Origin of the sequence: Aquimarina mycalae (genome assembly GCF_029906345.1) — a bacterium.
In the GTDB taxonomy this organism is placed as follows: domain Bacteria; phylum Bacteroidota; class Bacteroidia; order Flavobacteriales; family Flavobacteriaceae; genus Aquimarina.
Window position 1 is genome coordinate 57,672 of the sequence record NZ_JARYGY010000011.1, and the last position, 52,793, is coordinate 110,464.

A 52,793-nucleotide genomic window follows, 5' to 3' on the forward strand; every position below is an offset into this window, starting at 1 on the left:
TTATAGTTGTCAGGCATGGATGATAAAAGAATTATAAGTTTTGAAAATAAAAGAACTTAGAAAAGATTTTATAGATTCATTATCAGGATGGTATGAGCCAGAAGAAGTGTTGTCGTTTTTTTACATCCTTTCTGAAAAGTTTTTGGGGTTAAGGCGTGTAGATATTGCACTAGCATTAAACAAAATTGTTACGGATGCTGAACTGTCTAATTTTGCTAATGCAAAAAAGAGATTAGAGCTTCAGGATCCTATTCAATATATTACTGGTGATACAGAATTCTATGGACTATCCTTTACGGTAAATCAAAATGTATTAATTCCAAGACCAGAAACTGAGGAGCTAGTCGATTGGATTGTAAAAGATTGCCAAGCCAATGAGAAATGTGACCAGTTAAGGATTTTAGATATAGGAACAGGTAGTGGTTGTATTGCCGTGGCATTGGCTAAGAATTTACCTAATGCTATAGTGTATGCGTTAGATGTTTCTGAAGAAGCTCTTAATGTTGCAAAAGCAAATGCAAAATATAATTTGGTCGATATAAAGTTTATGATATCAGATATACTTTCGTTGAATGCTTTAAACGAAAAATTTGATATCATAGTTTCTAACCCACCATATGTTCGAGAACTCGAAAAAAAAGAAATAAAACCGAATGTTTTAGAAAATGAACCTCATTTAGCACTTTTTGTTTCGGATCAGGACCCTTTAATTTTTTATAGAAAGATTACTAATTTGGCTAATGTCTCGTTACATGCAAAGGGTCGGTTGTATTTTGAGATTAATCAATACTTAGGGGCAGAAACAAAAGAAATGATCAGAGAACATGGGTTTAAGTCTATAGATTTAAGAAAAGATTTGTATAATAACGATCGAATGATTCGAGCTTGTTTAATTTAAAATACGTAGTGCATGAATAATTTAACTTCTATTTGCGTTTTTTGTGGAAGTAGTGAAGGGAATGATGTTAAGGTAATCGAGGAAGCTGTGACTCTTGGGAAAAAATTAGCAGAACAGGATATTACTTTGGTGTATGGAGCTGCTAAAATTGGAGTAATGGGTACAATAGCAAAAGCAACACTAGATCACAAAGGAAAAGTAATAGGAGTGATTCCAGATTTCTTAAAACTAAAAGAGGTAGTATACTTAGGATTAACAGAGTTGATTACTACAGATAATATGCATCAACGTAAAATGAAAATGCACGAACTTAGTGATGGTTTTATTACTTTACCAGGAGGTTTTGGAACATTAGAAGAATTATTTGAAATCATTACTTGGTCACAATTAGGTTTGCATCAAAAACCTATTGGCTTATTGAATATTAATGGATTTTACGATCATCTGCTGCAAATGTTAGAAACCATGGTAAGAAATGGTTTTCTGAAGATGGATAACTATGAGTTATTACTTGTAGACGATGATATTGATCGCTTGTTAAAAAAAATGAGAACGTTTAAACCAGCTCAAGTACCAAAATGGCTTAAGTCTGATAGAACATAATTAAAATAAAACTAACCTGATACCAGAAACCTGATACCAGAGCAATGAATATAGAACAGCAAATCAACGAATTAAGAGAAGAATTAAGACAGCATAACTATAATTATTATGTATTAGACGCCGCTACTATAAGTGATTACGAATTTGATATGAAACTCAAAGACCTTCAGTCACTTGAGGAAAAACATCCAGAATTTCATGACCCTAATTCACCTACGTTAAGAGTAGGAGGTCAGGTTACTAAGAATTTCAATACTGTGGTTCATGAGCAACGTATGTACTCCTTAGATAATTCATATTCTAAAGAAGACTTGTTAGATTGGGAAACTAGGATTAAAAAACTTGTTGATGGTGATGTGAGTTATACCTGTGAACTTAAATATGATGGAGCTTCTATAAGCCTTACGTATGAACATGGAGAATTAATTCGAGCAGTAACCAGAGGAGATGGAATTCAGGGAGATGATGTGACTACCAATGTGAAGACGATTAAATCGGTTCCTTTAAAGCTAAAAGGAGATTATCCTTCTAAATTTGATATTCGTGGTGAAATTGTACTGCCGTATGAAGGTTTTGAAAAAATGAATAAAGAACGAATTGCAGCAGGAGAAGAGCCTTATGCAAATCCAAGAAATACGGCTTCAGGAAGTTTAAAACTTCAAGATAGTAGTGAGACTGCAAAACGCCCATTAGATTGCTTGCTGTATAATTTAGCTGGAGATCGATTGGGGATATCCTCACAGTATGAAAGCTTAGAAAAAGCAAGAGCTTGGGGGTTTAAAGTTCCGCAAGAATCACGGTTAGCATCTTCTGTAGATGAAGTGTTGGAATTTGTTAATCTTTGGGATGAAAAAAGAAGGGAGCTGCCATACGAAACAGATGGTGTTGTTATCAAAGTGAATAATTTGCAACAACAAGAAGAACTAGGCTTTACAGCTAAAGCCCCAAGATGGGCTATGGCTTATAAATTTAAAGCAGAACAAGCCGTTACGACTTTAAATGAAATTACATATCAGGTTGGTCGAACTGGAGCTATTACACCAGTTGCTAATCTCGAACCTGTACAATTAGCTGGAACTACAGTGAAAAGAGCTTCGTTACATAATGCTGACCAGATTGAAAAATTAGATATTCGAGTAGATGACACAGTTTTTGTAGAAAAAGGAGGAGAGATTATTCCAAAAATTGTAGGAGTAGATTTTCAGAAAAGAACCAATGACTCTATATCTACTCAATACATAACTTCCTGTCCAGAATGTAATACAGCATTAATTCGTAAGGAAGGCGAAGCACAGCATTATTGTCCTAATGATCAAGGTTGCCCTCCGCAAATTATAGGTAGAATACAACATTATATTTCGCGTAAAGCACTAGATATTGATGGTTTAGGAGGAGAGACCGTTGCACTTTTGGTAAAAGAAGGTTTGATTACTAATTATGCGGATTTGTATAATTTAAAAAAAGAACAGATTATCCCGCTTGAACGAATGGCTGAAAAAAGTGCTGATAATTTGATAGAAGGAATAGTAAAATCCAAAGAAATCCCTTTTGAAAGAGTGTTGTTTGGTTTAGGAATTAGATATGTTGGGGAAACGGTAGCAAAGAAATTGGCAAAACATTATAAGTCAATTGATAACATCATGATTGCTACTGAAGAAGAACTAGTAAATGTTGATGAGATTGGAATTAAGATCGCTCAAAGTGTTAGAGAATTTTTTGATGCAGAAGAAAATAGAGTATTAGTAAATAATCTTGCACAACATGGGGTTCAATTGCAAATTTCAGCAGAAAAACTAGCTAATCAGACTGATAAGTTACAAGGTCAAATTTTTGTAGTTTCAGGTGTTTTTGAAAAAGTATCTCGTAATGAACTCAAAAAGTTGATAGAAGATAATGGCGCGAAAGTGTCAAGTTCTATTTCATCAAAAACAACATATGTAGTTGCTGGAGCTAATATGGGACCAAGTAAATTAGAGAAAGCAAATAAATTAGGAGTTTCTATCATAAACGAAGATGATTTTCTTAACTTAATTGCATAATGAAGGTAAGAACGCTCATAAAAATATTATTGCTAATCGCAGGAAGTCTGTGTGTTCTTAGTACAATAGTGCAAAACCCTACAATCGAATTGTATGCTAAACCAATGACCGTTCCTTTGTTTTTTATGCTATATTGGTTTAATGTAGAAAAAGTTGATGTACTATTCATTGTGGTTTTATCACTTTGCTTTCTTGGTGATATATTTCTTTTAACAGGTATAGAGAATGGTTTTAGGTATGTGTTACTGAGTTATACACTGTGTTATTTTATTTTATTTTATTTCCTGTATAAAAATCATAAACCTATAGATTATAATACAACGGATATAATCTATATATCTATCTTCTTTGTGGTTTGGACTATTATCGCGTATGTAATATACTTGGTAACAAATGAAAACATGGGAGATATAAGACCTTTTGGAATCGTTTATATAATTATTCTTTACGCTTTATTGATAGGAGCTGTTTTTCAATATATAAATATACGATCTCCTAAATCTCTTTGGTTTGTTATAGCTGTCCTTAACTTTGTAATTAGTGACTCGTGTTTTGCTTTAGATCGATTTTATGTTCCATCGCTAGAACTAAAAATCATAAATGCAATCTACCAGCTATTAGCAGTGTTTTTCTTGGTGAAGTTTAAAATTTCTAGCTCCGACCCTTTAAAAATCAAGAATATAGAATCTTAATATATTTGGCATTTCTGTTTATTTCGTTGAAATTTAGTATATTAACAAAAGGAATAATTGTATAATATAGTATATAAAGGGGAATTTTACGACTTTATACACGATCTAAATCAAATGAATGGAGAGAAACTACTAAAATTTTTAATTTCTTTTTTAATTGTATTGCAGGTATTGGGGTTTGTGTTTCAAATTCCTTTTTTAAAAACCTACAGTAATTCAATTTTACTTTTATCAATAATTATACAATATGTATGGTGCAGTAAACAGATCAAGGCAATACATATTGTTGTTGTTTTAGTATTTTTTGTACCAGAATTGATAAGCTGGCTTAATGATGAAATTGAGATTAAATACCAAATGATGGTGCATATAATAGGTTATTTGTTACTATTTTATTTCTTGTATTATAATCATAAGTCTTTTGAATATAACCGTAGAGATGTTTTTACTTTATTGCTGGGGAGCTCGTTATATACAGTAATTTTTTTTATAACATATTCGGTCATTAAAGAACCGATGGGAGAGTATAGTCTTATAGGTTTTTTTTATTTGTTATTGCTTTACGTATTGTTAATTGTTGGAGCTATGCATTATATAAATATTAGATCTGAAAAATCATTATGGTTTTTTTTGGCAATGTTAAATTTTGCGTTTAGTGATTTTATATTGTTGATAGATGAATTTTATCTTCAATCTAATGAATTAAAAGTTATTAGATTGATTTGTGCTCCACTGGCTCTTGTTTTTTTAACCAATTATATGATTACCAAAAATAAAAAGCTTAAGCAAGAAGAATTTGAAGGGTTTTAGAAATATAAATCATAGGATCATTGAATAAAAGTAAATTAGCATACCAGTTACTATATGCTTCCAGTTTTATACTGTTATTGACTTCTATTTTTAAGTTAGATTGGCTGGTTTATTCTAAAATAATGGTAGTATGTTCGGTTTCCTTAATATATATAATTGACGTCAAAAAAATAAATTATCTCGTGTTAGTTGCTATGCTATTGATTTTAATAGTAGAAATCTTATCTGTGATAGATTTTAAATTGCATTTTAGAATGATAAATATTCTAGCTTCTGTATACTATTGTCTAAATATGATTTTGTTATGGAAAAGCCTTCAGAAGATCCAAATCCAAGTTAAAAAGATTTTCACAATCCAGTTACTGATAACAATGAGTTTGATCATATATGTGGTGTATTCGGTTCAGGATATGATTTCTTTAAATATCAATGAGGACGGACTGTATCTTAATGTGTTTATTGTGTTATTTATATTATTTATTGGTATTTGCTATTATATATATCTCAATAGTAAAACAGTAGTGAGTTCATCTTTAATGATAGCTGCTTCTTGTTTTCTTATAGTTAATATTATGACTGTTCTGAATAAACTATATGTTTATCTAGATATTTTTGTTGTTATTTCTAATGTATTACAAGTGTTTGGACATTATTTTTTAATCAAATTTTTTATAGAACAAAAGGATCTAAAACCTAATAATGTGGAGTTCTTTTAATTAGTTGTTGATTTTTAATATCTTATGCTTGTATAAAAATTAAGAAATTATAGATAAGTAGTATTGAAGAACATCAAAGGGACATACGTGTTATTTTATTTTTCTTCCCTGCTCGTTATTTTAGTTGCGATATTTTTGGATAAATCTTGCTTGCTATACGTAAAGCCACTAATTCCCATATCTCTAGGATTTATTGCCTTATTTTATGTAAAGAAATCATTAAAATTATATTTCATTTTAGCGATGTTAACTATTATGATTAATGATACATTAATCTATCTTGATTTTGAAAAATATTTTACCCAAGTAGCGATAACAATTATCACTTTTTACGTTTTGTGTTTACTTCTCTTAAAAAAATATATAAACTGGAAAGATATTCAATTAAAGAAGTTGGTTTCATTTCCTATTGTAATCAGTGTAATCCTGATAGGATATTTAACTTTCGAAATATCTAGTTTAGTGTTGCCTAATCTGCAAAATTATTTAATTTCTTTTTTTTTAATACTTATTGCACTTCTGTGGTTTGTAGGGACTTGTTTTTTTATTTATATCAATGATAAATTTTATGGTAATTTTAGGTTGTTTATTACCGCAAGTTGCTGCCTTTTTGTTACTGCATTATTACTAATTAATGATTTTTATTATTATAGCAGAGTGTTTACAGTACTTATCAATATAGCAGAAGCTATTGGGCTTTACTTTTTTACAAAGTTTTTCATTGAAGCCAAATATATTGAAGCAGAACCTGAAAAAGAGAATTATTTTTAGTTGATGTTTTATGAATTAATATTGGTATTAAACAGATAAGAGTAGTATTGTTATTTAAATAACTAAAATATATGGGCTTTCTTAATTTTCTGTTTTTCTTAAGTCGTACAGCCTGTTTTTGAAATGTAAAATAGCTACATTTGTTTCTTAATCTTTTTTATAAATGATTTTAAAGGGTCTTAAACGAAATGCATTAAAAAAAAGCATTGAATCTCATATTAAAAAAAGAAAGTCTCAAGCTAAAGGGGTTTCTAATATTCAAAGTTTAGCGGTTCTTATCGACGCTTCTCAGTCTGTGAATGTATTGTCGGTAGTTAAATTAGCTAATGAGTTAGGAGTAAAGTCAGAACGGCTAAAGGTAATGGGATATAAAGAAGATCAGAAAGAGATTTCTGATGATAAAGATGCAGCATATTATAATGATAAGAGTTTTGGTGTAGGTGGCACTGTAAAAAGTAATTCTTTAAATGAATTTATACAAAAAGAGTACGATGTTTTGATTAATTTTTATTCTGAAAGTAAATTAGAACTGGATTATGTTGCTGCAGCTTCTAAAGCAAAGTTTAAGGTTGGCTTTGCAGAAATAGATAACCGTATTAATGATTTGGTTATTGGCGCTGCAAACCAAAACACAAACCTCTTTATTTCCGAATTAAAAAAATATTTAAAAATTTTACAGATAATATAATATGAGTGCTTTTCTGAGAGGAACTGGTGTAGCATTAGCGACACCTTTTAATAATGACGGTTCAATTGATTTTGATGGAGTGACATCGTTAGTTGAATATTGTATCAATGGTGGAGTAGAGTATCTGGTGGTTTTAGGAACTACAGCAGAATCAGTAACACTTACTAAGGAAGAAAAAAAGAGTTTAGTAGCGCATATTATACAAATAAATAATAAAAGACTTCCATTAGTAATTGGTATTGGAGGAAATAATACAGCAGCAATTCTCGAAGAAATGAGAACTACAAATGTTTCAGATTTTGATGCGATTCTTTCTGTAGTTCCCATGTATAATAGACCAACCCAAGAAGGCATATATCAGCATTATAAAAAAATTAATGATGAAACTCCTTTGCCTGTATTGTTGTATAATGTTCCATCCAGAACTGGTGTAAATATGAGTGCAGATACTACACTTAGATTATCACAATTAGATAATATTATTGGAATCAAAGAAGCTACAGGAGATTTCACTCAAGTACTTAAAATACTTAAAAATCGTCCAAAGGATTTTCTGGTAATTTCGGGAGATGATGCCTTAGCTTTGCCAGCAGTTGCTGCTGGAGGAGATGGAGTTATTAGTGTAGTTGGCCAAGGATTTCCAGAAGAGTTTGCAGAAATGATTCGTTTGGGACTTTCAGGAGAAACTAAAAAAGCTTTTGATATCCTATATAAAATATTACCTGTATTGGATTATGCTTTTGCCGAAGGTAATCCTGCAGGAATTAAGAATATTTTAAAAGTGAAAGGTATTTGTGAAGATTATTTACGTTTACCTCTGATTTCAGTTTCTGAAGAATTAGCTGAAAAAATAAAAAGTTTTATAAAGAGTAACTAATAGGCTTTCATGGCTAAAAAAATAAAGGATCCAGGAATTGGTTTGTCATCAGACAAACAAGCAAAGCGGTTTATCAACCCTGATGGTTCTTTTAATATAAAGCATATCAACAGGCTAACTTCTATTTCCAGAAGCTATAATTATTTAATTCATATTACCTGGACAAAGTTTTTTGGTTGGGTTTTGTTAGGTTATGTGATTATAAATTCTTTTTTCGCAATTGTGTATACCATATTAGGGATTTCTGCAATTGCAGAACCTACTGGTAGTGTTTTAGAAGATTTTTTTAATGCATTCTTTTTTTCTGCACAAACGGTTACTACAGTTGGATATGGTGCAATGGCTCCTGAAGGGCTTCTTTTTGGCGTGATTTCTTCTTTTGAAGCTTTGATAGGGTTATTAAGTTTTTCTTTTATTACAGGTTTGTTGTACGGTAGATTTTCTAAACCAAAATCAAGTATTAGGTTTAGTGATGTGATGGTTTTAAGAAAGCATAAAGGTGTAGATTGTATTATGTTTAGATTGATGAGCAGAAGCACTAATGTGATGATTCGCCCCAAAGTGGAAGTAACATTATCCCTATCACGAATATCAGAAGAAAAAAAATACGTAAACAATTTTTATAGTCTTAAATTAGAAAGAAACGAAATCACCTATTTACCAACAACTTGGACAATAGTACACCCTATTATAGAATCCAGCCCTTTAGCTGAATTTCAGAGAGAAGAACTGTCAGAGCTACAAGGAGAAATATTGATATTAGTAACGTATTATGATGAGTCTTTTGCGCAAGAAGTACATCAGGTACATTCGTATGTGTTGAATAATTTAAAATTAGATGAAGCATTTGTTCCTGCATTTCATTATGATGAAGAAGGGTTTACTATTTTGGATCATGATAAAATAAGTAGCACAAACGTTTTAAAATCAGATAATTAGACTGATTTATTTTTTCTTTTTTATTTTGCAACAAGGACATAGTTTTTTAGTTATTTAATAGATGAATTAAAGTTTTTGTAATACGGTAGAAATATCTATTTTTGCCAGACGTTTTTTTAAGCTATGAAAAGATTATTGTTTTTATTGATTTTGGTGCTATCCTTAGGTTCTTGTAGTGAGTATCAAAAGGCACTTAAAAGTGAAGAAGTAGGGCCCAAATATAAGTTGGCAGAAGAATTATATAAAGAAGGAAAATATAAAAAAGCATTGCGCCTTTTTGAACAAATCGTTCCTCAGTTTAGAGGGAAACCACAAGCAGAAAGAGTAATGTATTATTATGCAGATACTTATTATAACTTAGAAGATTATTATTTGGCAGGATATCAATTCGAAAGATTTACTAAATCTTATCCTAATAGTGATAAAAATGAAGAAGCTGCTTTTAAAGGAGCAAAGAGTTATTATAATCTATCTCCAAGATATAGCCTAGATCAAAAAGAAACTGATGAAGCTCTTGAAAAATTGCAGATATATATTAATGCATTTCCAGAGAGTGAAAATTTAGAAGAAGCTAATACATTGGTTGCGGAGTTAAGAAATAAAAAAGAAAAGAAAGCTTTCAAAATAGCAAAGCAATATCATCATAGAGAAAACTATAAAGTAGCAATAACAGCATTTGATAATTACTTAATTGATTATCCTGGATCTACTTTTAGAGAAAAAGTATTATATTACAAGTTTGAATCTCAGTATTTGTTAGCTATTGGTAGCTACGAAGAACTTGTAAAAGAAAGACTAGAAACAGCGGATGACTTTTATAATAACTATAAAAAATATTATAAAGAAGGTGAGTTTACTGCAGATGCTGAAGAAATATCAGAAGATATAAAATCAAGATTAGAAAAATTTAATTAGAAAATTTAGGAGAAGATGGATTTGAAAAAAAGTAATGCACCTGTAAATACAACTACTATTGATAAAAATTTAGTGGATCAACCAACAGGTAATATCTATGAAGCAATTTCAGTAATATCTAAAAGAGCAAATCAGATCAATACCGATATCAAAAAAGAGCTTTTAGAGAAATTAGATGAATTCGCTACCTATAATGATAGTTTAGAAGAAATCTTTGAAAACAAAGAGCAAATTGAAGTTTCTAAATTCTACGAAAGATTACCTAAACCACATTCTCTTGCAGCTCAAGAATGGTTAGAAGATAAAATATATTACAGAAATACAAAGACAGACTCGGAATCTCTATAAGTATGTCATCAATATTAGGCAGTAAAAAAGTTTTAATAGGTGTCACCGCTGGTATTGCTGCATATAAAACAGCTTCTTTGGTGCGTCTGTTTATTAAATCAGGCGCAGAAGTTAAGGTCGTAATGACTCCAGCAGCAAAAGATTTTGTAACACCTCTCACACTATCTACATTATCCAAAAACCCTGTAAACTCTTCTTTTTTTAACGAAGAAGATGAAAATGCAGAATGGAATAATCACGTAGAACTTGGGCTATGGGCAGATTTAATGGTCATAGCACCTGCAACAGCTAATACTTTGTCAAAAATGTCAACTGGGAATAGTGATAATCTCTTGTTGGCAACATATTTATCTGCAAAATGCCCAGTGTATTTTGCTCCTGCTATGGATTTAGATATGTATAATCACCCATCAACTCATGAAACCTTTCAAAAACTTCAAGAGTTTGGGAATATTATGATTCCAGCAGAGTCTGGAGAATTGGCGAGTGGATTGGTAGGGCAAGGAAGAATGGCAGAACCTGCAACAATCATAAGTTTTATAGAAAACGATATTTTAGATAAACTACCACTAAAAGGGCAAAAAGTTTTAATTACTGCAGGTCCAACCTATGAAGCTATAGACCCTGTTAGATTTATTGGTAATCATTCTAGTGGTAAAATGGGAATAGAACTAGCTAAAGCAGCTGCCAATTTAGGAGCAAGGGTTACATTAATTTTAGGCCCATCATCTCTTACAGTAAATCATGATTTTATAAAGGTGGTACCTGTAGTTAGTGCTGCATCAATGTATGAGGCTGTAACATCAGAATTTGACACCTGTAATATTGCGATTGCTTCGGCTGCAGTAGCAGATTATAGACCTAAGCATATTGCTGAACAAAAAATAAAGAAGGCAGATAGCAATTTTTCTATTGAATTAGAACGTACTACAGATATTCTTAAATGGATGGGATCTGTAAAAAAAGACCAGTTTTTGGTTGGGTTTGCGCTCGAAACTGAAAATGAAGAAGAAAACGCAAAAAATAAGCTTAAAAAGAAAAATTTAGATCTTATTGTTCTTAACTCTCTTAATGATAAAGGAGCAGGTTTTAAAGGGCAAACTAATAAAGTAACGCTTATTAATCATAAATTTGAAATTAAAGCGTTTGAACTTAAAACCAAAACAGCGGTTGCACAGGATATTTTTAATGAAATTAATGAACTACGCAATGCATAAACTCTTTCTTTTTTTAATACTTGTTAATGGTATTGTTCTTAATGCTCAAGAATTCAATGCCACCGTAGCAGTGAATGCTGAACAAACAGGAAACCCTAATTTGCAAGTTTTTAAAACTATGGAGCGTGCGGTTACAGAGTTTGTAAACAATACTAAATGGACTGATGTAGATTATCGTACAGAAGAACGAATTGATTGTAGTTTCTTTATTACAATTAATGGTTTTACTAATGATAGTTTTACTGCAACATTGCAAGTGCAAGCATCCAGACCAACATATGGATCTAACTATAAAACGTCGATTTTAAACATTAATGATAAGCAGTTTAATTTTAATTATTTAGAGTTTCAGCCTTTAAATTATAATCCTAATAATTTTGAGTCAAACCTTATATCGGTCATTGCGTTCTATTTGTATACTATCTTAGGTATAGATGCAGATACTTTTGAGTTAAATTCTGGAACAGCTTATTTTCAAGAAGCAAAAAACATTGTTGGGAATGCGCAGGGAAGTAATTCTTTGGGTTGGAATGCACAAGATGGTACCCAAACCAGATTTAGATTAAATGATGATTTATTATCGGGGACTTATGATGGTTATAGATCTGCTATGTATACCTATCACAGAGAGGGACTTGATGCTATGAGTAGTGATTTGAAAAAAGGAAAAACCTCTATTTTAGAGTCTCTTAATGTATTGTCCGAAGTGCATCGAGTTAGACCTAATTCATATATAATGAGGGTATTCTTTGATGCAAAAGCCGATGAGGTAACAACAATTCTATCAGGAGGTCCTTCACTTAATATTGTAGATACAATGGCAATTTTAAGTAGAATAGCTCCCACATACTCTAAAAATTGGGCAGAGATAAAGTTTTAAGTATTTCTTTTTTTGAAATCTTTTTAAAACTATAGTATCTTTACTTTCTTTTATAAACAACAAAAAATATTTCTATCCTTTGCTTAGAAGTCTTTCTATAAAAAACTTCGCTTTAATCGAACAATTACAGGTTTCCTTTGATTCCGGTTTGATTACTATTACAGGAGAAACAGGTGCAGGAAAATCTTTGCTTTTGGGAGCTTTAGGGCTTTTATTAGGTAAAAGAGCTGACCTTAATAATGTTAAAGATAATACTATAAAATGTGCCATTGAAGGGGTTTTTGATATAGAAAAATATGACCTTCATTCTTTTTTTGAAGAAGAAGAGCTGGATTATGAGGCAGAAACTATTATAAGAAGAGAAATCCTTCCTTCTGGGAAATCAAGAGCTTTTATCAATGATACACCTGTTACGTTACAGTCGCTGAATGCGCTTGGACTGCGGTTAATAGATATCCATAGTCAGCATCAAACGCTGGAAGTGACTACAAATAATTTTCAGTTTGAGGTATTAGATGCACTATCTGAAGCAGGTAGAGAAATACAATCATATAAAAGAGGATTAACACTTCTAAAACAGAAACAAAAAGAAGAAAAAACTCTTGTAGAAAACCAACAAGAGTTTACCAAAGAATATGATTATAATTCTTTTTTATTAAAAGAATTAGAAGAAGCAAAACTTAAAGTAGGTGAATTACCAGAGTTAGAAGAACGTCACGAGACACTCGTGAATATTGAAGAAATTCAAGATCGATTGTCAAGTGCGGTATCCATGATTTCTTCTGATGAAGTAGGAGTTTCTGATGTCTTGAATGCTATAAAAACGAATATAAACAAGATAGCACCTTATTCTGGAGCTTTAAAAGAGTTGTCAGATAGGATTCAGAGTGTATTTATAGAGTTAGAAGATATCAATGGCTCTTTACAGGATGAGTTAGAACGATTAGAAGCAGATCCAGAACAATTAGAAGAAGTTAGTCAGAGATTACAAATGTTACACAATCTACAGACAAAGCATGGAGTAGCTACAATAGAAGAGCTTATAAAAATAAAAGAAGAGCTTCAGGAAAAAGTGGCAAAGACAGAATCACTTACTGAAGACATTGAAAAAGTAAAAAAGGAAATTGAGGTTACAAAAGCTCAATTGGATGAAGTTGCAGTTAGGATTCATAAAAAAAGAACAAAAGCATTACCAAAATTAGTGTCAGAATTAGAAGACATTTTAAAGTCATTAGGTATGCCTAACGCATCGTTTAAAACGTCTTTAGAATTACAAGAAGAATATCTGTCTAATGGAAAAGAAATATTAGAGTTTCTGTTTTCTGCTAATAAAGGTGGTACGTTTGGTGAATTAAAAAAAGTAGCATCTGGAGGAGAATTGTCTAGGATCATGATTGGTATAAAAGCAATACTTTCTCGTTATACACAGTTGCCAACCATTATTTTTGATGAGATAGATACAGGAGTTTCTGGAGAAATTGCTCATAAAATGGCAGATTTAATGATGTTAATGAGCAAGAATTTACAAGTGTTTAGTATCACACATTTGCCTCAGATAGCTGCAAATGGCCAAAGCCAGTATAAGGTATATAAGGAAGATGTAAATAATGCTACAGTGACTAGGCTTAAGTTGCTAAGTGAAGAAGATAGAGTAAAAGAGATTGCAGAAATGATAGGAGGTAAAGATATTTCTGAATCTGCATTGACACACGCTAAGTCATTATTATATAATTAAACTAAAGTTGAAAGAGAATAGTTTCGGTTTAGGTCGTTTTGTTATCTTTACCGTTCGAAAAATCATTTTATAATTTACTATTAAATGTCATATAATTTATTAAAAGGTAAAAGAGGGATTATTTTTGGAGCACTGGATGAAAATTCAATAGCTTGGAAAACTGCAGAACGTGTTTTTGAAGAAGGAGGAACTTTTGTACTTACAAATGCTCCAGTGGCAATGCGTATGGGAGCAATAAAAGAACTTGCAGAAAAAACCAATTCTCAGATCATACCAGCCGATGCAACCTCGTTAGAAGATTTAGAAAATCTTGTAGAAAAATCAGTGGAGATATTAGGAGGTAAATTGGATTTTGTGTTGCATTCTATTGGAATGTCAGTAAATGTTAGAAAAGGGCGTCATTATACAGATCTTAACTATGATTGGAGTGAAAAAGGGTGGGATGTCTCTGCACTTTCATTTCATAAAACCATGCAAACTTTATTTAAAAAAGAAGCTATGAGTGAATGGGGAAGTATTGTAGCGCTTACATATATGGCTTCTCAGAGAGTTTTTCCTGATTATAATGATATGGCAGATAATAAAGCGTATCTAGAATCCATAGCGCGTAGTTTTGGTTACTTCTTTGGGAGAGATAAAAAAGTAAGAGTAAATACGATCTCACAATCTCCCACGCCAACCACTGCAGGAAAAGGAGTGAAAGGATTTGATGGATTTATCGAATATGCTGATAAAATGTCTCCATTAGGTAATGCCTCAGCTGCAGATTGTGCAGATTATACAATTACATTATTTTCTGATCTTACTAAAAAAGTAACCTTACAAAACTTATATCATGATGGAGGATTCTCTAATATGGGTGTAAGTCAAATGGTGATGGAAAAATTTATAGATGAAGAATAAGTAGTTTACAATATTAATATCTTATTAAAAAGCTCAGTTCTGGTAGAATTGAGCTTTTTAGCTTCTAAATAACAAGTTGTTCTGAAGCATTAAAATCCTAATTACGATCTATGGTAGGATATTTTGTTTACTTACCTTTGCGCAATGAATATTAGGTACTCTTTTATTATACCTGTGTATAACAGGCCTCAAGAAATTGATGAGCTATTGAGTAGTATGCGTTCTATGACGTTTACCAGAGATTTCGAGATTGTGATTGTAGAAGATGGCTCCACAGAGACTTCAGCTCATATAATTGATCAATATAAAGATGAATTACAGATAAGTTATTATCAAAAAATCAATACTGGTCCTGGAGATTCTCGTAATTACGGAATGCGAAAAGCAAAAGGGAATTATTTTTTAATCCTTGATAGTGATGTAATCCTTCCGCCTAATTATTTATTAGAAGTGGATGCTTTTCTTTCGGCTAATTATGTACATTGTTTTGGAGGGCCAGATGATGCACATAAGGATTTTTCTAGTTTACAAAAAGCCATAAGTTTTAGTATGACTTCATATCTTACAACTGGAGGCATTAGAGGGCGTAAAAACACAATAGGAAAATTTCAACCTCGTAGTTTTAATATGGGTATATCAAAGGAAGCTTTTGATGCTTCAGAAGGTTTTGGAAATATTCATCCTGGTGAAGACCCCGATCTGACCATAAGATTATGGAAACTTAATTATGATACAGCATTAATAGCCAATGCAAAGGTATTTCATAAGAGAAGAATTTCATGGGATAAATTTTACACTCAGGTTCATAAATTTGGATTAGTCAGACCTATTCTTAATCTATGGCATCCTGAAACCTCAAAAATTACGTATTGGTTTCCTTCTTTATTTATAGTCTATACAATATGTGCTGTGGTAATGGCGATATTGGGGTATTGGTATTTTATAGCCATTTGGTTACTGTATCTGATGATTATTTTTGTAAACGCTACAATAAATTATAATAGCCCTTCAATTGGTGTTAAGTCTGTTATTGCGGTATTAGTGCAATTTTATGGCTATGGGAAAGGATTCCTGAAATCTTATTATTATATTCATCTATTGAAAAAAGTACCAGAACAAAAATTTAAGAAGTTGTTTTTTTCTAAGTAACACCTATGTCTAAAACTAAATTGAATAGATTTTCTTTAAAAAGAAATAATGTCAAAACATTTTTGTTTTTTTTGGCATTTACTTCCTTATTATGGCTTCTGATACAATTCTCTAAGAATTATACCAAAGAAGTCGAAGTAGCAATCCACTATACTAATTTACCAGAAGATAGAATCTTACATGATGAGAGTGATCAAACATTAAAATTAACACTTAATGGTAACGGCTTTAGATTAATAAATCATAGTTGGAGTAAACCTTTATTACAGTTTGATGTTAGCGACGCTGTTGCAGCCGATGATGATGAATATTATTTTTTAATTGATCAAGGAGGTCAGTTATTAAAGGAAAAACTAGATTTTAATGGTAGAATACTATCTTTTCGAAAAGATACCTTACAGGTTAAATTAGATGTTAATTTAGAGAAAAAAATTCCGATAAGACTAGTAAAAGAAATAGATTATGTTCCTGGGTATGGAAGTGATAAGGGAGTTGTGCTTTCGCCAGATTCTATTGTAATAAGCGGACCCAAAAGAATTGTTGATACCATACATTATGTAGTCACTGAAAACCTGAAATTTGAAGGGTTAAATACTAATAATCAAACGACCTTACCTATAAAAATAGATTCATTACCTGCAAGAATTAAAGTGTTACCTAAAGAAGTAGAAGCATCTATTGAGGTTAGTAAGTTTACCGAAGGGAGTCAGGAAATTCCAATTACATTAATAAATGTGCCAGAAGGAAAAGAGATTAAAATATTTCCTAAAGAAGTGAGAGTTGTATACCGAGTAGGTCTTGATAAGTACAATGAAATTAATCTTAGAGATTTTAAAGTCATTGCAGACTATAACAAAGTTTCAGAAGATAGTTCTTTTTTAATCCTTGAATTAGTAGATATGCCATCATCCTCTATTCATGATGTTAGGTTACAGGATAAACAAGTTCAATTTGTAATCTTGAATTAAGGAATGAAAATCGTAGGACTTACAGGTGGAATTGGTAGCGGAAAATCTACAGTTGCTAAAATGTTTAAAAAACTAGGAGCATCAATTTATATTGCCGATGATGAGGCTAAGAAGTTAATGAATGAAGATGATGATGTTAAAAAACAGATACTACAATTATTAGGGAAGGAGTCCTATGTATCAGGAGAATTAAACAGACCTTTTATTGCTGATAAGGTTTTTAATGATAAAAGTTTATTAGAAAAGCTAAATGCTATTGTGCATCCCGCAGTTGCCAATCATTTTATAACTTGGAAACAGAAACAAAAAGGAGCATATGTTATAAAAGAAGCCGCTATTTTATTTGAAAACAGTGGTTATAAACAATGTGATTATACTATTCTTGTAACTGCTCCCGAAGAAACGAGAATTGAGCGAGTATTAAAACGAGATCATACTACTAGAACGCAGGTTTTAGCTCGATTAAAGAATCAATGGTTAGATTCTAAAAAGATTCCGCTTGCAGATTTTGTGATAATTAATACGAAATTAGAAGAAACTTGGCTTCAAGTTCAGCAAATTCATAATAAATTAGCTCTTTAAATCTATTATTTTCATAATCTTTCATTTTGTTAACATTTGGTTAAACCCTAAAGTAGCTAAATGTTAAAGTCTTACTTTTGACCTATGAATAGAAGGTTATTCGTATTGTTAATCCTCCTGATGAGTTTGTCATTGATAGGGATTATTTTTGTACAAGGGTATTGGATTCAAAACACAGTAGAGAATAACAAGGAACAGTTTTCTTTTAACGCAAAGCAAATTTTGATTTCTGTTTCTAATAAGATTGAATATAGGGAGTTTGAAGAAATGTATTATCCCTTACAGGAAATATTAGATAGCATTAAACCTGATGATAAACCTGATAATAAAACAATACAGCAGCTCTTAGACATAAGTTTTGATCGTGGATCATTTGCGTTTGCTGATGGTGTATTAGAGGAAGATCATAAGCTGTTTTCTTCGTTTATCGATTTTAATATTGACACTGTAAAATTGAAAGATATTTTAAATAGAAATGCAGAAACAATTAATTTAGATAAAGAAGAAAATTACAGAGTTAAAGAAAGATCGAAATCAAAATTAGATAGATTAAGTGCGTTAACTGATCTACAACGAAGAGATTTCGAAATTGTAATAGATGAATTGGCAAATTTTATACCTATTCATCGAAGAGTAAAAAAAGGAGAAGTTCAGAAATTGCTAAAAAAGGAATTAGCTGAACGTGATATGAAAGTTGATTTTGAGTATGCTATATATAGTAACGCATTAGCTACTCGAGTACGTTCTGATGATTTTAGTTTAGATTCTCCAGCTGCTACTTTTGCGGTTCCTCTTTTTGTGAATGAAGAAGGATCAAGTAGGTATCAGTTGTACGTTAATTTTACAGGTAAGAATCGGTATATTTTATCGACTATTAAAGGAATGGCAATCCTGTCGATAATATTTACATTGGTTATCGTAGTGGCATATTCAAGTGCATTATCTCAGTTACTGCAACAAAGGCAGATATCTCAGATAAAAACGGATTTTATCAACAATATGACACATGAGCTTAAAACACCCATAGCTACGATTAATTTAGCTTTGGATGCTATTAAAAACCCAAAAATTGCTGGTGATCCTGAAAAAGTAAAACGATATATGGTGATGATTCGTGAAGAAAATAAACGAATGCATGCACAAGTTGAAAATGTATTGAGAATTTCTCAGCTCGAAAAAAATGAGTTGAATATTAAAAAAGAAAGACTTGAATTACATGATATAATAGAAGATGCTATAACTCATGTTTCTCTTATTGTAGAAAATAGAGAAGGGTATATAAAAACGCATTTAGGAGCGTTAAAGTCTACTATTCTAGCTAATGATAGTCATATGACGAATGTGGTGGTCAATGTTTTGGATAATGCAATTAAGTATTCTGAAGGAGCGCCAAAGATTGATATTTATACAGAAAATGTAAAAAATAGTATTGTCCTAAAAATACGTGATCAAGGAGTGGGTATGAGTAAGGTTGCTCAGAAAAAAATCTTCGAAAAGTTCTTTAGAGAACATACTGGAGATTTGCACAACGTTAAAGGTCACGGGTTGGGACTAACATATGTAAAACGAATCATAGATGATCATCATGGTCAAATATGGGTGGAGAGCGAACGGGGAAAAGGCTCCACATTTATAACTAAATTACCGTTAATATCTTAAAATATGGAAACAGAAAACAAAAAGATTTTGCTTGTAGAAGATGATCCGAATTTTGGAACAGTACTAAAGGATTATCTAGTTATGAACGATTATGATGTTGTACACGCTAAAAATGGTATGGAAGGCTTCGAAAAGTTCAAAAAAGATGATTATGATATGTGTATCCTGGATGTAATGATGCCGTATAAGGACGGATTTACTCTTGCAAAAGAAATAAGGGATAAGAATGAAGAAGTGCCAATTATATTCTTAACAGCAAAAGCAATGAAAGAAGATGTGCTTAAAGGATATAAAGTAGGAGCAGACGATTATCTTAATAAGCCTTTTGATAGTGAGGTGTTATTGATGAAAATACAAGCGATCATGCAACGTAAGAGTACAGAATCTGTTGCTGATAGTAAACAGTTTGAATTTAAAATAGGTGGATTTCACCTTAATTCTAAACTTAGGTTCCTTACGTTTAGAGAAGAAGATCCTATCAAACTTTCTCCTAAAGAGAATGAATTATTACGTTTATTAGCATTACATCTTAATGATTTAATGCCTCGTGAATTAGCACTTACAAAAATATGGAGAGATGATAATTATTTTACTTCTCGAAGTATGGATGTATATATTGCTAAGCTTAGGAAATATTTAAAGAAAGATGAGAACGTGGAAATCTTAAATATCCATGGAGAAGGGTTTAGACTTGTTGTAAGAAGTGATGAATCCTAATAACGGTAATGATTGTATCAAAAATAAATCGCTATAGTAATAATCTATAGCGATTTTTCTTTGATATATTCTATAGTAGCTTCGGCATTGTCTTGATAATCAAACCAAGTAATTTCTTGGTCCTTTTTAAACCAGGTAAGTTGTCTTTTTGCAAAACGACGAGTATTTTTTTTAATCTCTGAAATGGCAACGTCTAGTTCGCAATTACCATCAATAAATTCGAAAATCTCTTTGTAGCCTACAGTATTCAATGCATTCAACAATTTGTTAGGGTATAGTCTCTTTACTTCTTCAAGTAACCCTTCTTGAATCATCAAATCTACTCTTTGATTAATTCTATTGTAAATAATCTCTCTTTCTGCAGTAATGCCTACTTTAATGATATTAAATGGCCGTTTTTTGGCTGTTTTAGTAATAAAAGAAGAATAAGGTTTGCCACTACTGATGCATACTTCTAAAGCTCGCATTACTCTATGTGTATTCTGTAGATCTACTTTTTCATAATGTACAGGATCCAATATTTTTAATTGTTCTTGTAAAACCTCTAACCCTTGTTCTTTGTATTTTTTTTGTAGTTCTTCTCTAACAGTGCTTTTAATGTCAGGAAAACTATCCAGTCCCTTGGTCACCGCATCAATATATAATCCTGAGCCACCCACTAAAATAGCATACTTGTTTTTTTTGAAAAGCTCATCTATAGTCCTTAACGCGTCTTTTTCAAAATCACCTACGGTATAAGAATTGTGTATACTTGTATGTTGGATGTAGTGATGTTTTGCTTGCTGTAATTCTTCAGGGTCAGGAACAGCGGTACCGATACACATTTCTTTATAAAATTGCCTACTATCTGCAGAAACAATCTCACAATTAAAATGTTTGGCGAGTGTAATGCTTAAACTAGTCTTACCAATCGCAGTTGGACCAATAATTACTATAAGGTTATTCTTCATTAAATAATGTTTGTCCACAATTATGACAAAATTTAGAATCATCTAAATGGTCATTTTCATTGCAATTTCCACAATGTTGTGTGTTAAGAGGAATAGCATTCTTTTTGGTTTGTTGAGTATATTCAGCACTTACAATCCCTGTAGGAACAGCAATGATTCCATATCCCATAATCATTACTATCGAAGCTATAAATTGTCCTAATGGAGTTTCTGGTGAAATATCTCCATACCCAACAGTTGTGAGTGTAACAATACACCAATATACACTTCTTGGAATACTATTAAATCCATGTTCAGGGCCTTCAATAAGATACATGACAGTTCCTAAAATTATCGCGACAATTAAAACGGCAAATAAAAAGACAGATATTTTTGGTCTACTAGCTCTTAAGGCTTTTACCAGATTGTTAGATTCACCAATGAACCTTGCTAATTTTAAAATTCTAAATACACGTAATAAACGTAAAGCTCTTAAAGCAACAAGCGCATGTGTACCCACAAATAATATAGATAAATATTTTGGTATAGTAGATAATAAATCTATAACACCATAAAAACTAAAAATGTAAGTTCTTGGCTTGGAAATAGAAATGATTCTTAAAAAATACTCAATGGTAAATACGATAGTAATAACCCATTCTAATATGTTAAATAAAGAGGCGTATTGCTCGTTGATATAAGAGACACTTTCTAGCATTACTAGTACGATACTGGCAAGAATCATAGTTAGGATAATTAGATCAAAAGATTTGCCAGCTCTTGTATCGGCCTCATAAATGACCTCGTGTAATTTATCTTTCCAGGTTTTATGTTGCGAATTGTTTTTCAAAATGTGTGTTTTATACTAATGTAATGAAAAAATTAATTATTTTTTTTAATTGTTATTATTGAGTTGTTTTCCATATCAACTATTAAGTTGAAGAATTTTTTTAGAGAACTATAAAAATCTGTTGGATAATATGAGGATAAAAACGTAATATTATGATTGATCAACAAGATATTACCTTGCGTCTGAAAATTTAAACTTAATTTCCCTAATTTTTCTGGTAATGAATAATTTAAATTCTTCGGGATATCTAGAAATTGATAATTGTCAGGAATTTCAATAGAAACCAAATAGGTATATGAATCTCTGTATCCAAAATCAACAGGATATGTTCTTTCATTAAGTTTAAAAGGATTCTCGGTAAAAAATGGCTTTATAAAAGGTTTCAAATAGATGATATCTTCAATTTTATCCGCGGTTTGAGTAAACTCGATTTCTTCTATAAATGGTTGTTCAGGATTATCTTCGTTTTGAACTTTTTTATTAGAAATAGAGATACTTTCATCGTCACCAATAATTCTAGCTAAAAATTTTTCTTTTGATAATTTATTGAATTGATTTCTTTTGAAATTACCGTGATATCCCCCATAGATATACTTTGCAGTACCTTTAAATACTAATGCCTCGTCTAAAGTGAGCTTTTCTTTATAGTAAAAAGAAGAACGATTGTTTGGCTTTATATTGATCCAAGAGCTCCCTTTTTTAAAATCCAAAAGTCGCGCATATTGATTTAAACATCTAAAAGGAATTTGGCCAAATGCAAGGGTGTTCTCTGTTGCATCCAGTAAGTGGGTTTTTCCATCTAATGTTAATTGAACAATAAGATAATTGAAATCAGAAAGAACAGGATGTATTTTGGTAGCATATCCATTCGTTCTGGTTGATAATAGTACTGGTTTTACAGAAAACCCTTGATGTTTAAATGTATTGTGTAATAAAATATTGATTTCTGCTACATTTCCTGTTTTAGATTCAATAATTCTTTTTATTTCAACATCTCTAAAAATACTATACTTCCCATTCCATGAATAATTATTTGCCAGATGTGTGTAGATAGCTTTGGCCTTATCAATGCCAATTGGCATTGTTTGTATAGTTTCGGGAAGAACATTTTTAGTGGCATTAACCTTCTTTAACTGAACTCCAATTGTTTTTTTTGATTTAAGTTCTTTATCTACGTTTTTCCAGGTTTCGGTATACTTTTTATTGACACCATCAAACCCTTTAAATTCTTTAAGTTCATATTCTACACGAGAAAAATAGTTCTTTTTGGCAGTCATGTACTTTTCTTCCTTAAATGCAGGAATATTTCTCATAACATATTGGTTATGGGCGCAATCTGCAACTCCTCCGCCTCCTACATTGAGGCATGCTCTCTTAATTGAAGATTCATTGGTATCTAATTTTAATGGACCAACCAATCTAATATTATACAGATAATTTCCAGGAAGATCTGCAATATATTCACTGTGTAGTTTAGGGATATTATCCTGAAAATCCCAACCATTAAAATTAAATATAAACGGAGATTCTGTTTGATAAGAGTAGGTGAGAACAGATCCTGGTTTTACATTAGGGAACGTAAATTTAATTAATGTATAATGTTCGTTATATTCCTCTTGATAAACCCGACTTTCTTCTAATTTGGTTTTTACAACCCTACCATTTTCGAAATTATAGGTATAAGCAACTAAGTTTCTATAGGTTTCTTTTCTTTTATCATTTCTATATAAAAGTATTTCAATTTTGCTTTTATGAAATCCTTCTTTGTTAAGTATCTTGATTTTTCTATTGTAATCAGTAAGTAGGTTATAGTTTCTTCCATTTTCTATCCTACTATATCCTTTTTCATAAATATAAAAGGCGTTGGCGGTACTATCTTTTTCGTAAGAGATACCTTTTACATCAGCTTCACTAACTACTAAGCTTTTATAATTGTACCCTTCCTGAGCATAGCTAAAGAACGAAAATAATATAAAGTAGATCAAAAAATGTAGTAGTTGCATGTATAGATATGTTGTTTTTATAACTTTTAGTTGCCTTTACAACCAAAATGTTACCTTTTTAGGTCAATTTTATTTTTGTCTAATGCAAGTACCTTTAACTTTTTATGTTGTCGCGTATAACTTTGAATAATATGTTGTGCATCCCGATTATGACTCATAGGAGTAATAATAGATCTTAGAATATCTATATTATTAATCTGATGATTTAGGTTAAAATATCCTATCCCTTTAAATTTACCTCCTTCTATTAGAATAACACTTTGTTCATCTATATCACGACCACGATCTATAACAATCATATCTTTATTGCCAAACGAGTTATTATGAATAAGTAGTTGAACACGGGTATTGTATTCTTCTATGGATTCAGTTAGAATACAGGCTCCATTACATTGTTTGATTGTATAATTAAAGCAGTTTCCATTTCCTTTATCCAATCCCATTAATTTCTGACAAAGTTTGTATTCTTCTGTCCAGCGATGCATAAACGATTTTGCTTGCTGTCTATTGGTGAATGTAGTGATACTTGGTTTATCGCTATCTACTTTTTTTACTTCAAGATTTGTGTAACCATTCTCATCATTGAATTGATATAATGCATGATCAAATTTAGTTCTTTTAAGTGCTCTATTATACTTAGGTTTATTCAGTTTTATCTCTTCATTTTCCTTTAGTAAAGCTAGTAATTCACTACCAGTAACTTGATACGTAATACGATTTACTTCTTCTTGAATTCTTTTAGATTTTCTATTGTCGTTCGTAAAATGTTGCGTAACTCGTTTTTTAATATTTTTACTTTTTCCGATATAGATGATAGTACCATCTTCGCGATGCATATAGTAAACACCTGTTGTAGAAGGTACACTTTCAATTAATTTGAGTAGTTTGTCATCTACCTTTCTTTTAGTTTCAGAGCGCACGGTTTTAATAAGAATGTCCTTTTCTATATCTTTGGATAGTAAAAGCTTAAAAAGTTTTACAGTAGCTTGAGCATCTCCCGTAGCTCTATGTCTATCGGATAGAGGGATTCCTAAACTGCGAACCAGTTTTCCTAAGCTATAAGATTTTTGATCTGGAATGAGTTTTTGAGAAAGTTCTACAGTACAAAGAGATTGTCTCTCAAAATCAAAACCTAATCTATTAAACTCGGTTCTTAAGATTCGATAATCAAAAGAAGCATTGTGAGCAACAATAATACAATCGGTAGTAATCTCTACAATTCTTTTTGCAACCTCATAAAATTTAGGTGCATTTAGAAGCATTTTATTGTTTATTCCAGTCAGATTTACAACAAAGGGTTGTATGGGTCTTTCTGGGTTAACAAGGCTAATAAATTGGTCAACTACCTTGTGACCATCAAATTTATAGATTGCAATTTCTGTAATTCCTTCTTCATTATATTTTCCTCCTGTGGTTTCTATATCTAAAATTGCGTACATCATACGTTTTTGGCGGGGTAGTCTATAGGTATTAGTTTGTTTTATTTTTTGTATAAAGTTACATTTTTTAATGACTATAATTTCTTGCACCAAAAATAGAGCTCCCTATGCGTACCATAGTGCTCCCTTTTTCAATTGCAATTGTATAATCTCCACTCATTCCTATAGATAAAGTCCTTAATGTAGGATGCGTTATTCTCAGTGTGTTGAAAAGAGATTGTATAGTATTAAATTCATTTTTAATTTGTTCTGTATTGTCTGTAAAAGTTGCCATTCCCATTAATCCTATGATGTTAATATTGGTAAGGAGTTTCACCTCTTCAGAGTTTAAAAGATGAATAGCATCCTGATTGCTAAGACCAAATTTGCTTTCTTCTTCTGCAATTTTGATTTGTAACAGGCAGTTGATTGTCCTGTTGTGCTTTAATGCTTGTTTATTGATTTCTTTTAAAAGCTTCAGACTATCTACGGCATGAATTGTATCTACATAAGGAGCCATATACTTCACTTTATTAGTCTGTACATGACCAATCATATGCCAAGAAATATCTTTGGGTAATGCTTCCCACTTTTGTGTCATTTCCTGAATTTTGTTTTCACCAAAAATTCGTTGTCCTGCCTGATATGCTTCCATTACATCAGAGATGGGCTTGGTTTTGGAAACAGCTACCAGTATAACATCTTCGGGAATTGTCTTTTGTATATGTATTAAGTTCTCCTCAATAGAATTCATAAGGTGCAAAGATACCTAAATTTACAAATTAGAAATAAAGGTGTATGTTTTAGAGATTGTTAATTAGATATTAGTCATCAAATTCATAAATTGTAATACCGCTGCGCAATTTAGGTTCAATATAAGTGCTTTTTGGAGGCATTTTTAATCCTTGATCAGCAATTTTTTTCATTTGATCTACAGTAGCAGGAAATAACCCAAAACCAACTTGAAATTCTCCCTGATCTACTTTGCTTTTAACATAAACAATATCATTCTTTCCGTGGGAATACTCTATTCTTGTGTCGGTTCTAAGATCTTTAATGCCAAGAATTGGATCTAATACCGTTTTAAACAAAATTTGTGCATCTAATTCTTCTAGGGCATCTTTGAACTCATAGATACTTTTTCTTAAATATAATGAATAGAATTCACCATCCAGATACATGCTAAAATGATGAGATTTAGATGGTTTATATACTTCGATCCCTCTATTTTCTATTCTAAACCATTCGTCCAACTGGATTAAGAATTCTTCTTTTGATAAACCATTAAGATCTTTAATTAACCGATTAAATTCATAGATTCTTAAATCCGATTCTGGAATTAAGTAACTCATAAAAAAATTATAAGCTTCTGTTCCCTTATGTTCTGTGTTGTTGGATTCTAAATCTTTAGCTAATAAATAAGAAGAAGCCGATCTATGATGACCATCTGCAATATAGATAGTTTTCATAGTATCAAAAGCTGATTGAATTTGCTCAATACTTTTTTTGTCGTCAACTTTCCACAGATAATGTGTGTCCCTATAGGTTGTAGTAAATTCATACTCTGCTCTTTCTTTGGCAACTTTTTCAATGATACTGGCAATGGTATCATTATCAGGATAGGTGAGAAGTACAGGTTCTGCATTGAATCCTACAGTTTTTAGATATTGTTTAAAGGTAGTTTCACGATCTGTTAAGGTGTCCTCATGTTTTTTGATAATATCATTTTCATAGTCTTCTGCGCTTGCAGCTGCTATAATACCACGAAAGGATTCTTTTTCACGATTCACAATTTTGTATACATAGAAACACGGAGTTTCATCTTGCATAAAAATTTCATCTTCTTTAAACTCCAGATATCTATTACGAACTAGTTTGTAGCGTTCTTCTCCTGAAATTTCTTTTTGATACTTATAGCCTGGATTGACAATGTGCAAAAAAGAATAGGGGTTATAGTCCATTCTGGAATCTCTTTCTACAGGAGTATAACTTTGGTAAGATCGTGAAGCGATCAAACTTACTTTATCTCTGGTTGGACGAACTGCTTTGAATGGATTTATTTTTGCCATTTTTTTAGTTAATAGTTATTGATATCTATTGTTTCATTGTCTTTATGAATAAATATCCAGGTACCATCTTCTATATTTTTAAGTGCTCCCGAAATTCGATATTCATTTGAGATAATTGTAGTCTCAGTAATATTTTTAATCTTTTTTCATATTACAGGATAATAGAATAAGAAAAGAAGACAAAGGAAATAATTATAAAGTAGATTTTAAATTCATTTTAGTGACTATTATTAATTTTCATTTATAAATTTAGTTGGATCTAAATATCCTTTTGTATTTTTCGAATATCCACCTCCTATATCCATAAAGATATCATCTCTTATCTCTAGATGCAAATGTGCTAAGTAAATACCATTAGCATTTCCTATGGATGCAATTAACTTACCTTTCTTAATAAATTCTCCTTTTGATACTTTTATAGTTTGACAATGCGCATATACGGATTCATAATAGTTGCCTTTATATTTATGAATAACTCGTATTACATTTCCCCAACCACCACCTATATCTTTTGCAGAAGCGACATATCCATTAGCAATAGCATATATGGCATCACCAATATCAGAGTTGCCACCATTTACGCCATTCCAATCATCACCTAGGTGATGGTTTTCCTGGAATCTCTGGGCGTTGTAATATCCCTTGGCATCAGGTTTACCAACTGGAAAGTCAAAATTAATACTCACAAAATCCTGATTCTTTTTGAATAATGAATCGTATCTGGCGTATTTACTTTGAGCTGTGGATGCTTTTACGGAAAAATTGTTACTAAGCTGTGACTTACTGCTTGTATGTCGACAAGAAGTAATTATAAAGAGTAGTACTATAACTAAAAAGTGCTTCATACTTGCCAATAAAAATAGTCATTTATAGTTATAAGTACGAAGCACGATGTATCAATTAAATAAATTGTTTCGCTACTTTTTCTGCTTTTCTGGTCTCAGAATAATTGTAGAATCCTTCACCACTTTTTACACCAAGTTTTCCTGCCATTACCATGTTTACTAATAAGGGACAAGGTGCATATTTAGGATTTTTGAAGCCATCATACATTACATTAAGGATAGAAAGACATACGTCTAACCCAATAAAATCGGCCAATTGTAATGGACCCATTGGATGTGCCATTCCTAATTTCATGACTGTATCAATTTCCGAAACTCCAGCAACACCATTATATAAAGTTTCTATAGATTCATTGATCATGGGCATTAAGATTCTATTTGCTACAAATCCAGGGTAGTCATTTACTTCTACAGGAACTTTGCCTAAGGTTTTAGACATTTCCATAATAGTATTTGTAACTTCATCTGATGTATTATAGCCTCTAATAATCTCCACTAGTTTCATAATAGGCACTGGATTCATAAAATGCATGCCAATTACCATATCAGGTCTTTTAGTTACTGCAGCAATCTGAGTAATAGAAATAGAAGAGGTATTTGTAGCCAAGATAGTGTCTTCAGGACAAGCTTCACTTAAATCTTTAAAGATCTTTAGTTTTAAATCCACGTTTTCAGTAGCAGCTTCGACAACAAGTCCAGCATATTCTACACCTTCTTTGATGTTGGTATAGGTAGATATATTTCCTAAAGTAGCTTCTTTATCAGCTTCAGAAATCTTTTCTTTAGCAATCATTCGATCAAGATTCTTAGTGATTGTTGCTAATCCTTTATCTAAAGACTGCTGAGAGATATCGATCAATTGAACTTTAAACCCTTTTTGTGCAAAAGTGTGGGCAATACCATTTCCCATTGTACCTGCACCAATTACTGCTACGTTTTTCATGTGTGTATTGTTTATTATAATTAAATATTGTTTTCGTTTAAACTGTTTGATTTTTAACAAATCTTTTGGCAATAGATAGTTTGCAGTTATCAGTTTGCCGTTAGCAGTCTAAAATTTTTCTTAGTCTTTTACCCCAAACTTAACAGGATTCTTAATCATATAGTTAATTAGATTCCCAACTTCATAACTTAAGGCTATTATATTATCAAAAGTTTTTTTATCTATATAATTACAAGCAAGAGAGAAATTAAGCCAAGTTTGAGTTTCTGCATTTTCCGCATCGCTGTCTGTAAGTTTACTAATAAAGTGTTTTGGATAAATTCTCTTTCTATAAGCTTCTGAAATATTTGCAGATACACTGCGTGATGATCTTCTAATTTGATCTGTAAGTGAATATTTTTCTTCTTTTGGAAAAGTTTTAGTGACCTCAAAAATCATCATAGCCAACTCGAAAGATTTTTTATAAGCCAATAAGTTTTTAAAATCCATTAATTTATAATTCGATATTTCATTCTGCCAACTAGTTACTGCCTACTTTAGGAACTAAAGTTAGTGTTTAAAACACTCAATAATCTTTAATGCTACTTCCAGTGCTTTTTTACCTTGTGTTAAAGAAACAATGGGAGTCGTGTTATTTTGAATCGCTTTTGCAAAAGTGTCTAACTCATCTAAAATAGCATTGTTAGCTGGAACATTAGGGTTGTCGAAATATATCTGTTTCTTAACTCCTTCTGCATTTTGCAAGATCATATCAAAATCACCAGGTTGTTCTGGAGCATCTTTCATTTTTACAACTTCGCATTTTTTCTCAAAGAAATCTACAGAGATATATGCATCTTTCTGAAAAAACCTCGCTTTTCGCATATTTTTTAATGAAATACGACTCGCAGTAAGGTTGGCAACACAACCATTTTCGAATTCAATTCTGGCGTTAGCAATATCTGGAGTTTCGCTAATTACTGAAACTCCGCTAGCACTAATTTGTTTTACATCAGAGTGTACTACACTTAATATAGCATCAATGTCATGAATCATTAAATCTAATACTACGGGAACATCGGTTCCTCGAGGATTAAATTCGGCCAGACGATGTGCCTCAATAAACATAGGGTTGTCTATCTTATTGGCTACTGCGGTGTATGCAGGATTAAAACGTTCTACATGACCTACTTGCCCTTTTACGTTATGGGTTTCAGCAAGTGTAATTAACTCTTTCGCTTCATCAACAGTGTTGGTAATAGGTTTTTCGATAAATACATGTTTTCCAGCTTGTATCGCTTGTTTTGCAACTTCAAAATGTGCAAATGTTGGCGTAACAATGTCTACAACATCTACAGCGTTAATCAATTCTTCAGCTGAATCAAACAATTGATAGCCAAACTCTGCTGCTATTGCTTTTGCTTGTTTCTCACTGGCATCAAAGAAGCCAACAAGTTCATAATTTTCAGATTGTTCCAGAAGACGTAGATGAATTTTTCCAAGGTGTCCTGCGCCAAGTACTCCGGCTTTGAGCATAATTCAAGATTTTACACAAAAATAGTATTATTTATAAATTCTAAATCTTAATTCTATCTAAAATGTAAAATAATCCGTTTAATGCTGGAATTGTTTATTGATCTTTAAAATCTTTGTGTAATTTTAGCGTGTTAATCTACCCTAATGAAATCTAAAGATACTCTAAAACACGCTGGAAAAAGAAAACAGTTAGTCGATGTATTGATCGGCAAAGGAATAAAAGATACTGCTGTACTTACTGCTATAAGTAAGATACCCAGACATTTGTTTATGGATTCTGGTTTTGATGATCACGCATATCAAGACAAAGCGTTTCCGATAGGAGCCGATCAGACCATTTCTCAACCATATACCGTAGCTTTTCAGACTGAATTATTAGAAGTAGATCGAGGAGATACGGTATTAGAAATAGGAACAGGTTCTGGATATCAAACCGCTGTTTTGTGTGAATTAGGAATCAAGGTGTACAGTATTGAGCGACAACAAGAGCTATTTAAAAAAACAAAATTGTTTTTACCTAAGCTGGGATATCGTCCCAAGCACCTGTCTTTTGGAGATGGATATAAAGGATTACCAGAATATGCACCATATAAAGGTATTATTGTTACTGCGGGAGCTCCTTATGTCCCAAAACCTTTATTGGCTCAATTAGAAATAGGAGGCAGGTTGGTTATTCCTGTTGGTAATGATCCACAAGTAATGACATTGTTTATTCGTAAAAGTGAAACCAAATTCGAAAAACATGAGTTTGGGGAGTTTCGTTTTGTCCCTTTATTAGAGGATAAAAATTAGAGATAGTTTTATACTAGAAAATAATTAGAGAAAATCTCTTTTAAGTAAGTTTACTTATAATCTTTTTTGATACGATCTAAGGTGCGTTTGTTGTCTCTATCTTTGATAGTTTCTCGTTTATCGTATAGCTTTTTACCTTTTGCTAAAGCAATATCCAGCTTGGCAAGCCCACGATCATTTACAAACAAACGAGTAGGGATAATTGTAAGTCCAGAGTTTTTAACCTCTTTTTCAAGCTTTTTAAGCTCTTTTTTATTTAATAATAGTTTGCGTTCACTTTTAGGGTTATGATTAAAGTATGTTGCGTGAGAGTACTCTTCGATATTCATGTTAATCACGAATAATTCACCGTTATTATGAAACTCACAAAAACTTTCTGCTATTCCTGCTTTTCCTTCTCTAATGGCCTTTATCTCGGTACCTACTAGTTTAATGCCTGCAGTATATTTATCCAAAAATTCATATTCGAATTTGGCTTTTCTATTTAGGATGTTGATTTTATTCTGACTCATAAATTTATTCTTGCAAGAAATTTGCGAAGAGTACAAAAATACAAAAGCTTTCTATATAGAAAGCTTTGTAAAACGTATTGTTCCAAAAACTTTTTTAAGGTTCCTGAAATTGTATCGTTGCAATTTTGCCTTCTGCATCTAGTTTTAATTCCATTACTAAACTGATATTATCAAAAGCAGCAGTATAACTATTGATTCCTTCTGCAGATTCTATAAAAGTTAATGTATTTAAATTTCCGAATTGAGAATGACATCCTTTAATAAAACGTGTCACTCCTTCTTTGGTCATTTCTTCTTGTAATTCTACAGTATACAAATCAAAGATCGCATCTATATTTTGTGAATTAAAGTTTTCCTGAAACGCTTTTGTTGTTTTTTCATAGGTTGCTGCATCCTGAGCAAAAAGTGGTTGTGTGACCACAAAAACCAGCAGTAATAGTATATATTTCATAGTATTTATAAGATTTAGGACGTGCAAAATAATTATCTTTTTGAAATTTTGAAAAAAAATACACTTAAAATTAATTGATTTTAAGAAAGTTTTTCCCTTGAAAATCTACTATAGTAAAAGTGACTTTTGAAAACGAATCTGATATTTTAAATGATAGGTTAGTTTAACAAAATAATTACAACTATTGATATCCTAAAAAGTAATTTAGTCGCATAATTAATATAAAGAATGTATGAAGAGGTTTATGTTTTTATTATCGGTCTTAGTTTTTGCATCGTTTACAACCGTGGTGACACAGTTTTCTGCACAAGAAATAATAAATAAGACTATAGAGAATGCTGGAGGATCCAGATTTGATAATTCAAGTATTCATTTTACGTTTAGAGGAAAAAAATATAGAAGTACGCGCAGTAATGGGAATTATCAATTAGAAAGGTTGGTATCTGGCAATGATGGTTTAGTTCATGATATCTTAAGTAATAAAGGTTTATCCAGATCCGTAGAAAGCTGTTCGGTAAAAGTTGTAGATTCAATGATAACCAAAATTAGTGATGGTGTAAATTCTGTACATTATTTTGCGAACTTACCTTATGGACTTAATGCTCCAGCTGTGCAAAAAGAGTTAACAGGAGAATCTATTATTAAAGGCTCATCGTATTATAAAATAAAAGTTACGTTTAATAAAGAAGGAGGCGGAACTGATTTTGAAGATGAGTTTATGTACTGGATTCATAAAGAAAATTTTACCATTGATTATCTTGCATATCAATATGCTGTTGATGGTGGAGGAATTCGTTTTAGAGAGGCTTTTAACCCAAGAATAATTAATGGTATTCGATTTGTAGATTATAATAATTATAAAACGGATGATCTTACTACACCTTTATCCAAACTGGATAAGATGTTTGAACAAAAAGAGTTAAAATTATTATCCAAAATTGAGTTAGAAAATGTGTATGTATATCTGTTAGAAGGAATTCTCTTTTAATTGATATTTAGTACCATATCCGTAATTACATTTCCAGTAATCTTGATAATAAATACTTTGCTATAATCTTTCTCATTAATATCACTATATTTTTTTTTGCCAATTATTTTATTGACAAATGTGGGAGTGGTGTTACTATGTCCAACAATGATAGCAGTTTTTCCCTTGGTTTGTTCTTGAAACTCTTTGCTGTATAAGTTTCGTGGATCGTAAGGCGTTATTTCAAGATTTTTTACTTTTGCTATAGGAGTAGCGGTTTGAATTGTTCTTTTATAGTTTGTGCTAAAAACATAATCAACTTGAATATCTGTTAGTATGCTTGCCAAGTTTTCTGATCGTTTTTTTCCCTCTTCGGTTAGATTGGGGTTTCGATTGCTAGCGTCACTAAGATCTTTTTCAGAATGCCTAACGAGTATATATGTAGTTGTGTTTTGGTTTTCGGTAGTTTCTTGCCCAACACAAGAGAAAGAAATAATTCCTATAAACAATGACAATAAAATAGATTTCATAAGTTTTAAAGTGTATTAATAATTTCTAACAGTATAATTTGATTAATTTGTTTGGTAACTGGATTAAAATTGTTGTCTGCTACCAAAATTAATGATTGGTTTCCGTTAGCTAATATAGGGCCAAAAGTAATTCCTTCTATATTATCTACAATTTGATTAGTTAATTGATTTCTAATAGATTCAAAATCAAAAAGCAATTCTTTGTGTGCTACATTATATTTTCTATCTTCTAGAGATTCAAAATTAAGCGTATTAGTAACTCCGTCAATAGTTGCTAAGTATATTTTTACTGTGTTTCCTTGAGTACCATAACCAGCTGCATATCCACGTTCAATAATAAGAAATTCTTGTGTTGTTAATTGTAGTAAACCTGTAACCCCATTCACGCCAAATTTACCTTTAGGATCCTTAGCTAATTTATCTAAAGGATAGGTGAACTGATGATCCGCTTTTTTTGTTGAAGTGTTAAAATGGGTGATTCTAACTGGCGCTCCTGAATCTTTAAAAGAAGGTTCTGTTCCATCTAGTTCTAAAGGAAGTTCCATAGCTGCCCAATATCCAGTATTTTGAATATCGGAAACTAATCCTTCAAAAACTCCATTGTGTCTCGGTTTGTTTTTTGAATTAGTATTGGTCAAAAAATAGGAGGGAAGTCTATAATTCTCTTGAGAATTCCCAGAAGTATCGGTAATAAAAATAGAAGGATTTGCATGTTGTTTAATTGATCCTTCACTCGTAAAAATCAATTGGTTTTTATCAAAAACTCTAATGGCTTCTAAATCTAATACTTTTTTGTCATAGAACTGATTTTTAAGGTCTTTGATGTTGGTGAGATTGTTTATGGTAATGTTAGTTATCTCTTTATTGTCTATAGAAAGAGTAGCTTCATAAAACCTAGGGTTTTTGGCATCATCACAAACCAATAAGTACTTTTCTTTTTGTTTGTGGTATTCAATTCCAGAAAGCCCTCCGATTTTAGATCCTTTAAAAATAGAGTCATTATATATTACATATTCATCCAGGTATTTTATCCGAATAGAATTTCGTTTTTGAATATTCCCACTGCTACAAGACAACATAAGAATGCTGACTAAAAGAATGGTTATAAATCTGATTGTTCCTGTGTACATTTTTAGAATTGTCAATCGTATAAAAGTAGTATTTATATTCACTTTTAAAAATATACAAGGTAATTATAACTACAACTTAACAATTCGGGAAATTTATCTCTGAATTGGATTATGAATTTAATATTTCTGTGTTTGGAGATGTATTATGGTAAAAATGGAGCATAGTTATATACTCCATTTTATTTATGGTATATCTAATTAAAATTGTATTTCATTTGGATTTTTTAGTTATTCTAGAGTTTTTATCCTAAAAGTCCTAGCTGCCAAGCAACTACGGTCATTGAGATAATAGCGATAATAAAAAATCCTATAAAAAAATATGAACTTCTCTTCTTGTGAGAGGAGCCAAGATCTCCTGAAGATTTCATACTGGTTAGGTTTTGTTGATTGATGTATTTATATAAGACTCTGCTAGAAAGTAAATGTTACACTTTTTGTGGTTTTAATTGTAAAATTCTTTCATTAAAAGTATCTGCCTGTATAGGATTTAGTATAGATGTAAATAAATCCATAAGCTCTTTGGTGTGATTCCAACGTTTTTGTTTTAGTAAATTAAAATGAACAAAAGTACTCCACATCATCGCTTTGATTTCTGTTTTATCATGATTCCACATTCTAATTTCTACATGTAATTCATTCTCTGTGTGTGCGAATAATTGAGAGTCAATGATCACATCTTCCATTAAAAAGGCAGGTTTTATATATGCAATCTGATTGGTACCTACTACCCAGCTTATACCTTGATTTTGAGCCATCTTAAATAGATCAAGATTATAATAATTGATGATTTGATCCTCTCTGGCATTGATCATATAATTGATGTATTCTGCATTGTTTAGATGATTAAAAGGATCACAATGTTGAAACCTGATTTTGGCTTTACTTTCTAGTGTTTTTGGTAATGTTGTCATAATTAAATTGTTTTTATACCAATCGGTATATTTTAATGTAAAAAAATATTTTTTATGGTTTAGTTCATTTTGAATCATCGTATCTATTTGATCCATGGTTAACAATAAGTAGCTATTATCATCCATTGTGTGGGTCATAAAAATGGCACCACTAATCATAGTGTATAATCTTTTAGCGTATAAAATGGAATCAATTTCAAGCAGTATTTCTCCTTCTTTTTTTCCTTGATCAATAAGGAGAGCTACATTATTTTGAATTTTTCCAATTGTGTATTGCACGTGCTTAAAAAGTAAAGAGTTTTGATGTTTTGCATCTACACCCATATTAAGTACAGGGCAACCACCTAACTCTTGACTATAGTTATAATAATTACGATAGAAATCGGTAACTAAGAACAGTTTTTCTATTGGCGATTCACTAAGATTCTGATGGTCGGCGATACGTCTTAACATATTTTTTACGGTCATTGTAAAAGCTGCCATAGCCAATTCTTCTTTATTTTTAAAATTACCATAAATAGCACCTTTTGTTAAGCCTGTAGCTTTAGTAATATCACTTAAACTTGTTGCTGCGTATCCATTTTTATTAAAAATGGGAGCAACAGTTTGAATGATAAATTCTGTAGTTTGTTCGGCTTTTGTAAGCATTATTTTGTAATTCGTTTATCAAATATATTAAAAATATACCGATTGGTATATTACAAAAACTTTTTTAACACAATCTAACTTTTGATTTGTAATATAATTAGTGCGATTTGATTAGCTAATATGGATGGATCAAGGTTTTTCATTCAATTTTAATATAAAGATAACCTTATATACTATAGAATATACCTATCTTGTCATGCTAATTTTTACAATTATGAAAAACGTCTACCTTCTATTTTTTGTTATAGTATTCAATAATTTTTCTTTTGCACAAGTTGTAATCAATGAATTGGATTCTGATACTCCCAGTACCGATACTATGGAGTTTATAGAATTGAAATCCAGTACTCCCAATTTTTCATTAGATGGATTAGTTATTGTACTTTTTAATGGATCAACCAGTGGAGGAGATGCGAGTTATTTTTCATTAGATTTGGATGGATATACTACTGATGTAAATGGTGTTTTTTTGATTGGAGGCCCAGAAGTTTCTCCAGTACCAGATGTCTTACTTTCAGAAAATACAATCCAAAATGGAGCAGATGCGGTCGCAATTTATATAGGAAATGACACAGATTTTCCTGAAGGTACATTGGCAACCACAACTAATTTGTTGGATGCATTAATACATGATACGGATGATGCAGATGATATGGGACTTATGACCTTGTTAGGGTTGTCAGAACAAATAAATGAAGATGAAAATAATAATAAGACTACAGAATCTATTCAACGTAAAAATGACGGGACTTACGAAGTAAAAACACCAACTCCAGGAGCTCTTAATGATGGTAGCGGAGTTTTGTTTAATGGAATTTCGGTTACTACTGCTCAAGATCAGTATGATGAAGGAAACGGTATAGATATCGTATTTACTACACAGACAAATGTGACAAGTGACCTTACTTTTGATTTTACCATTACTAATGGAACCTTTGTAGCTTCGGATTATACAGGAAGTCTTTCTGTCACCATTCCTTCTGGAACAAATACAAGTACTAATGTGATTCAGGTTGTTGATGATACAGATGATGAAGGGGATGAGGTTATGAAGATCACTTTTGGAACAATACCTACAGGTTTTAATCGTCTTAATGACAATAAGGAATTGAGAATTGTAGATAATGATTTTACAACAGCTTCTTGGGGAACACCATTAAGTCCTACGTTTGGTATTGTATCGAATACGGCTCCTGTAGATTATTATGATCCATTAGAAGGATTAGCAGATGCAGCATTGGTGCAAGCTATACAAGACATTATAGCAGACCCTGCAGTAGTTAGAGCACAAACATATGCTGATATTATTGATATTCTTAAGGCAGCAGACCAGAGTCCAACTAATAGTAATCAGGTATGGTTATTATATACAGAAGAACAACGGCCTAAATTAGATTTTCAGACAAGTGGAGGTAGTAATGTAGGTAAGTGGAATAGAGAGCATACCTATCCAAGATCCCGAGGAGGATTTAATAGCATAGATTCGGATGATTTTGCTGATGGAATTAACGTATTTACAATAACTAGAGCAGATTCTTTAAGACATGCAAATTCTGATGCTCATGGTTTAAGAGCAACTGATGGTCCTGAGAATAGTTCCAGAGGAAATCAAGATTACGGAGAGTATTCTGGTCCTAGTGGAACACAAGGAAGCTGGCAAGGAGATGTGGCTAGAAGTATATTTTTTCTTACCATACGTTACAATGGTTTGGATGTGGTTAATGGTGATCCATCTAATAGCACAGTTGGGCAGTTAGGAGATCTTGCCACCTTATTAAATTGGCATAGAAATGATCCTCCAGATGATTTTGAAATGAATCGTAATAATATTATTTATACTTGGCAGTTTAATCGTAATCCATTTATTGATCAACCAGATTTAGTAGAATATATATGGGGTAATAATGTAGGGCAAACTTGGTCCAATATATTGTCTGTAGTAGATAATGAAGCTCCTGAATTTTTAGTGTACCCTAATCCTGCCAATAATTATATTATGTTATCTGCAGATGGAAAAGAAGGAGATGTAGAGATTTTTGATACGCTAGGTAATATATTACATATACAACCTTTTACAGAAACCACAAGAATTGATCTTGCATTGTCTTCAGGAATATATTTAATGAAAATTAATCATAATAATATTTCTGTGATGAAACGTATTGTTATAAATTAAAATACTGAGGATTTAATTTTTACCAAGACTACTATAAATCACTTCATTTGATATGATTTTAGTAATACTTCTAGGAAGATTACAGGCATCATCAATATTCATATTCTGATACTCTAGTAGTACATTATATTTTTCTACAATTCTATTTGCTTGACTACAATCGGCACTTTGATTTCGTACGTAATTCGTTTTTGGATTTTTACTTCTGTTACTTTTAGTTATGAAATCTTTAAATTGGCATTTAATAGGTTCAAAATTATGAAAATAAAACCGTTCCTCTAAGGTAAGGACAACATCTACTTTTTGAATCTTTCTCTTTTTATTTTTTTCATAATCCTGATACTTTACCTTATGAACAGAGAAGGCAAAAAATAATTGATCATCCCAGATATAATATTCGTCTTTATAAGAAACATATCCTTGTGTATAGTGATGTATTATATGTTTTAATTCGCGACTATTGTAATAAAATGTGAGTGACCCCTTTTCTAAAGATTCCTCACAGGTATAATCGGTATAATGTTGTCTAAGGGTATTATTTGACACAAGTTCTCTTATTAGCAGATACTTACTTTTAATATCGGCTAATTTCTCTCCATTACTTTGCCCAAAAGAAATAGTGGTAACAAGTATGTAAAAGGATAGTGCTAAAGTTGGTTTCATTGCTTTAGCAATTTACTTAAAAGTTTATCTTTTGTAAGAATTAGTTATTAACCATGTAAGAATATTATTGTTGATAACTACGGTAAAACCGTAAACACTTGATTCTCTAGAAGATATCTAAATGTTTTATAGACCCTATAAATGCTTAAAAGCAGTGAGTTTTCAACAAAAACGCACTGCTTTTCTTTAAGATTTACTTAACATTTCTCTTATTATAATACAAGATCAGTTTGATTTCTGAATACTAAGTTATTATCAAACTCATCTAATAGGATGATACTTTCTGTGGATACTTTGCCAGCTAGTATTTCTTTAGACAATGTATTTAGTACTTCTTTTTGAATCGTTCTTTTTACGGGTCTGGCACCAAACTCAGGTTGATACCCTTTTTCAGCTAGAAAAGTAATAGCTTCATCTGTGGCATCCAATGTTATGTTTTGTTGTGCTAACATGTGAGAAACCTGTTTTAATTGAAGTTTGACAATCTCATGAATATTTACTTTTGTTAAAGGAGTAAACATAATGATATCATCTATTCTATTTAAGAATTCTGGACGAACAGATTGCTTTAATAAACCTAATACTTCGATTTTTGCACTTTCCATTGCGGTGTCTACATCTTTTACAGCTTCAAATTTTTCCTGAATAATGTGACCTCCCATATTACTAGTCATAATGATAATAGTATTTCTGAAATCAGCAGTCCTTCCTTTATTATCTGTTAATCGACCTTCATCTAATACTTGTAATAAGATATTGAAAGTATCTGGATGCGCTTTTTCGATTTCATCTAATAAAACTACAGAATATGGCTTTCTTCTTACAGCTTCAGTCAATTGTCCGCCTTCATCATATCCTACATATCCAGGAGGCGCTCCTACCAATCTACTTACGGCATGTCGTTCTTGATATTCACTCATATCAATTCGTGTCATGGCACTTTCGTCATTAAAAAGATACTCTGCTAAAGCTTTTGCTAGCTCGGTTTTACCAATTCCAGTAGTACCCAAAAATAGAAAAGAGCCAATTGGTTTTTTCTGATCTTGCAGTCCAGCGCGACTTCTCCTAACTGCATCACTAACAGCTTGTATAGCTTCTGCTTGCCCTACAACTCGTTTTTGTAACTCTTTTTCTAGTACCAGTAATTTTTCACGATCACTTTGTAACATTTTAGTTACAGGAATTCCTGTCCATTTAGCAACTACTTCAGCAATATCATCATTAATCACCTCTTCTTTAATTAGCGAAGATTTGCTTTGTTGTTGATTCAGTTGTTCCTGAAGCTTTTCTAAACTTTCTTGAGCGTCTTTAATTTTGCCATAGCGCAATTCTGCTACTTTTCCGTAATCACCGTTTCGCTCAGCACGTTCTGCTTCGAGTTTATATTCTTCAATATCTGTTTTCGTATTTTGAATTGCATCTACTACTTCTTTTTCGCTTTGCCATTTAGAAAAAATTTCATTTCGTTCTTCTTTAAAATTTGCAAGATCTGCGTTTAATGATTTTAATTTAGTTGCATCATTTTCACGTTTAATCGCTTCAATTTCAATTTCGAGTTGCATAATTTTACGGTCCAATACATCCAATTCTTCTGGTTTCGAATTGATTTCCATTCTAAGTTTAGAAGCAGCTTCATCCATTAAATCAATAGCTTTATCTGGTAAAAATCTGTTGGTGATATACCGTTGAGATAATTCTACTGCGGCAATAATAGCTTCATCTTTAATTCTAACTTTATGATGCGCTTCATACTTTTCTTTAATACCTCTAAGAATAGATATAGCACTTTCGGTATCTGGTTCATCAACTACTACTTTCTGAAAACGTCTTTCTAAAGCTTTGTCTTTTTCAAAGTATTTTTGATACTCATCTAAGGTAGTTGCACCAATAGCACGCAGTTCTCCACGAGCTAATGCGGGTTTAAGGATATTTGCTGCATCCATTGCTCCTTGACCACCACCAGCTCCAACTAAAGTATGGATCTCATCAATAAATAACACGATGTTTCCATCACTGGAAGTAACTTCTTTTACAACAGCTTTTAGACGTTCTTCAAACTCACCTTTAAACTTGGCTCCAGCAATCAATGCACCCATATCTAAAGAATAGATTTGTTTATCCTTTAGGTTATCAGGAATATCTCCAGCAATAATTCGATGTGCTAACCCTTCTGCAATAGCTGTCTTACCAACACCTGGTTCACCTACTAACATCGGATTGTTTTTGGTTCTACGAGATAAGATTTGTAAAATTCTACGGATTTCTTCATCACGACCAATTACAGGATCCAGTTTACCACTTTCGGCTAATTCGTTTAGGTTTTTGGCATATTTGTTTAAAGATTGATATGTGTCTTCTGCGCTCTGAGAGGTAACACGCTCTCCATTTCTAATTTCCTGTATAGCTTCTATAAGATGTTTTTCGGTAACACCTTGATCTTTTAGGATTTGACCAATTTTACTTTTGGATTTAAAAATGGCAATAACTAAGTGTTCAATAGAAACATATTCATCATTCATGTTTTTAGCAATGATGCTGGCTTCATTGAGGGATTTTCCAGCTTCGCGAGATAGTTGCATATCTCCACCACTCACTTTAGAAAAACTTTCTAAGGTACTGTCTAATACTTGTTGTAGAATCGTAATATTAACATCAAGTTTTTTTAAAAGAAAGGGAAGCACATTTTCATCTACATTAAAAATAGCTTTAAAAACATGCTCATTTTCTATTTGTTGATGACCATAACCTTGAGCGAGTTGCTGCGCTTGCTGGATGGCCTCTTGTGATTTTATAGTGAAATTATTAAAATTCATAATTCAATTCATTTTGTATTTGCTGGTTGTAGATCAAATAGTATTCCTATGCTAAGTTAATGTCAAAATGTCTTTCAAAGCCTTGGTTTTACTGACTTTTTGGCTTATTGTAAAGTTACTACTTCTATTTCGACAAAAAACAATAATTGTTTATTAATAAAAATCATTTGGTTAAGTTTGTAAAGATTTTAAGAAAGTAAGAATATGGGATTATTTGGTAAGATATTTGGATCAGAAGATAAAGAGGCGAAAGAAGAAAAGCAAGCTTTACCTTGGCAAGAACTAAAATCGTTGGAACAATTAGATATAATTGCTACCGCTTCGAATACCAAAACGCAAGCGATATTTAAACATTCTACTCGTTGTGGAATTAGTAGAATGGTGATCAGAAATTTTGAAAGTAGTTTTGACCTTTCTGAAAGTCAGGTAGATTTATATTATCTAGACCTGCTGAATCATAGAGAGATATCTTCTGAAATAGCTGCAAAATTTCAGGTATACCATGAATCACCACAATTTATTGTGATTAGAAATGGAGTAGCGGTTCATCACGCTTCGCATAGTGCAATAACTCCGCAGGTATTGCATCAATTTATTTAAATATAGGATTGCTATTTTCTTTAAGAAAAGGGCATATTGTTTTATTTGTTGTTCTGGATTCATACATCTTTATAAATAGATGTGTTGACATCTTTCTGGCTCTTCTTTTTGCAGTTTCAGCTTTTTCTCCTTCGTATAATTTATCGATTGTCTCGAACCAAAGATTTAGCCAAATACCGAAGTGTTTTTCGGTAATATGCCCCTTAAAAGTAACATCCACTTGTTGATGTACTTTGATTGGATTTCCTTTGTACTTGGCAACGAACAATAGATTTGTCTCCCAAAAATCTGTTAATCGATTCAGGTGTTCTTCCCAGTTATGAATCATATAATTAAAAATTGGGCCAAGTATTTCTTCTTTTCTTATTTTAGAATAAAATTGTGACACTAAAGTATACACATCTTCTCTGGTCTCAATATCTCTTGCGAAACTAGTTTTCATATTATATTAGTTATGAATAATATCCAAAATTAAGAATGACTAACAATGTATTAATCGTAAGACTGGCAATGAGTAAATTAAATACAAATTTAGGTTTCATTTGTGCTAAGATAGAGGCATTAAAAGCCATACAGATAATCACACAGAGTGTTAGTTCTATAACTTGAGATGCAGATCTTTCTTGCATTAAAATATACATTGCAGCTACAGATCCTAAACAACTGGAAAGAATAATCATTAAAGGGATATAAGCCATATACATTTCTCTGAAATCTTTTAATAATTTGGAATACATAACATAGTGTTTTAAAGTTATGTTCAAAGATATTTCGAGAATAGGTGTTCAGTTTATGATCCTGATCATAAAGGCAAGGAAAAGTGAAAAATTACCGATATATTTTTCTTTCTTTAATCAATAATTCTCCTTTCTGTTCTAGTTTTTTTACTGCCCTGATTACTGTTTCTACCCTTAATCCTGTTAGGTCAGCTAATTGTTGTCGTGTAAACTCTATTTTATATAAGGCAGTATTTTCTGAAGTGTTTGGATTATTCTTTTTAAAATAGTCTAAAATTCGAAGAATCCTATGTTCTGGTTCCTGAGTAGATATTTCAGAAACCATCATAGCTTTATAATATAATCTAAGTGCCAGCGTGCTTGTAAATTTATGGTGGATCGCTGGATGTTCTTCTAATAATTTTAGAAACTTGTCTTTTGGCAGTTGCCATACTTTTGCATCTGTAATTGCTGCTGCATTAGCAGGGTATTTAAAATCTGCAAATAATGGTGGTTCTCCAAAACTTTTTCCAGCATCAAAAATACCCTGTATGTATTCTTTTCCATCATCATTATAGTTATTCATCTTAATCTCTCCAGTATATACTTGATAATAATAACGCGCGTTATCACCTTCTTCAAAAAGCTGCTCATCACGTTTGTATTCTTTAAGAACAGCACCAGCGTCGAGCAAGATGTCTTGATGAATCATAAGATGTTATTTTCAATAAACTATTAGATTATTTAAATCGATATCTAGTGATAATGTTTTTTAATTTGTTTTTTAGATCTTGTCCAGAATCATAGACCATTTGTTCATTGGTAGGGAACTGAACAGCTTGTAGACCCAAATAACGAATTAAATCATCATCTAATGCACGTTTATCACCATTATAGTTTGCATACACATGTTCGAAAACATATGAGCTAGAAAGTGGGAAAGCATCTAATAATTGTCTTGTATTAAGATTCTTGTATTGCACATTACCTACAACCTGTGCTTCCTTAAATTGTATAAATTCATAATATTCACATCGTACCGTCACCATTTTATCAATTTTGATTTTTTTACCATCTTCATCCAGTACAAAATCATCATTTTCATCTAATAAATATTCCCAACCGTCTTTAACTAATTTTTCTTTTTCTAGTTGTCTTTCTCTAATTTGTTCTGGAGAGATATTTATTTCTCTAAATGAAACCTCCATGAGATAATCATATTTGATAGAACGTTGAGGTTCATTGTGGTATACAGTCCAAAGGTCATTTAACCCATAAGTGCTAAAGTTTAATAAATCAGCCTCTAATCTTTTCGGAATGATAACATTAGTATTGTTTTTCATGGCAACCTTCACAAAATCAGTACCCTTATAATGTGCCTCTTCAATCAGGTCATTAGTGTTTTTATAATTAGGATTAATTTTGTTTAGATACTTTAGATCATCGTATACCGTTCTATAATCATTCTTCCTTTTGGCATTTGTAAGCAAAGATTTAGCATTATTATATAGATAGGTAGATAATTTATCTTTTGTATCTAAAATTCTTTGATCATAATTGTCAAAAGAAAAATTAGCATTACGTCCTTGTTCTACGTGGTATAGTGGTAGTAAGGGTTTAATGCGTTGTTGCCTATTTTTTAAGGCAATATAACTATTGTATATTCGCTCCAGATTGGCAGGGTTTCCTTCTTTTTCAAGAAAAGAAATGGCACTAATATCACGTGCTACTACTTTAGCAAAAGCTTCTTCTAATATCAGGATGTATTCCTGTTTTCCTTTTTTATCTTTATTAGTTCTTAATTTACCAATGGAATTATTAATCGCCTGATCATAGTTTCCAGTATTAAGAGCTGTTAATGTTTTCTTTTTACCACCGCAGGATGTTATAAAGGCGGTAACTAATAATAAAAGTAAAAGTCGTTTCATAATCTTACAAGTTTGGGGATACCTATTCAACTTTAATGCCAAAAGGTAATAAAAAAACCTCAAAAGTAATTTTTTTGAGGCTTTTAAGTATGTGGTAAAAAGTTATTTTTTAAATACAGGAAGTAATTTAGTAGACACTTCACCAAAACCAATTCTAACTCCATCATTTTGGCAAAATCCTCTAATAATTACAGTATCATTATCTTCTATGAATTTACGACTTCCTCCTTCTTCGAGCTGTACTGGCTTTTCTCCTCTCCAGCTTAACTCAAGCATTGATCCATATGAATCTGGAGTAGGCCCAGAAATTGTTCCACTACCCATCATATCCCCAGAATTGACTGGACATCCATTTACGGTATGATGTGCAAGTTGCTGAGACATATTCCAATACATATATTTAAAATTACTCCTAGAAACAATAGTTTCTTTAGATTTCTCTGGTTGTATTGCTACTTCCAGATTTATATCAAAACTTTTATCTCCTTCGTATTGAAGATATGGTAATTGTTCTTTTAAAGGTTTAGGTCCAGCTACACGATACGGTTCTAAAGCGTCTAAGGTAACTATCCAAGGTGATATTGATGACGCAAAGTTTTTAGCTAAAAAAGGACCTAATGGTACGTATTCCCATTTTTGAATATCACGTGCACTCCAGTCATTAAATAATACCAATCCAAAAATATAATCTTCAGCTTCTTCAATCGGAATTGGTTCTCCAAGAAGATTAGCATCAGTAGTAATAAAAGCCATTTCTAACTCAAAATCTACTAATCTAGAAGGTCCAAAAATAGGTTTTTCTGTACCATTTATTAATTTTTGTCCTTGCGGGCGATGTACAGGAATACCAGATGGAATTATAGAACTACTTCTACCGTGATATCCTACAGGTATGTGCAACCAATTAGGAAGCAGGGCATTATCTGGATCTCTAAACATAGTACCTACATTGGTCGCATGTTCTATACTACTATAGAAATCAGTATAATCTCCAACACGCACAGGAAGTTGCATTTCTATTTCATCCAATGTAAATAATACAATCTTTCGGTGTTCTTTATTGTTTTTTAGAGCATCATTTTCTGTATCAAAAATTTCAGCGATACGATTTCGTACTAATCTCCAGGTTTTTTTTCCGTCAGAAATAAAATCATTCAGAGAATCTTGTAAGAAAATATCATCGGTTAAAGGAATGCCTTCAAAATAGCCAAGCTGATGAAGTGCTCCCAGATCAATTGCTGTATCTCCAATTCTTGTTCCTATTGTAATTACATCATCTCTAGTAAGGAAGACTCCAAAAGGAATATTTTGAATTGGAAAATCCGTTTTTGAAGGAGTTTTGATCCAGGTTTTTCGATTAGGATTATTTGCAGTTATGGGCATTGTTATTTTTTTAATAAGTTGTTGGTAGTTCTTGCCATCAAATATATAATTTTAGAACGTTTTAAATATTTTATTTATGTGAAAGTTAATTAAAAAATGTGATATTTCTAATTGTGAAGAAAATGTTCATATTTATTAATATTCCATCAGCTTATTTTAATGAATGTTCCTATTTTTGGACATCTATTTTATAAATTAAATAACATGCAACGCGACGAACAAATTTTTGATTTAATTCAGGACGAAAAAGAGCGTCAAATTAACGGATTAGAATTGATCGCTTCAGAAAATTTTGTAAGTGAACAAGTAATGGAAGCAGCAGGTTCTGTATTGACCAATAAATATGCAGAAGGCTATCCTGGAAAACGCTATTATGGAGGTTGCTCTGTAGTAGATGTAGTAGAACAAATAGCTATAGATCGTGCTAAAGAATTGTTCGGTGCAGCATATGCTAATGTGCAGCCTCACTCTGGTTCACAGGCAAACACGGCTGTGTATCATGCTTGTCTTAAACCAGGAGATAAAATTCTTGGTTTTGACCTTTCTCACGGAGGACATTTAACTCATGGATCACCAGTAAATTTTTCAGGTAAATTATACAATCCTGTTTTTTATGGAGTAGAGAAGGAGACAGGAAGATTGAATTATGATAAAATTCAAGAGATTGCTACCGCAGAGAAACCTCAGTTAATTATAGCTGGTGCATCTGCATATTCCAGAGAAATAGACTATAAGCGATTTAGAGAAATAGCAGATAGTGTAGGAGCAATTTTAATGGCTGATATTGCACATCCAGCAGGTTTAATAGCTAAAGGTGTGATCTCAGATCCAGTTCCTTATTGCCATGTGGTAACCACAACTACTCATAAAACATTAAGAGGTCCAAGAGGTGGATTGATCTTAATGGGTGAAGATTTTGAAAACCCTTTTGGTATTACGCTAAAAAGCGGAAAGAAGCGTATGATGTCTTCATTACTGGATAGCGCTGTGTTCCCTGGAAATCAAGGAGGACCTTTAGAACATATTATCGCAGCAAAAGCAATTGCTTTTGGAGAAGCATTAACCGATGAGTTTTTGCATTATATTATTCAGGTGAAAAAGAATGCAGCTACAATGGCTGAAGCTTTTGTACAGAAAGGATATGAAGTGATTTCTGCTGGAACCGATAATCATATGATGTTGATTGATCTACGTAATAAGGATGTAACAGGAAAACAAGCTGAGGAAGCACTTGGAGTTGCAGAGATTACAGTGAATAAGAATATGGTACCGTTTGATGATAAATCACCTTTTGTAACTTCTGGTATTCGTATCGGTGTTTCTGCAGTAACTACTCGTGGCTTAAAAGAGAATGATATGCTGAACATTGTAGAATTAATTGATAGAGTGATCAATAATGTAGAGAATGAAGAAGAATTACAACGTATAGCAGATGATGTAAATGCTATGATGGCAGATAAACCATTGTTTGTAGTATAATTCTATTTAAAAATATATAATTGTAAAATGCGTGTCTATCGAAGTCACGCATTTTTTTTAAGTATGATCATTATGTATGCTATCTTGTTATAAGTAGGTTTAAAATGAAAACAAAAAATAACCGCAAACTATTTGTTTACAAATGTTTGCGGTTTTGTTTGTTATTAGCACAATAAGCTATAAAAAGGAATATTATTATTGCTCTATAATTACCTTTCGTACCATACTGTTGTTTCTAGCCTGTAATTTCACTAAGAATATTCCTTGAGGAAGATCGTATAACTCGATATTTTTTCCTTTCGGATTTGTATTCTTGGTCATAATTATTTTTCCAGTGAAATCAATTACCTGAACTCTAACTTCACCAGAAACATAAGGCGTTTCTATAGTTATATTTCCTTTTGAGGGGTTAGGGTAGATTGTAACATCTTTAAAACTAATTTTATTCTCAATAGAAGTAGGAGTACCTTCGTTACAAGATAGTGGTGCTGTAGTTACAGCAGTATCATTATAAGCACACTCAATTCCTTCTGCTCCATCAAAAAAGGCTGTTAAGTCTATAATTCTACCATCAGCAGGGAATTGTACATTTATAAATGTGTGTGATGTATTACTATCTAATTGGCTAACATCAACACTTCTTGTTGCATCACCAGTTATTTTTAAAATTCCAGTAGTTGGTGCAGATGAAAATGATACTGTGATATCTGCCTTAAAAAAGCTTTGGTTTTCATTCATTTTCGAGTCAGTACCACTACACGCGATATTTGATGCAACTATTGAATCTATGTTACAACCATCATCCTCTATCGTACAACATATAGGTGCTGTGATTACTGATACATTAGTAAATGAACATTCTACAACGTCTGGCTCATTTATATCTAGGATAAAGAAAGCTTGTAAACTAACAGATTCGCCATCTGCAGGTAATTGTATAGCAGTAAATGTATGTGAAGTATCGTTATCTAATTCATTTACAGCAACCGTTTCATTTAATTGATCACCAGCTAATACTAAAAATCCAGTTTCTGGTACTGAAGTAAACAAAACAGTAATATCAACTGTAAAAAAATTATCGGTAGGAGTATCAGTTCCATTATCATCACATAACGTATTATTAGAAGCATATACAGCAATGATATTGCAAGGAGTAGGAGTAAAAGAGCAAGGTGTTGGTGCAGTAATTACATCATTTCCATTAAAGACACATGTAGCATCTTCTACTTGTCCATCTATACTAAAGAAAGCTTTTAAGTTAATTGAGTTACCATTCGCTGGCAATTGTACTCCAACAAATGTATGTGATGTATCACTATCCAATTCATTAACACTAACATGGATATCAGCCATTGTGTCACCAGTTAATTGTAAGAATCCAGTAACTGGTGGCGAAGTAAATGAAACCGTTATGTCGGCTGTAAAAAAATCATCTTCAGGAGTACTAGTTCCATTATCGTTACATGATGAACTGTTAGAAGCCGTTATTGAAGCTATAGTACAAGGTTCTGGTTCATCTACAAAATTAACTATATAAGTCAAAAATGAAAGTCTCCCGCATTCGTCCATAGCTTTTACAGTTACAATACATGTTTCGTTTTCCTGAATTACAGGAGTACTAGGTACTGTAAAAGTTGGAGTAGGACTTGTAGGGTTATCAAAACTCCCTATCGAACAAGAAGTACTCCATTCATAGGTTATATCTCCACCCAAAACAGGGATACCAGTGATATCAAAGACAATAGATTCTCCATTGGTTAAGGTTACTTCTCTTTGTTCTGGATTATTCATTATTATTTCAGGAACTTTTGCAGAAGGAGCATCAAATGAAAAGTTTAAAAACCCTCTTTGGGCAGCTACTCTTTCTGCCGTAGTACCATCTTTATTTAGATCGTGACCCGCCTGATACATTATCTGGCCTCTATTAGCATCTCCATATGCAGGACCATATAGCATTAATGCAGCTTTTCCTGTACTTAATGTACCTAAATCTTCTTGGTTTGTATCCCAAATACCAACTTTTGTCGAAGCTCTCCATCCACCACCATTAACAGGTAAGTAGATTTCTTCTTTTCCACCTTTATGAACACCATCTGATTGCCCTATGAATTGCATAAATGGATCTACTGGAAAATCTATGTTATGTGTAGTGTTTGATGCATCTTCGTGATTATCTGCAAGCACTAATGCATTTTCGAAATAATCATCTCCGTTATCCGTAGCTATTTCTGATTTTAATGATAAGAAATTTAGTTGTTGTGATGGATTGTCTGGATTGTATAAGTTTTCGAGATTACTTACCGCTGTACAACCAGACCATATATATCCTTGGTAACCACCTTCTGATATTGGGCTATTCCATGCTAATAAAGGTCCATGATCTTTCCAGGTTGGTTCTGCGTGTGGTAACACGAATAAATCGTGACATTCATTTAATGTTTTTGGTAGTGCTGTAGTATAGGCTGATTTTGGAATACCTGCATTTTTTAAATATTTTTCGGCGATTTTTCCATTTTTCTTATCTAATACCCAAGTTGGATAAAAAGTTAATTCTTGGTATACAGGTATGGTTACATCAGATAAAGTTTGGTGCGTAATGACTCCCTGAGATTTCCAGTTATTAATTTCGTCTAGCACAGCAGCTGTTAGATATTCTTTACTGATAGCAAAAGGACCTCCTTTAAAATCTTTACCATCTACATTAAAATCTACACCATCTTTGGATTTATTTGGATTAATAGACCATAAAACAGGAGTGTCATGTTCTTTAATAATAGCATAAATTAATCCATAGGGTTTAAGACCATTTTTAAAATTGGGAGATGCGACTCCCATATCAATGATGATAGATCCACTAGGTAAATCTACAGTTGTAGAAGATAATATCGATTTTTTTGATTTATCAATGCCGTCATCTTCTATTGAAATGATGGTTGTTGTGTTGTTTAATAAGTTGTTATTTAGTGATTTAGATGAAATTAGGCAAATGGATACCACTGCTAATAAGCATAGTGTAGTAATGCGAGTCATAAAAAGTGTGTTTGTGAGTTATTTCGCGAATGTCGGTTTTTAATTTGCAAAAACATGTTGGGTTATAGAATCCGTAGTGTTTTATCAGAAAAGCGTTATAAGTGAGTTAGAATCTGTTAGTTAATTAAATGTTAACTTTGTTAATATTGAGTTAATGAGTGTATGGATTTAGTAGATAGAGTGGGCTTTTGTAGCACATGTGGTAAGTGTGGTAATACCTTATAAATAGGGTAGTAGGTTGTATTATTTCTTAGAGGTATATAAAAATTACATTTTAAATTTTCTATATGATTACAATACAAAAAGTTTATGTAGCATGGATTAGCTAAAATAACCTTAAATAATATTTAGATTAAGTAGATAATACTATAAGAAAGCATGGTTATTAGGACACAGTTGATACCGTTTATAAATATAATGTTGAGAGGTATTGAGAATTTTATACTATTTTTAAAATGGAAAACAAAAATTAACCGTACCGTTATACGTTTATTATACGTTTGTAAACGGTTATAGATATATAGAAATAATAACAATTGCTGTTATTCAGTAGTTGTAAATAATTATGAAAGTACTTTTCTTAATTTTTTCCTTTTTTTTTATTTTTTCGTTTTCTGATATCCAAAATGAAAAGATAATTTACGAAAACTATTGCCAAGCAATTGACAGTTATGGAAGTACTTTTCCTTACTATTTAGTTGTCAATATAACTGACTTAAATACAGGAAACAGTAAGGAAGTATGTTTAGAAGGTGGAGAACTCGTTTATGCTCTAACAAATGAATGGAATATTAATATTGAAAAGGATTACAAAACAGCAAAAAAGACTAAACGGAGAAAAGATCGGAAGTTTAAAATAAAAACGAAAAGTATTCTGAATAGGTTAAATAGAATTTCATACTCAAATACAGAGCTAATTAAGTACTCTAAAATGATCAATATCGATTCTATTTCAAAAAGCATTTTAAAATCTGATAAGTGGAGCTTTTATCATAATACTGAAAAAGAACAAATTATGATGGCTCACCTTTTATTTAATAAAGGGATTTTAACTGGAACTAATGATTGTTTTGGAGGAGAAGAGTTAACATATGTAAATTGGAAAGATTAAAACTATTTACAACACCAAGTATGTGATCATAGCAGTTAAGTAATAACCCAATGGTTCTTGTATATTTACTATGGCGCAAAGATTTTATGATGAGAAAGTTATAAAATCAGCGCAGAAAAAGTCGATGGTTTGGTAACATTTTACTTTGCTACGTGGAGATTCCTATGAATTTGACCCATCCATTCCTGTTTAAATTGCGCATAGTAAAACAGGTTCTAAAAAGAGCGGTTTTGTGATTATAAAAGTATAAAAAATATTATTGTTTTTTTCTTTTT

General features: G+C 31.8%; 52 protein-coding genes (1 of these 52 only partly in view). 28 read left to right on the top strand and 24 right to left on the bottom strand.

The window, feature by feature from the left end:
• From QBK95_RS21690 to QBK95_RS21795, 22 genes are all read left to right on the top strand, one after another.
• Positions 1-37 carry the final stretch of a GNAT family N-acetyltransferase gene (locus tag QBK95_RS21690; RefSeq protein ID WP_280936663.1) on the top strand. 449 nt of this gene lie to the left of the window's left edge, so only the last 37 of its 486 coding nucleotides appear in the window; its start codon lies off the left edge, out of view; the stop codon is at positions 35-37.
• Positions 38-40: 3 nt separating this feature from the next.
• Entirely contained in the window at positions 41-898 is an 858-nt protein-coding gene (gene prmC, locus QBK95_RS21695; protein WP_280936664.1) for a peptide chain release factor N(5)-glutamine methyltransferase, read from the top strand.
• A 12-nt stretch (positions 899-910) separates the two neighbouring features.
• Positions 911-1,501 (top strand): LOG family protein, encoded by a 591-nt coding sequence (locus QBK95_RS21700; RefSeq protein ID WP_280936665.1) that lies wholly within the window; start codon positions 911-913, stop codon positions 1,499-1,501.
• A 44-nt stretch (positions 1,502-1,545) separates the two neighbouring features.
• Positions 1,546-3,540 (top strand): NAD-dependent DNA ligase LigA, encoded by a 1,995-nt coding sequence (ligA, locus tag QBK95_RS21705; protein WP_280936666.1) that lies wholly within the window; start codon positions 1,546-1,548, stop codon positions 3,538-3,540.
• The gene (locus QBK95_RS21710) at positions 3,540-4,232 is read left to right on the top strand and encodes a lysoplasmalogenase family protein (RefSeq protein ID WP_280936667.1); all 693 of its coding nucleotides are present in this window, start codon (positions 3,540-3,542) and stop codon (positions 4,230-4,232) included. The genes ligA and QBK95_RS21710 overlap by 1 nt, the downstream gene beginning before the upstream one ends.
• A gap of 114 nt (positions 4,233-4,346) precedes the next feature.
• Positions 4,347-5,042, top strand: coding sequence for a hypothetical protein (locus tag QBK95_RS21715; protein WP_280936668.1), 696 nt, complete (start codon positions 4,347-4,349; stop codon positions 5,040-5,042).
• 371 nt (positions 5,043-5,413) lie between these two features.
• Entirely contained in the window at positions 5,414-5,758 is a 345-nt protein-coding gene (locus QBK95_RS21720; RefSeq protein WP_280936669.1) for a hypothetical protein, read from the top strand.
• 255 nt (positions 5,759-6,013) lie between these two features.
• Positions 6,014-6,529: a hypothetical protein gene (locus QBK95_RS21725; protein WP_280936670.1), complete on the top strand. Its 516-nt coding sequence runs from the start codon at positions 6,014-6,016 to the stop codon at positions 6,527-6,529.
• A gap of 163 nt (positions 6,530-6,692) precedes the next feature.
• The gene (locus QBK95_RS21730; protein ID WP_280936671.1) at positions 6,693-7,217 is read left to right on the top strand and encodes a DUF6913 domain-containing protein; all 525 of its coding nucleotides are present in this window, start codon (positions 6,693-6,695) and stop codon (positions 7,215-7,217) included.
• A 1-nt stretch (position 7,218) separates the two neighbouring features.
• Positions 7,219-8,094 carry a 4-hydroxy-tetrahydrodipicolinate synthase gene (gene dapA / locus QBK95_RS21735; protein ID WP_280936672.1) on the top strand — a complete coding sequence of 292 codons (876 nt, stop codon included), beginning with the start codon at positions 7,219-7,221 and terminating at the stop codon, positions 8,092-8,094.
• A gap of 9 nt (positions 8,095-8,103) precedes the next feature.
• On the top strand, positions 8,104-9,033 hold the full coding sequence (locus QBK95_RS21740; RefSeq protein WP_280936673.1) for an ion channel: 930 nt from the start codon (positions 8,104-8,106) through the stop codon (positions 9,031-9,033).
• Between the two features lie 123 nt (positions 9,034-9,156).
• Positions 9,157-9,948, top strand: coding sequence for an outer membrane protein assembly factor BamD (locus tag QBK95_RS21745; RefSeq protein ID WP_280936674.1), 792 nt, complete (start codon positions 9,157-9,159; stop codon positions 9,946-9,948).
• Positions 9,949-9,963: 15 nt separating this feature from the next.
• Positions 9,964-10,296, top strand: coding sequence for a DNA-directed RNA polymerase subunit omega (locus tag QBK95_RS21750; RefSeq protein WP_280936675.1), 333 nt, complete (start codon positions 9,964-9,966; stop codon positions 10,294-10,296).
• Positions 10,297-10,298: 2 nt separating this feature from the next.
• Positions 10,299-11,513, top strand: coding sequence for a bifunctional phosphopantothenoylcysteine decarboxylase/phosphopantothenate--cysteine ligase CoaBC (coaBC, locus tag QBK95_RS21755; RefSeq protein WP_280936676.1), 1,215 nt, complete (start codon positions 10,299-10,301; stop codon positions 11,511-11,513).
• A complete protein-coding gene (porD, locus tag QBK95_RS21760) occupies positions 11,506-12,393 on the top strand; it encodes a type IX secretion system protein PorD (protein WP_280936677.1) in 888 nt (295 codons plus the stop codon). Before coaBC ends, porD begins: the two co-directional genes overlap by 8 nt.
• A 79-nt stretch (positions 12,394-12,472) precedes the next feature.
• Entirely contained in the window at positions 12,473-14,128 is a 1,656-nt protein-coding gene (recN, locus tag QBK95_RS21765; protein ID WP_280936678.1) for a DNA repair protein RecN, read from the top strand.
• 84 nt (positions 14,129-14,212) lie between these two features.
• On the top strand, positions 14,213-15,031 hold the full coding sequence (locus tag QBK95_RS21770) for an enoyl-ACP reductase FabI (protein ID WP_280936679.1): 819 nt from the start codon (positions 14,213-14,215) through the stop codon (positions 15,029-15,031).
• Positions 15,032-15,175: 144 nt separating this feature from the next.
• On the top strand, positions 15,176-16,180 hold the full coding sequence (locus QBK95_RS21775) for a glycosyltransferase family 2 protein (protein WP_280936680.1): 1,005 nt from the start codon (positions 15,176-15,178) through the stop codon (positions 16,178-16,180).
• Positions 16,181-16,185: 5 nt separating this feature from the next.
• Entirely contained in the window at positions 16,186-17,148 is a 963-nt protein-coding gene (locus QBK95_RS21780; RefSeq protein ID WP_280936681.1) for a CdaR family protein, read from the top strand.
• 3 nt (positions 17,149-17,151) lie between these two features.
• Complete coding sequence (coaE, locus tag QBK95_RS21785; protein WP_280936682.1) at positions 17,152-17,730, top strand: dephospho-CoA kinase; 579 nt, start codon at positions 17,152-17,154, stop codon at positions 17,728-17,730.
• Positions 17,731-17,814: 84 nt separating this feature from the next.
• Positions 17,815-19,389, top strand: a complete 1,575-nt coding sequence (locus tag QBK95_RS21790) for a sensor histidine kinase (protein WP_280936683.1) — start codon at positions 17,815-17,817, stop codon at positions 19,387-19,389.
• Positions 19,390-19,392: 3 nt separating this feature from the next.
• On the top strand, positions 19,393-20,106 hold the full coding sequence (locus tag QBK95_RS21795) for a response regulator transcription factor (protein ID WP_027393600.1): 714 nt from the start codon (positions 19,393-19,395) through the stop codon (positions 20,104-20,106).
• A gap of 44 nt (positions 20,107-20,150) precedes the next feature.
• On the opposite strand, the gene miaA is transcribed toward QBK95_RS21795, so the two are convergent.
• The 10 genes from miaA to QBK95_RS21845 all read right to left on the bottom strand — a co-directional run bounded on the left by miaA (position 20,151) and on the right by QBK95_RS21845 (position 30,678).
• Positions 20,151-21,056 carry a tRNA (adenosine(37)-N6)-dimethylallyltransferase MiaA gene (miaA, locus tag QBK95_RS21800; RefSeq protein WP_280936684.1) on the bottom strand — a complete coding sequence of 302 codons (906 nt, stop codon included), beginning with the start codon at positions 21,054-21,056 and terminating at the stop codon, positions 20,151-20,153.
• Positions 21,046-21,885, bottom strand: a complete 840-nt coding sequence (locus QBK95_RS21805; RefSeq protein WP_280936685.1) for an ion transporter — start codon at positions 21,883-21,885, stop codon at positions 21,046-21,048. The genes miaA and QBK95_RS21805 overlap by 11 nt, the downstream gene beginning before the upstream one ends.
• Before the next feature lie 32 nt (positions 21,886-21,917).
• Positions 21,918-23,888 (bottom strand): DUF3858 domain-containing protein, encoded by a 1,971-nt coding sequence (locus tag QBK95_RS21810; RefSeq protein WP_280936686.1) that lies wholly within the window; start codon positions 23,886-23,888, stop codon positions 21,918-21,920.
• 50 nt (positions 23,889-23,938) lie between these two features.
• Positions 23,939-25,327 (bottom strand): exonuclease domain-containing protein, encoded by a 1,389-nt coding sequence (locus QBK95_RS21815; protein ID WP_280936714.1) that lies wholly within the window; start codon positions 25,325-25,327, stop codon positions 23,939-23,941.
• Positions 25,328-25,394: 67 nt separating this feature from the next.
• A complete protein-coding gene (locus QBK95_RS21820; protein WP_280936687.1) occupies positions 25,395-26,060 on the bottom strand; it encodes a YggS family pyridoxal phosphate-dependent enzyme in 666 nt (221 codons plus the stop codon).
• Between the two features lie 70 nt (positions 26,061-26,130).
• Positions 26,131-27,375, bottom strand: coding sequence for a DUF1015 domain-containing protein (locus tag QBK95_RS21825; RefSeq protein WP_280936688.1), 1,245 nt, complete (start codon positions 27,373-27,375; stop codon positions 26,131-26,133).
• Positions 27,376-27,605: 230 nt separating this feature from the next.
• Positions 27,606-28,220: a M23 family metallopeptidase gene (locus QBK95_RS21830; RefSeq protein WP_280936689.1), complete on the bottom strand. Its 615-nt coding sequence runs from the start codon at positions 28,218-28,220 to the stop codon at positions 27,606-27,608.
• A 55-nt stretch (positions 28,221-28,275) separates the two neighbouring features.
• Complete coding sequence (locus tag QBK95_RS21835; protein WP_280936690.1) at positions 28,276-29,163, bottom strand: 3-hydroxybutyryl-CoA dehydrogenase; 888 nt, start codon at positions 29,161-29,163, stop codon at positions 28,276-28,278.
• 120 nt (positions 29,164-29,283) lie between these two features.
• Positions 29,284-29,652 carry a four helix bundle protein gene (locus QBK95_RS21840; RefSeq protein WP_280936691.1) on the bottom strand — a complete coding sequence of 123 codons (369 nt, stop codon included), beginning with the start codon at positions 29,650-29,652 and terminating at the stop codon, positions 29,284-29,286.
• A 60-nt stretch (positions 29,653-29,712) separates the two neighbouring features.
• The gene (locus QBK95_RS21845) at positions 29,713-30,678 is read right to left on the bottom strand and encodes a Gfo/Idh/MocA family protein (protein WP_280936692.1); all 966 of its coding nucleotides are present in this window, start codon (positions 30,676-30,678) and stop codon (positions 29,713-29,715) included.
• Between the two features lie 144 nt (positions 30,679-30,822).
• Here QBK95_RS21845 and QBK95_RS21850 point away from each other — a divergent pair, with 144 nt between their 5' ends.
• Complete coding sequence (locus QBK95_RS21850; protein ID WP_280936693.1) at positions 30,823-31,470, top strand: protein-L-isoaspartate(D-aspartate) O-methyltransferase; 648 nt, start codon at positions 30,823-30,825, stop codon at positions 31,468-31,470.
• Positions 31,471-31,520: 50 nt separating this feature from the next.
• Here the strand turns inward: QBK95_RS21850 and smpB are convergent, their stop codons facing one another.
• A complete protein-coding gene (gene smpB, locus QBK95_RS21855) occupies positions 31,521-31,982 on the bottom strand; it encodes an SsrA-binding protein SmpB (RefSeq protein WP_280936694.1) in 462 nt (153 codons plus the stop codon).
• Between the two features lie 94 nt (positions 31,983-32,076).
• Positions 32,077-32,433, bottom strand: a complete 357-nt coding sequence (locus tag QBK95_RS21860; RefSeq protein ID WP_280936695.1) for a DUF3887 domain-containing protein — start codon at positions 32,431-32,433, stop codon at positions 32,077-32,079.
• Positions 32,434-32,665: 232 nt separating this feature from the next.
• Between QBK95_RS21860 and QBK95_RS21865 the strand changes: the two genes are divergently transcribed.
• Positions 32,666-33,421, top strand: coding sequence for a DUF6503 family protein (locus QBK95_RS21865; protein ID WP_280936696.1), 756 nt, complete (start codon positions 32,666-32,668; stop codon positions 33,419-33,421).
• Here the strand turns inward: QBK95_RS21865 and QBK95_RS21870 are convergent.
• The 4 genes from QBK95_RS21870 to QBK95_RS21885 all read right to left on the bottom strand — a co-directional run bounded on the left by QBK95_RS21870 (position 33,418) and on the right by QBK95_RS21885 (position 36,619).
• Positions 33,418-33,930 (bottom strand): SixA phosphatase family protein, encoded by a 513-nt coding sequence (locus QBK95_RS21870; RefSeq protein WP_280936697.1) that lies wholly within the window; start codon positions 33,928-33,930, stop codon positions 33,418-33,420. The two genes, QBK95_RS21865 and QBK95_RS21870, sit on opposite strands and share 4 nt — an antisense overlap.
• A 5-nt stretch (positions 33,931-33,935) precedes the next feature.
• A complete protein-coding gene (locus tag QBK95_RS21875) occupies positions 33,936-35,060 on the bottom strand; it encodes an esterase-like activity of phytase family protein (protein WP_280936698.1) in 1,125 nt (374 codons plus the stop codon).
• Positions 35,061-35,302: 242 nt separating this feature from the next.
• Positions 35,303-35,428 carry a hypothetical protein gene (locus QBK95_RS21880; protein WP_280936699.1) on the bottom strand — a complete coding sequence of 42 codons (126 nt, stop codon included), beginning with the start codon at positions 35,426-35,428 and terminating at the stop codon, positions 35,303-35,305.
• A 57-nt stretch (positions 35,429-35,485) separates the two neighbouring features.
• Positions 35,486-36,619 (bottom strand): thioesterase family protein, encoded by a 1,134-nt coding sequence (locus QBK95_RS21885; RefSeq protein WP_280936700.1) that lies wholly within the window; start codon positions 36,617-36,619, stop codon positions 35,486-35,488.
• A gap of 214 nt (positions 36,620-36,833) precedes the next feature.
• Here QBK95_RS21885 and QBK95_RS21890 point away from each other — a divergent pair, with 214 nt between their 5' ends.
• The gene (locus tag QBK95_RS21890) at positions 36,834-38,795 is read left to right on the top strand and encodes an endonuclease (RefSeq protein ID WP_280936701.1); all 1,962 of its coding nucleotides are present in this window, start codon (positions 36,834-36,836) and stop codon (positions 38,793-38,795) included.
• Positions 38,796-38,807: 12 nt separating this feature from the next.
• On the opposite strand, the gene QBK95_RS21895 is transcribed toward QBK95_RS21890, so the two are convergent.
• The gene (locus QBK95_RS21895; protein WP_280936702.1) at positions 38,808-39,458 is read right to left on the bottom strand and encodes a hypothetical protein; all 651 of its coding nucleotides are present in this window, start codon (positions 39,456-39,458) and stop codon (positions 38,808-38,810) included.
• Positions 39,459-39,670: 212 nt separating this feature from the next.
• Positions 39,671-42,271: an ATP-dependent chaperone ClpB gene (gene clpB / locus QBK95_RS21900; protein WP_280936703.1), complete on the bottom strand. Its 2,601-nt coding sequence runs from the start codon at positions 42,269-42,271 to the stop codon at positions 39,671-39,673.
• Positions 42,272-42,475: 204 nt separating this feature from the next.
• Here clpB and ytxJ point away from each other — a divergent pair, with 204 nt between their 5' ends.
• Positions 42,476-42,871 carry a bacillithiol system redox-active protein YtxJ gene (ytxJ, locus tag QBK95_RS21905; RefSeq protein ID WP_280936704.1) on the top strand — a complete coding sequence of 132 codons (396 nt, stop codon included), beginning with the start codon at positions 42,476-42,478 and terminating at the stop codon, positions 42,869-42,871.
• On the opposite strand, the gene QBK95_RS21910 is transcribed toward ytxJ, so the two are convergent.
• From QBK95_RS21910 to fahA, 5 genes are all read right to left on the bottom strand, one after another.
• On the bottom strand, positions 42,864-43,313 hold the full coding sequence (locus QBK95_RS21910) for a group III truncated hemoglobin (protein WP_280936705.1): 450 nt from the start codon (positions 43,311-43,313) through the stop codon (positions 42,864-42,866). The two genes, ytxJ and QBK95_RS21910, sit on opposite strands and share 8 nt — an antisense overlap.
• 10 nt (positions 43,314-43,323) lie before the next feature.
• Positions 43,324-43,608, bottom strand: a complete 285-nt coding sequence (locus QBK95_RS21915) for a hypothetical protein (protein WP_280936706.1) — start codon at positions 43,606-43,608, stop codon at positions 43,324-43,326.
• Positions 43,609-43,699: 91 nt separating this feature from the next.
• Positions 43,700-44,299: a Crp/Fnr family transcriptional regulator gene (locus tag QBK95_RS21920; RefSeq protein WP_280936707.1), complete on the bottom strand. Its 600-nt coding sequence runs from the start codon at positions 44,297-44,299 to the stop codon at positions 43,700-43,702.
• A 28-nt stretch (positions 44,300-44,327) separates the two neighbouring features.
• Entirely contained in the window at positions 44,328-45,515 is a 1,188-nt protein-coding gene (locus QBK95_RS21925; protein WP_280936708.1) for a hypothetical protein, read from the bottom strand.
• A gap of 102 nt (positions 45,516-45,617) precedes the next feature.
• Positions 45,618-46,898 (bottom strand): fumarylacetoacetase, encoded by a 1,281-nt coding sequence (gene fahA, locus QBK95_RS21930; protein WP_280936709.1) that lies wholly within the window; start codon positions 46,896-46,898, stop codon positions 45,618-45,620.
• A 204-nt stretch (positions 46,899-47,102) separates the two neighbouring features.
• Between fahA and glyA the strand changes: the two genes are divergently transcribed.
• Positions 47,103-48,377 carry a serine hydroxymethyltransferase gene (gene glyA, locus QBK95_RS21935; protein WP_280936710.1) on the top strand — a complete coding sequence of 425 codons (1,275 nt, stop codon included), beginning with the start codon at positions 47,103-47,105 and terminating at the stop codon, positions 48,375-48,377.
• A 195-nt stretch (positions 48,378-48,572) separates the two neighbouring features.
• Here the strand turns inward: glyA and QBK95_RS21940 are convergent, their stop codons facing one another.
• Positions 48,573-51,407: a T9SS type A sorting domain-containing protein gene (locus tag QBK95_RS21940; RefSeq protein WP_280936711.1), complete on the bottom strand. Its 2,835-nt coding sequence runs from the start codon at positions 51,405-51,407 to the stop codon at positions 48,573-48,575.
• A gap of 565 nt (positions 51,408-51,972) precedes the next feature.
• Here QBK95_RS21940 and QBK95_RS21945 point away from each other — a divergent pair.
• Positions 51,973-52,518, top strand: coding sequence for a hypothetical protein (locus tag QBK95_RS21945; protein WP_280936712.1), 546 nt, complete (start codon positions 51,973-51,975; stop codon positions 52,516-52,518).
• Positions 52,519-52,793 lie beyond the last annotated feature (275 nt).

Coding starts and splice junctions, on each gene's coding strand:
- QBK95_RS21815 (WP_280936714.1), bottom strand. CDS start 25,327: ATGTACGCAATTTTAGATATAGAAACCACAGGAGGAAAATATAATGAA.
- QBK95_RS21885 (WP_280936700.1), bottom strand. CDS start 36,619: ATGCTTACAAAAGCCGAACAAACTACAGAATTTATCATTCAAACTGTT.
- QBK95_RS21795 (WP_027393600.1), top strand. CDS start 19,393: ATGGAAACAGAAAACAAAAAGATTTTGCTTGTAGAAGATGATCCGAAT.
- QBK95_RS21860 (WP_280936695.1), bottom strand. CDS start 32,433: ATGAAATATATACTATTACTGCTGGTTTTTGTGGTCACACAACCACTT.
- QBK95_RS21945 (WP_280936712.1), top strand. CDS start 51,973: ATGAAAGTACTTTTCTTAATTTTTTCCTTTTTTTTTATTTTTTCGTTT.
- QBK95_RS21750 (WP_280936675.1), top strand. CDS start 9,964: ATGGATTTGAAAAAAAGTAATGCACCTGTAAATACAACTACTATTGAT.
- QBK95_RS21720 (WP_280936669.1), top strand. CDS start 5,414: ATGAGTTTGATCATATATGTGGTGTATTCGGTTCAGGATATGATTTCT.
- QBK95_RS21920 (WP_280936707.1), bottom strand. CDS start 44,299: ATGATTCATCAAGACATCTTGCTCGACGCTGGTGCTGTTCTTAAAGAA.
- QBK95_RS21775 (WP_280936680.1), top strand. CDS start 15,176: ATGAATATTAGGTACTCTTTTATTATACCTGTGTATAACAGGCCTCAA.
- QBK95_RS21925 (WP_280936708.1), bottom strand. CDS start 45,515: ATGAAACGACTTTTACTTTTATTATTAGTTACCGCCTTTATAACATCC.
- dapA (WP_280936672.1), top strand. CDS start 7,219: ATGAGTGCTTTTCTGAGAGGAACTGGTGTAGCATTAGCGACACCTTTT.
- QBK95_RS21850 (WP_280936693.1), top strand. CDS start 30,823: ATGAAATCTAAAGATACTCTAAAACACGCTGGAAAAAGAAAACAGTTA.
- QBK95_RS21725 (WP_280936670.1), top strand. CDS start 6,014: ATGATTAATGATACATTAATCTATCTTGATTTTGAAAAATATTTTACC.
- QBK95_RS21865 (WP_280936696.1), top strand. CDS start 32,666: ATGAAGAGGTTTATGTTTTTATTATCGGTCTTAGTTTTTGCATCGTTT.
- QBK95_RS21835 (WP_280936690.1), bottom strand. CDS start 29,163: ATGAAAAACGTAGCAGTAATTGGTGCAGGTACAATGGGAAATGGTATT.
- QBK95_RS21810 (WP_280936686.1), bottom strand. CDS start 23,888: ATGCAACTACTACATTTTTTGATCTACTTTATATTATTTTCGTTCTTT.
- QBK95_RS21825 (WP_280936688.1), bottom strand. CDS start 27,375: ATGGCAAAAATAAATCCATTCAAAGCAGTTCGTCCAACCAGAGATAAA.
- smpB (WP_280936694.1), bottom strand. CDS start 31,982: ATGAGTCAGAATAAAATCAACATCCTAAATAGAAAAGCCAAATTCGAA.
- QBK95_RS21715 (WP_280936668.1), top strand. CDS start 4,347: ATGAATGGAGAGAAACTACTAAAATTTTTAATTTCTTTTTTAATTGTA.
- QBK95_RS21840 (WP_280936691.1), bottom strand. CDS start 29,652: ATGGATTTTAAAAACTTATTGGCTTATAAAAAATCTTTCGAGTTGGCT.
- QBK95_RS21880 (WP_280936699.1), bottom strand. CDS start 35,428: ATGAAATCTTCAGGAGATCTTGGCTCCTCTCACAAGAAGAGAAGTTCA.
- QBK95_RS21710 (WP_280936667.1), top strand. CDS start 3,540: ATGAAGGTAAGAACGCTCATAAAAATATTATTGCTAATCGCAGGAAGT.
- QBK95_RS21845 (WP_280936692.1), bottom strand. CDS start 30,678: ATGCTCAAAGCCGGAGTACTTGGCGCAGGACACCTTGGAAAAATTCAT.
- porD (WP_280936677.1), top strand. CDS start 11,506: ATGCATAAACTCTTTCTTTTTTTAATACTTGTTAATGGTATTGTTCTT.
- QBK95_RS21745 (WP_280936674.1), top strand. CDS start 9,157: ATGAAAAGATTATTGTTTTTATTGATTTTGGTGCTATCCTTAGGTTCT.
- QBK95_RS21915 (WP_280936706.1), bottom strand. CDS start 43,608: ATGTATTCCAAATTATTAAAAGATTTCAGAGAAATGTATATGGCTTAT.
- fahA (WP_280936709.1), bottom strand. CDS start 46,898: ATGCCCATAACTGCAAATAATCCTAATCGAAAAACCTGGATCAAAACT.
- QBK95_RS21770 (WP_280936679.1), top strand. CDS start 14,213: ATGTCATATAATTTATTAAAAGGTAAAAGAGGGATTATTTTTGGAGCA.
- QBK95_RS21875 (WP_280936698.1), bottom strand. CDS start 35,060: ATGTACACAGGAACAATCAGATTTATAACCATTCTTTTAGTCAGCATT.
- clpB (WP_280936703.1), bottom strand. CDS start 42,271: ATGAATTTTAATAATTTCACTATAAAATCACAAGAGGCCATCCAGCAA.
- QBK95_RS21700 (WP_280936665.1), top strand. CDS start 911: ATGAATAATTTAACTTCTATTTGCGTTTTTTGTGGAAGTAGTGAAGGG.
- QBK95_RS21895 (WP_280936702.1), bottom strand. CDS start 39,458: ATGAAACCAACTTTAGCACTATCCTTTTACATACTTGTTACCACTATT.
- QBK95_RS21830 (WP_280936689.1), bottom strand. CDS start 28,220: ATGAAGCACTTTTTAGTTATAGTACTACTCTTTATAATTACTTCTTGT.
- QBK95_RS21940 (WP_280936711.1), bottom strand. CDS start 51,407: ATGACTCGCATTACTACACTATGCTTATTAGCAGTGGTATCCATTTGC.
- QBK95_RS21910 (WP_280936705.1), bottom strand. CDS start 43,313: ATGAAAACTAGTTTCGCAAGAGATATTGAGACCAGAGAAGATGTGTAT.
- QBK95_RS21780 (WP_280936681.1), top strand. CDS start 16,186: ATGTCTAAAACTAAATTGAATAGATTTTCTTTAAAAAGAAATAATGTC.
- QBK95_RS21730 (WP_280936671.1), top strand. CDS start 6,693: ATGATTTTAAAGGGTCTTAAACGAAATGCATTAAAAAAAAGCATTGAA.
- coaE (WP_280936682.1), top strand. CDS start 17,152: ATGAAAATCGTAGGACTTACAGGTGGAATTGGTAGCGGAAAATCTACA.
- glyA (WP_280936710.1), top strand. CDS start 47,103: ATGCAACGCGACGAACAAATTTTTGATTTAATTCAGGACGAAAAAGAG.
- QBK95_RS21740 (WP_280936673.1), top strand. CDS start 8,104: ATGGCTAAAAAAATAAAGGATCCAGGAATTGGTTTGTCATCAGACAAA.
- QBK95_RS21820 (WP_280936687.1), bottom strand. CDS start 26,060: ATGAATTCTATTGAGGAGAACTTAATACATATACAAAAGACAATTCCC.
- QBK95_RS21870 (WP_280936697.1), bottom strand. CDS start 33,930: ATGAAATCTATTTTATTGTCATTGTTTATAGGAATTATTTCTTTCTCT.
- QBK95_RS21790 (WP_280936683.1), top strand. CDS start 17,815: ATGAATAGAAGGTTATTCGTATTGTTAATCCTCCTGATGAGTTTGTCA.
- coaBC (WP_280936676.1), top strand. CDS start 10,299: ATGTCATCAATATTAGGCAGTAAAAAAGTTTTAATAGGTGTCACCGCT.
- QBK95_RS21890 (WP_280936701.1), top strand. CDS start 36,834: ATGAAAAACGTCTACCTTCTATTTTTTGTTATAGTATTCAATAATTTT.
- miaA (WP_280936684.1), bottom strand. CDS start 21,056: ATGAAGAATAACCTTATAGTAATTATTGGTCCAACTGCGATTGGTAAG.
- ligA (WP_280936666.1), top strand. CDS start 1,546: ATGAATATAGAACAGCAAATCAACGAATTAAGAGAAGAATTAAGACAG.
- ytxJ (WP_280936704.1), top strand. CDS start 42,476: ATGGGATTATTTGGTAAGATATTTGGATCAGAAGATAAAGAGGCGAAA.